Genomic DNA, 56,392 nt, shown 5'->3' on the forward strand with positions numbered 1-56,392 from the left:
GGCTGGCCCGGCGAAAGCCTGGCGCGCTTCCAGACGCTGGAAGCCGCTGGCGTGCCCGTCATGATTAACTCCGAGTGGGTGGAAACCACGCCCCTGGCCCGCGCCGAGTGGGTAAAAGTGCTGGCCGCGCTGCTCAACAAGGAAGATTTGGTGAACCGGAAATTTGACCAGGTGGCCCGCTCCTACCACCGCTTGGCGGCCCTAGGCCACTACGCCGCCCAGCGGCCTAAAGTGGTTGTTGGCCTGCCGTTTAAGGACGTGTGGTACGTGCCCGATACCGACAGCTACCTCACGCAGTTCCTGCGCGACGCGGGCTGCACCTACGCCTGGGACCAGGCCCGGGCCCCCAGCGGCAGCCTGGCGCTGTCGTTCGAAACCGTGGCTCCCGTGGCCCTCACCGCCGACTACTGGCTGCAAACCGGCACCGCCGCCACCAAGGCCGATATCCTGGCCCAGGATGCGCGCTACGCCGCCTTCGCGCCCTTCCAAACCGGCCGCGTGTACAACAACAACCGCCGCACCAACGCCCAGGGCTCCAACGACTATTGGGAATCGGGGGCGGTGCGGCCCGACCTCGTGCTGTCGGATTTGATCAAGATTTTGCACCCCGAGCTGCTGCCCTCGTGGCAGCTCTACTATTACCAGTGGCTGAAATGAGCACGGCCCAACTGGCGGCCGCGCCGCCGTCGCTGGTCGCGGCCGGGCGGCGGCGCACGGCTTGGCTGCTGGCCCTGGCGGGGCTGGTGGCCCTGGGCTTCGTGCTCGACATTGCCCTGGGCCCCGTGCGCATCCCGCTGGCGGCGGTGGTGAAGATTCTGCTGGGCCAGGCGGCCGACAACCCGGCCTGGGCGTTCATCGTGAGGGAGATTCGCCTGCCCAAGGCCCTGACGGCGCTGGCCGTGGGCAGTGGCCTGGCTGTGAGCGGCTTGCAGATGCAAACGCTGTTTCGTAACCCGCTGGCGGGGCCCTCAGTACTGGGCCTCACGGCGGGGGCGGGGCTGGGCGTGGCCGCCGTAATGCTGGCCGGGGGCAGCGGCGCAGCGGGCGGCTTCGCCATCCGGGCGCTGGGCGTGGGCGGCAGTTGGGGCTTGGTGCTGGCCGCCACCGCCGGCGCCGCCCTGGTGATGGCCCTGGTGATGGCCCTCTCGGCCCGGGTGCGCGACAACGTGGTGCTACTTATTGTGGGCCTGATGGTTAGCAGCGTCACCGGGGCCATTGTCGGCCTATGGCAATACTTCAGTGCCCCCGAGCAGATTCAGGAATATTTGCTTTGGACGTTCGGCTCGCTGGGCGGCGTGGTGGGGCCCCACCTGGTGGTGCTGGCGGCCGTAGTGACAGTGGGGCTGGGGCTGGCTTTTGCCTCGGCCAAGCCGCTGAATGCCCTGCTGCTGGGCGAAAACTACGCCCGCAGCATGGGCCTGACCGTGGGCCGGGCGCGCACAAGTATCATCCTCAGTACCAGCTTGCTGGCGGGAGCCATCACGGCGTTTTGTGGGCCGATTGGCTTCGTGGGTATCGCCGTGCCGCACCTCACCCGGGGCTTGCTGCGCACCGCCGACCACCGCGTGCTGCTGCCCGGCGCCTGCCTGGTGGGGGCCGCCCTCACGCTGGGCTGCGACTGCCTGGCCCAGCTCCCCGGCAGCCAAACCGTCCTCCCGCTGAGCATCGTCACCTCGCTGCTGGGGGCCCCGGTGGTACTGTGGGTGGTGCTGCGCCGCAATAGCGTTCGCTCGTCGTTTTCCTGAAAAACTGGAAGTAAAAAATGGAGTTATCGAATCACCATTCGACTGTCATGCAAAGCGTAGCGAAGCATCTCTCCCGCGGCAGCAATTAATGGGTAGTCAGCGGGAGAAATACTTCGCTGCGCTCTGCATGACCGCCTTTTTTTATTGCAATTATCCTTTTGCTACTCATTGATTGCTAGTGCACTCCCCGCGCACTAGCAACCGACAACTACCAAACAATAACTAAATCCCTCATGCCCAACCCTGCGCCGCTGCTGACCGCCGAGGACCTGGCGGTGGGTTATATGAACAGAAAGACGCCCCACCCGGTGGCCGGGCCCCTGCGCCTGGCCCTGTGGCCCGGCGAGCTGGTCTGCCTGCTGGGGCCCAACGGCGCGGGCAAAAGCACGCTGCTGCGCACGCTGGCCGGCTTGCAGCCGCCGCTTGGCGGGCGGCTCGATCTGGGCGGGTGGCCGCTGGCGGCGATGGGGGCCCCCGAACGCGCCCGCCAGCTCAGCATCGTGCTCACCGACCGCGTGGACGCCGGCAACCTCGCCGTGCGCGAGCTGGTGCGCCTGGGTCGCCACCCGCACACCGGCTGGCTGGGCAGCCTCTCGGCCCACGACGAAGCCCGGGTGCAAGCTGCCTTGGAAGCCACTGGTACCGAAATCTTCGCCGACCGCCCGGTGGGTGAATTGAGCGACGGCGAGCGCCAGAAAGTGCTGCTGGCCCGCGCCCTCGCCCAGGACACGCCGGTGGTACTGCTCGACGAACCCACGGCCCACCTCGACCTGCCCAACCGTGTGGCTCTCATGCGCTTGCTGCACCAGCTGGCCCGCACCACGGGCAAGGCCATCCTGCTCTCGACCCACGAGCTGGACCTGGCCCTGCAAGCCGCCGACCGCGTGTGGCTGCTACCCGCCGATGGGCCCCTGCGCACCGGCACGCCCGAGGATTTGGTGCTGAGCGGGGCCTTTGCGGCGGCGTTTGCGCGGGAGGGGCTGGCCTTCGACGCGGGCACCGGCACCTTCGCTCTGCACGCGCCCACGGGGCCCCCGGTGCAGCTGGTAGGGGAGGGCGCCGCCGCTTTCTGGACGCGCCGGGCCCTGGAGCGCGAGGGCTTCGTGCCCACCACAGGGCCCGCCGCCCTGCGCGTGACGGCCCCCGCCGGCCCCGACCTGGGGCCCTGGTTGAGCCAAGTACCGGGCCAGGCCGCCCAGTCCCACGCCACCATCGGTGCGCTGCTGCGGACGATGCGTCAAGTTAATAGTAACCAATTGGTTGACTAATTAGCAAAGTGCCCGTCCTCATTTAAACAGATAATTAGAACAAATACTTAGTCGCTGGAAATCAGATAATTCATTCACAATGATCCCTTCCGCTTGCATATGAAAAAACGTTTTTTATCCCAACAAAGCCAGTCGCCGCGCCCCGAAATAAAGCTGCTGCTGGGCGCGGCCCTGTTGGCCGGCGCGGCGCCCGCCGCCTGGGCCCAGGTGGTGGCCCCGGGCGATACGTTGCAACGCCAAAGTCTCAACGAGGTAGTGGTGACGGCCAACCGCGCCGCCACGCCGCGCAACCAAGTACCCCAGCAAATCCAGGTCATCAGCCAGAAAGACATTCAGCAGACGCCGGCCGCGGAGTTTACCGACGTGCTGAAAAAGAACGCTTCGGTGGATATCGTGCAGTACCCCGGCCTGCTGGCGGGCGTGGGCATCCGCGGCTTCCGGCCTCAGACCGACGGCCTCAACCAGCGGGCCCTGCTGCTGGTGGACGGCCGCCCGGCCGGCACCAGCAACCTCGCCACCATCGACCTGGGCAGCGTGGAGCGCGTAGAGGTCCTCAAGGGCCCCGCCTCGGCCCTCTACGGCCCGCAGGCCATGGGCGGCGTAGTGAACGTGATTACGCGGCAGTCGCGCGGGGCCATCCGCACCTCGCTGTTTGCCGAATACGGTAGCTACCAAACGGTTAAATTTGGCGGGGCCACTGGCGGCAACCTCACTAAGCGGCTCGATTTTGATTTGTCGGCGGGCTTTTTCAACCGCGGGCAGGACTACAAGCTGGGCGGTAACGGTATTCTGCGCCGCGCCCTGGACGCCAGCAGCGCCACCCAAACCTTTGCCGACGGCACCACCAAAACCGTGGACGACGCCCGCGGCGATAATCAGCGCCGCGACTTCACCAAGCTGAAGTACTACGCCGGGGCCCTGCGCCTGGGCTACCAGCTGAGCGAAAAATGGCGCGTGGACGTGCGCGGTGAGCTGTTTAGGGCCCCCACGGTACAGGCCCCCAACGATATTTTTTACGGCAACCTGGGCCCGTCGAGCAAGGACATCGAGCGCGGCAACCTCGACCTGAGCGCCACCGGCAATTACGCCCACCACCAGTTGTTTGTGCGCGGCTATACGTCGAGAGAAACCAGTAACTACAATACCCTGGCCGACTACAACAACGCCCCCGTGCCGCCCTACCGCTCCTACCAGAGCCAGTACCTCTGGAAGGGCTTGCAGGCCAAGGACGTCATCACGCTGGGCCGCCAGCGCCTCACGGTGGGCATCGACCACAACGAGGCCACCAGCAACTCGCAGGTATTCAACCCCGACGGCTCCAACGGCATGCCCTACAGCCCGAACTACGCGCTGAATACGACCGGTATTTACGCCCAGGGCCAGCTGAGCCTACTGGCCGACAAGCTGGTGGTGACGCCGGGCGTGCGCTACGACTTAATTACCTATAATGTGAAGCAGACCGACCTGCTCACCGATTTCACGCCGGGCAAAAAAACCAACCCGTTTTTCAGCCCCAGCCTGGGGGCCCAGTACGCGCTGACGGACGGTCTGCGGGTGCACGCCACCATCGGCCGCGCCTACGTGACGCCCGACGCCTTCAACGTGGCCGGCTTCTCGCAAACTGCACCCGACAGCGCCCGTCAGGTGGCCATCACGCAGGGCAACGCCAACCTGAAAAACGAGAACAGCGTGACTTACGACGCCGGCTTGCGCTTTGGCCAGGCCACGTCGGGCTTCTCGGCCGACGCCACGTTCTTCGCCACCCGGGTTGCGAACCGCATCACGACCCGCACCGCTAACCCCGTGGGCGAAACCACTGCCGAGGGCTACGTCGTGAGCTCGCGCACCACTTACGTGAACGCCAACGACAGCCAGATTAGGGGCCTGGAGGTCGAGGTAGGCTACGACTTCGGGGCCCTGGCCGACCGCCGCTACCTGCTGCGCGCCTTCGCCGGCGGCACGGGTATTTTCAAGGCCCAGGACGTGACCAACAACGTGGACGGCACGCGCACCGTGCGCGATATTTACAATGTGGCCCGGCTGAACGGTAACTTGGGCGTGGCCTTCGACAGCTACCAAGGCATCACCGCCCGCCTTACCGGCCACTATGTGGGCCGCCGCAAAGACACCGATTTTACCGACGTGAACTACCCGCAAGTAGAATATCCCGCGTACATGACCGTCGATTTCTCGGCCGGCTATACAGTGGCTAAGCACCATACCTTCTCGCTACTGGTGAACAACCTGACCAATGAGAACTACTACGAGAAGCGCGGCTACAACCTGCCCGGCCGCAATATTTCGGGGCGCTACACCATTGCATTTTAGGGCCCCGTGCTGACCTACATTTCCGGCGGGCAGCGCTCGGGCAAGAGCCGCTATGCCCAGGAGCTGGCCCTGACGCTAAGCCCCAACCCCGTGTACCTAGCCACTTCGCGGGCCTGGGACGACGACCACCGCCAGCGCATTGCCCGGCACGTAGCAGACCGCGATGACCGCTGGACGACGCTGGAGGAGGAAAAGTACGTGAGCCGCCTAGCTTTGGCGGGCCGCACCGTGGTGCTAGATTGCGTAACGCTTTGGCTCACTAACTTCTTCGCCGATACGAAATACGATGTTGAAACAACGTTGCAAGAAGTAAAGGCAGAGTTTGATAAATTAGTGCAACAAGATTGCACTTTGATAATCATCTCCAACGAAATCGGGATGGGCCTGCACGCGCCCACCGAGGCCGGCCGCAAGTTTGCCGACCTGCAAGGCTGGCTGAACCAGCACATTGCCCAGCGCGCCGACCGCGCCATTTTTATGGTGTCGGGCCTACCGCTGGTAGTGAAGTAACCACTTGTAGTGCGGACTCGCGGAGTACACGCTACATTCAATTAACCCTCATGAAAATCTACACTAAAAAAGGTGACGCCGGCACGACCGGCCTCTTCGGTGGCTCGCGAGTGCCGAAGGACGATGTGCGCGTGGAGTGCATGGGCGACCTCGACGAGGCCAACTCGACCCTGGGCCTGCTGCGTGTGAAGCTGGGCCCCGAGCACGAATGGCAGCCGCCGCTGCACAAAATCCAGAAGGATTTGATGGACATGATGTCGCACCTAGCGCGGCCTTCTGATACCAAAAAGGCCAACAGCAACCCGCTGCCCACCGAAGGGGCCCAGGAGTGCGAGGCGTGGATTGACGCGCTGGAAGGCGCTATGACCTCGCCCTCCGACTACTTCCTGCTGCCGGGCGGCAACGAAATCTCGGCCCTCTGCCACGTGGTGCGCACCCAAATGCGCCGCGGCGAACGCCGCCTCGTCAGCCTGATGGCCACCGACGCCGTGCACCCCGCCATCCCGGCCTACATCAACCGCCTGTCGGACCTGTTTTTTACCCTGGCCCGCGCCGAGATGGACAAGGCCGGCGTGGCCGAAGAGAAGTGGCAGTTGTTTCTCTACAAGCGCTTTGGCAGCAGCGCCGCGCCCACGGCTCCCGCCGAGCCCGCCGTCGGATGAACTGGAACATCACCGCGCCCGACGGGACCCTGGCCGTCGCCATTGCCCATAAAATCGATACCAAAACCAAGCCCCTGGGGGCCCTGGGCCAGCTCGAAGCCCTGGCCCGGCAGGTAGCACTGGTGCAGCAAACCCTGGCGCCGATGCTGCGCCAGCCGCACGTGCTGGTGTTTGCAGCCGACCACGGCATTGCTGCGGCCGGTGTGAGCCAGTACCCGCCCGAGGTGACGCACCAGATGGTGCGCAACTTCGCCGGCGGTGGGGCAGCCATCAACGTGTTTTGCCGCCAGAACGGCCTGGGCCTGACCATTGTGGACGCCGGCGTGCGCGGCTCCTTCGCCGATCTGCCCGCCGTGCGCGACGAGAAAATTGCCGAAGGCACCCAAAACTTCGCCCAGGGCCCCGCCATGACCGCCGCCCAGTGCGCCGAGGCCCTGGCCCGCGGCGCCCGCCTGGCCGACGAGCTGCACGCCGCCAGCACCAATGTGCTGGGAATGGGGGAGATGGGCATCGGCAACACGTCATCTGCGGCCGTACTGATGCACCTGCTTACGGGCCGGCCGCTGGCCGAGTGCGTGGGCCGCGGCACCGGCCTCGACGCGGCCGGCCTGGTCCGCAAATTGGCCGTGCTCACGCAAGCCGTGGGGGCCCACCCGGCCCTCGACGCGGCTGACCCGCTGGCCGTGCTGGCCACATTCGGCGGCTTCGAGATTGCCCAAATGGCCGGGGCCCTGCTGCGCGCCGCCGAGCACCGGATGCTGCTGCTGATTGACGGCTTCATTGCCTCGGCGGCGCTGCTGGTGGCGGCGCGGCTGGCCCCGAAAATCCTGTCGTACTGCGTATTCTGCCACGAATCGGACGAGCAGGGGCACCGCCTGCTGCTGGCCGAGTTGGGTGGCCAGCCGCTGCTGCGCCTGGGCCTGCGCCTGGGCGAGGGCACGGGCTGTGCCCTGGCCTACCCGCTGGTGCAGGCCGCCGTCAATTTCCTGAACGACATGGCCTCGTTCGAAAGCGCGGGCGTGAGCAACGACTCCGGCAAGTGAGCCGATTGGGTTGCAAATGCGCTAGGTGTATGATCCCGGTGAGGGGGTGAGGTTCCCCGAGGCCGGGGCCCGCCGGCTTCCTCGGTACAGCTCGTACTTCAGCAGGCGGCAATCGATCGGCCCGTTGAACAGCGGGATGCGCCGGGTGGCTTTCAAGCCGATGGTCTTCGCTGCGTCCAGGTTGCCGGTCAGCACGTAGGCTTCGTAGCCCTGGAAGTTGGTTTTCAGCGCGTCGCCGATGGTTTTGTAGAAGGTGGCCATCTCGGCCTCCTCCCCAATGCGCTCGCCGTAGGGCGGGTTCGTGACGACGAGGCCGGGGCCCTCGGCGGCGGGCGCGGCGGCGTCCTTCACGTCGCGCACCGACAGGCGGATGCAGTCTTCGAGGCCGGCGGCGGTGATGTTCTGGGCGGCTTGGTCAATCACTTTCGGGTCGATGTCGGAGCCGGCCAGGTACGCTTGGGGCTCTTCCAGGCGCTGAGCTTCGGCTTCGGCGCGCACCTGCTGCCAGAGGTCGGCGTCGAAATCGGCCCAGTTCTCAAACCCAAACTTGCCCTGGTGAAACAGGCCCGGTGCGATGCGCTGCGCGATGAGGCCGGCCTCGGTGAGGATGGTGGCCGAGCCGCACATGGGGTCGATGAGCGGCCTTTTACCGTCCCAGCCGGCGAGCAGCACTAAGCCAGCGGCCAGCACCTCGTTCAAAGGCGCGTCGTTGGTAGCCTGGCGGTAGCCGCGGCGGTGCAGCGAGTCGCCAGCGGCGTCACGGCTGATGATCACCTCGTTCTCCAGCATGCGCAGGTGCAGGCGGATGTCGGGGTGGCGCGTGTCCACGTCGGGGCGGCTGCCGGTGCGGTCGCGGAACTGGTCCACGATGGCGTCCTTCATCAACTGGGCCACGAACAGCGAGTGTTCAAACGTGGACTTATTGACCACAGCCGTGATGGCGAAGGTTTGGCCCGGACCGATGTACTCGCTCCAGTCGATGCGGCCCACCTCGCGGTACAGGGCCCGCTCGTCGGGGGCGTAGAAGCCGGCCAGCGGGCACAGCAGGCGCATGGAGAGGCGGCTCCAGAGCACGGTTTCGTAGAGCAGGCGCTGGTCGCCAATGAATTCGACGGCGCGGCTGCCTACGTGGGTGATGTCGGCCCCGAGGGCGTACAGCTCGTCGGCAAGCAATTCTTCCAGGCCGAACTGGGTGGTGGCGGTGAGGTGCATGGCCGCAAAGGTCGGGCACGGCGGGCGGGCGGCGCGCACGGCGGCAGCCAGGACTATCTTGCGACCCCCGGGGCCCCCTTTCGACCCGCATATTTTGCCGCCATGCCCGAGAAGAATTTCTACATCATCGCCGGTTGCAACGGCGCGGGCAAAACCACGGCCTCGTTCACCATTTTGCCGGAGGTGCTGGATTGCCGCGAGTTTGTGAACGCTGACGAAATTGCCCGGGGCCTCTCGCCCTTCCAGCCCGAGAAAGTAGCCTTCGAAGCGGGCCGCATCATGCTGCACCGCATCGACGAGCTATTTGCCCGGGGCGAAACTTTCGCCGTTGAAACCACGCTGGCCACCAAAATTTACCAGCAGAAAATCCGCGTCGCCCAGCAACACGGCTACACCGTTACCCTGTTGTATTTTTGGCTGAGCAGCCTGGAACTGGCTCAGGCGCGCGTCGCTACGCGGGTAGCGGAAGGCGGCCATTGTATTGCCCCCGAAGTAATTGAGCGCCGGTATTGGCAAGGCATACGTCAGCTTTTTTCCAACTACTTGACACTGGTCGATGATGCGTTTATTTTCGATAATTCGAGTGGTAAGCCGGTTTTATTAGCTGAGAGTTCGGCCAGTGGCTTTCGCATTAGTAACGACAGTTTGTATCAGCAACTAAGAAACCAATATGAATCCAGAAAAGCAGATTGAGCTTCGGGACAAAATCATGGCCGGCCTGGAACTAGCCTACGCGCGGATGCTGGAATTTAAGCGGCAGAAGAATAGCGTGGTAGTAGTAGCGCGTGACGGGAATATTATCAGGTTAAAACCGTAACTGTGGAAAATCATGTATTTAAATCAAGAACAAATTCGCGAACTCGACTTAATTACTCGCGAGGCATTAGATAGACTATATCTACAAGACGCTGTTTTAATGAACAGACGTGGATTAGAGCAGTCTTTAGCATTTCGTTTTGGAATCTATTTTCATTCTCAAATCAAGAATACAGAATGGCTTTCCAGACTGGATTTAGATATGGAATACAGCAAGAACGGGGATGATCCAAAGCGTACTCCAACTAAACCGAACGGATCAAGACCTGACCTCATATTACATAGTAGAGGAAATAATGATGGTAATGTTTTAATTGTCGAATTTAAGGGTTGGTGGAATCATCAGAAGAGAAGCGTTGATAGAAATAAGGTCTTGGACTTCACAAATCTTGAAGGCGACTACAGGTATGGCCTTGGCATGTTGATTGAATTCAAAAAGAATGGGTACGTTCTAGAACTTATCGAAGGAAACAGAACGCTTGACTTATCTGAAGTACCTCGGATATAAGAAAAGCCGGCCCCCGTGGCCGGCTTTTTTGTACCTTCCGCCCCGTATGGCTACTCCTGTTACTACTGCTTCTGCGGCTTCGACGACCGCGGTGCCGGCCCGCTCCTACGCGGGGCCCATGGTGCTCATGACGAGCTTGTTCTTCCTGTTTGGGGCCGTTACCAACTTCAACGACGTGCTGATGCCTTACCTCAAGGACATCTGCCAGCTCACCGATTTTCAGTCTACGGCCGTGCAGTTCGCCTTCTTCGGGGCCTACTTTCTGATGTCGCTGCCTGCCGGGTTTGTGCTGAAGAAGCTGGGCTACCAGCGCGGTATCGTGGTGGGCCTGCTCGTGATGGCGGCCGGGGCCCTGTTGTTCGTGCCGGCGGCCAACTCGCGCACGTTCGGGCTGTTCCTCACGGCGCTGGGAGTGCTGGGCGCGGGCATCACGCTGCTGCAAGTGGCGGCCAACCCCTACGTGAGCGTGCTGGGGCCCGCGCGCGGCGCGGCGGCCCGGGTGAGCGTGGTGGGGGTGGCCAACAACTTCGGCGGGGCCCTCTCGCCGTTGGTGGGCGGGCTGGTGCTGTTCGGCGGCTCGGTGGCCCTGAAGGCCAAGCTGGCGGCCCTGCCCCTGGCCGAGCGCCTGGGCCAGGAGGCACAGCTCGTGAAGGGGCCCTACCTGGGGCTGGCGGCGTTTCTGGTGCTGCTGGCGGGCGTATTTTTCTTCGCCGTGCAGCTGCCCGACATCGAGAGCATTCCTGAAGAAGAGGCCCTGGAGGCGCGGCCCGTAGCCGCCGGGCGCACGTCGGCCCTCGCTTTTCCGCACCTGGTGCTGGGCATTGGGGCCATTTTTGTGTACGTGGGCGTGGAAGTCGGACTAGGCTCGCTGCTGATTCGCTACGGCGAAAGCCAGAATATTGCGCAGCTGTCCGGCTTCACCCAGAGCCTGGTGCGCGGCCTGAACGCGGCCACGGGCTGGGCGGGGGCCCTGTTTGGGCAGGCACCGGCGGCCATTGATACGTCCATCGGCTTCACCAAGGCGGTGGGTGCGGTGCTTGTCTCGTCGTACTGGTTTGGCTCGCTGGTGGGGCGGGTGGTGGGCATCCCGCTGCTGCTGCGCTTCCCCAACCGGGCGCTGCTGGTAACAGTGTGCGCGGCCGGCGCGGCGCTGGTGGCGGCCAGCATCCTGAGCAGCGGCGAAACGGCCCTCTGGCTGGTGGTGCTCTGCGGGCTGATGAACGCCATCATGTGGCCAGTGATTTTCCCGCTGGCCATCACCGGGCTGGGGCCCTTCACCAAGCAGGGCTCGTCGTACCTCATCATGGCCATCGTGGGCGGGGCCCTCATTCCGCCGCTCATGGGTTGGCTGGCCACGCACGGCGGCGGACTGCGGGTGGCATTTGTGGTGCCAGCGCTATGCTACGTGTACTTGCTATTCTACGCCCTGCGCGGCTACCGGGTGCGGTAAAGTGCAAGAATGGGGCCCCAGGCAGTAGTGGGTTTGCGGTGGCGCTTGTAGCTTAGCGCTGTCTTTAACCCTACTTCTTTTTATTATGAAACCCCAGCTTATTAAAGTTAAATTGTCCTGCTTTTTTATCGTTTTACTGGCCTTGGCGCTCGGGGCAGGCAGTTGCAAAAAGCTACTCAACCTACTGCATTTTACCGTTAGCGACGCCAGCAGCTTCACGGTGCCGGCGGCGGCCACGGCTACGGGCGCGGTAGTGGCGCTGCCGGGCCTCACGGTTTCCTCTACCTCGTCGAGCACCTATACCAACAATAAAACCTCGTCGGACTACGTGCAGGACGTAACCCTCGACCAGCTGACGCTGACCACCACCAGCCCGGCCACCCAAAATTTCGACTTCCTGAAAAGCGTGAGCATTTCCATCGCCTCCGATGCGGCAGGCACCAATAAAACGCTGCTGGCCAAGCTCGATGCCGTGCCCACCGGCCAAACCACCATCATCCTGCAACCGGTCGGCAACAAGCTTGACCTGTATCTACGGGGCAACTCCTACACCTTGTTTACGACGGTGACCGTGGCCCAGGTTCTGCGCCAAAACACCACCATCCGCGCCGATACCCGCTTCAACGTGACGGCCACCCTGCCCGAGTAGGGCCCCGGCCGGCCCCGGCGCTACCTTTGCCGCCCCATGCCGCACCTCGAAGAAAACGTCTCCCTCCGCCCCTACAATACCTTCGGCCTCGCCGTGCGGGCTCGCTATTTCGCCCGTTTCGGCAGCGCCGACGAGCTGCGGGCCCTGCTGGCGCTGCCACGGGTGCAGGCCACCGAAAAACTCGTTCTGGGCGGCGGCTCCAACCTGCTCTTCACGCAGGATTTTGCCGGCGTGGTGCTGAAAAACGAGATTCGGGGCCTGGAAATCCTTTCCGAAAACGCCGACGACGCCACCACGGCCCTGGTGCGCGCCGGAGCCGGCGAAAGCTGGCACGGCCTGGTCGAGTACGCCCTGGACCAGCAGTTGGGTGGCCTCGAAAACCTCTCGCTCATCCCCGGCACGGTGGGCGCCGCGCCGCTGCAAAACATCGGCGCCTACGGGGCCGAGCTGCGCGATACCTTCGAGCGGCTCGAAGCTGTAGAGGTGGCCACCGGGGCCCTGCGCACGTTTGGGGCCGCCGAGTGCGGGTTTGGCTACCGCGAAAGCGTGTTCAAGGGCCCGCTCAAAAACCAGTTTGTGGTCACGGCCGTGGTGCTGCGCCTGCACCGCCAGGCCCGCCCCAACGTGCGGTACGGGGCCATCCAGGATACGCTGGCCGACTTTGGCATCGAGGGCGAGCCCACCATGCACGACATCAGCCGCGCCGTGGTGCACATCCGCCGCTCCAAGCTGCCCGACCCGGCCGAAATCGGCAACGCAGGCTCGTTCTTTAAGAACCCCGAAGTCTCGCAGCGCAAGTTCGACGAGCTGAAAACGCAGCACCCGGCCATCCCTGGCTACCCCGTACCCGGCGGCGTGAAGGTGCCCGCCGGCTGGCTCATCGAGCAGGCCGGCTGGAAAGGCCTGCGCCGGGGCCCCGGCGCGGGCACCCACGGCGTGCACGACCGCCAGGCCCTGGTATTGGTGAACCACGGCGAAGCTACCGGCCACGAGCTGCGCCTGCTAGCCGAGGAAATTATCCAGTCGGTGCGCGCCCAGTTCGGCATCGAGCTACACCCAGAGGTGAACATTATGTAGGCTTGCTTCTGAGTTAAAGAAAAGAACGTCATGCTTCGCTGCGCGCTGCATGACGTTCTTTTTTTTAACTCAGAAGCAAGCCTTGTAAGTGGCCGGGGCCAAATAGCTCCGGCCAACGCCTGGGCCCTGCGCAGTCATTTTTTCAAAACCTTTACTTTTGTTCCGCAGGCTCGTGCTTGTTAAGCACGTTGTAAACGTTGGCCACCAACAGCACAAAAACGCCGGCCGAAATGCTCAGCAAAACGTTATAAAACTTGGGCGCTGACAGCGACAAGCGCAGAATCACGGTGGCTAGGGCGAAGGAAGAATACCGGAATAAATGAATGTATAGGTTACTATACCGCAGCGAAATAATGAGAATGAAAATATCGGCAAAAATCAGAATGGTATAGTATAAATTAAATAGGCTTTGGAGGTGATTAGCACTGAAAAAGTTGGTTAATCCGTCTCCGGCGAGAAATAAAAATATGATCAGCAGGATGCTCGCAATAAACTTTTTTAGCATGACGAAATTAAGCTGCTCCTGCGGGCTGCTCGTAATCTTCACGTGCTTCTGGGCCCGATAGAACAAGCCGGCAATCAGGAAAATGACCACGGCCCCGAGGGCATCTGCCAACACGGGCAGCAAGTCTAGCAAAGTGGTGGCGTTCCAAACCGTTTCCAGAGGCAAATGCCCCAGCTCCTTGAACGAGTCCCGTAGCAAGATCAGCGACACTATCTCAAACTGCTTCCCCACTGAGTCGGCCACCGAATGCGTGAGCGTAAAGACTAAGCTCAATATTTCGGCAACTAATAGCACACTAAAGGCAAGCTCAATAGCAAAGAAACGGCCGACAACAATGGAGATTAGGTGGTAGTAGGACAGGGCACTGATGGTAATCCCAATTAAAAAAAACAGCACTACCAAATTGCTCGTGGCCTTCGAGGCCTGGAGCGAATGCCATTTTGTTTCGGTGTGATCGTAGAGCGAGATCCAGCTTTGTAAGTATCTATCCATAGCGCAACCCCGGGGCCCCGGCAATGCCTGGTCCTTCCAGATGGGTGCCAAGGCGGCGATGACCACTACAAGCGTGCGGCGGTCGCTTTGTTATTTGAGCACGGCCAGCGTCACGCCGTCGCCGCCGCGGTCGGCGTGCTCATCGGCCACGCTGGCCACGGCCTTGACGGAGCGGAGGTAGTCGCGCACCACTTGGCGGAGCACGCCGTTGCCACGGCCGTGCACGAATTTCACTTCCGGCATCCCCAGCATCACGGCGTCGTCCACAAAGCTCATGGTTTTGGTGAGGGCTTCTTCGGCCCGCTCGCCGCGCAGGTCCAGCGTGGGACTGAAGCCGGCCATGCGGTCGGTGATGTTGATGCCGTTGCCGCTGGGGCCCCCGCCGCTGAGGCGCGAGGTTTTGGCCTTGGCGGCCTGCTCCCGGTCGCGGATTTCGGCGCGGCCCAGCTTTTCGAGCTGGCTCACCTTCACCAGCGTTTTGAGGCCCCCGAACATCACTTCGGCGGTTTTGCCCTTCACGCCCACCAGCTCGCCGTAGCCGTCCTGGCCCAGCAGGGCTACTTTGTCGCCGGGTTGGAGGCCGCCGGCGGTGGCCAGCTCGCGGGTGGCGCGGGCTTTGGGCGGCTCGATATGCAGCTCTTTCCGTACAAAATTATCCAGCTTTTCGCGGGCCAGCTTGTTAATTTCCTTGTCGGCCTGGCCCCGGCGGATTTCGCCAATCGTGGCCTCAATCTGCTGGTTGGTGTCGCGCAGCAGGGCCTTGGCTTCTTGCTTGGCCGCGCGCAGGGTTTCGAGGCGCGTGTCTTCGATGTGCTGCTTGAGGTCGGCGTATTCCTGGGCGGCTTTTTTGAGGCGGCGCTCCTGCTTGGCGGCTTCGGCGGTGTGGCGTTCCAGTTCGGTCTTCTCCTGCTCTAGGCCCTCTAAGAGCTGGTCGTAGCGGATTTTATCCTTGCCCACGAGCTGCGAGGCGCGCTCCACCAGGTCCTTGGGCAAGCCAATTTTGCGGGCAATTTCGATGGCGAAGCTTGAGCCCGGCTTGCCCACTTCGAGGCGGTACAACGGCTGCAAACGCTCGGGGTCGTAGCGCATGGCCCCGTTCACGAAGCCCGGCGTGCGCTCGGCAAAGTTCTTGAGGTTGGTGTAGTGCGTGGTAATGACCCCAAACGTGCGCGCCCGGCTGAACTGTTCCAGCACGGCTTCGGCAATGGCCCCGCCCAGGCTGGGCTCGGTGCCGGTGCCGAATTCGTCAATCAGCACCATGCTTTTCTTACCCGCCAGCAGCAGGAACTGCTTCATGGCCAGCAGGTGCGAAGAGTAGGTCGAAAGGTCGTTTTCCAGGCTCTGCTCGTCGCCGATATCCAGGAAAATATCCTCGAACACGCCGGCCTCCGATTCGTCGCCGCACGGGATGAGCAGGCCCAGTTGCAGCATGTACTGCACCAGGCCCACCGTCTTCAACGTTACCGACTTACCGCCGGCGTTGGGCCCCGAAATCACCAGCATCCGCTGCTCGTAGTTCAGTTCCAAATCGAGCGGTACCACCTCGCGAACTTCGCCGGTTAGGCGCTTGTGCTCGGCGTAAGCCAGCGTGAGCAGTGGGTGGCGCACACGCTTCCAGCGCAGCAGCGGCTTAGGGTCGAGGCGGGGCAGTTGGCCATTCAGCTCCACCGCGAGGCGGGCTTTGGCGCGGATGAAATCGAGCAGGCCCAGGTACTGGTAAGCGCGACGCAAGTCGGGCAGGTGGGGCCGTAGTTGGTCGGTGAGGGCCATCAGAATGCGCACTAGTTCGCGCTGGTAGGCATTTTCGAGGTCCTTGATGTCGTTGTTCAACTCGAACACGGCGGCCGGCTCGATGTACACCGTTTGGCCCGTGGCCGACTCGTCGTGGATCAGGCCCTTCACCCGGCGCTTGTGCTCGGCAGTGACCGGCAGTACCAGCCGCCCGCCCCGGATGGTGGGCTCGGCCCCGGCCGGCACCCAGCCCTCGGTGATGGCGTGGCGCAGGATGCCCGCCAGCTGGCGGCGCAGCTGGCCCTGGCGCACAATCAGCTCCTGGCGCAGCTGGCGCAGCAGCGGCGAAGCGTCGTCGCGCACCTGGCCCTCGTCGTCCACCACCTTGTCCAGTGCGGCCATCAGGTTGCGGTCCACTTGCACACCAATGCCCAGCAGACGCAGCGTCGGGTACTGGTCCGCGGGAGCCTGGGTGAAGAAAACCAGCGCTTGCCGGATGGTGCGCAGGCTCATCTTCACCTCAAAAAACGCGGATACGTCGAGGAAGGCTCCCGGCAGGGCCGCTCGCTTGAAATGTACCTGCGGGTCGTAGTAGTGCGAGGCCGGAAAATCGGCCCCCGACCGCAGCAGAAAGGCAAACTCGTTGGTTTGTTGCAGCAGTTTCAGGAGCGGTTCGGCCTTGGTCTGGAACTCCAGCTTGGCCACGTATTGGCGGCCCAGGGCCGATAAGCAGTTGGCTTCGAGCCGCTGGCGCAGCGCGGTAAAGCCAATTTTAGCTTCGAAATTTTGGGGGAGTAGCAAGTAAGCAGGCGTTGGTATATAGCTACGAAGGTAAACCGCGGGGCGGGGCGAAAGATTTCGCGGGGCCAGGCAATGGTACATCCGGGGGCCCCGCCGGTGTTGCTTGCCCCCGCCCCCGCCGGAGGCCCCAGCGCGCCAACCAGCCGGGCATTACCGGCCTTAATCGGGCTATTTTAGCCAGGTATTAACCTATTTTAGCCAGCAATTTATGTAATTTAGCCATAATTTGAGCTAATTTAGTCAATATGTAGACCTAATCAGCCGATATTTGGATATTATTAACCCTTACTATACTTAAATTAGCCGATATTTAATCTAAATCAGCCCATACTCGGGCAATTTTTGCCAGCTATTACCCTATTTTAGCCTACCAAACCTCCCTTTATGTTCGACACTGCCGAAACCCTGGCCACCGCCTTTGCCCGCCGCGTGGCCGAGCGCGATAACCCGCCCCCCGCGCCACCCTTCAGCCAGGAGCCGGCCGCCGTGCAGGCCCGCCTGGCGGCGTGGCTGCGCACCGCCCACGCCGTGCGCGACCCGCGCGGCCAGCGCTGCCTGGGCCAAATGCTGAGGGCCCTGATGCAGCACCCCGAGCGCACCACCGCCGAGCTGGCGGCGGCCGGTGGCATCGGGGCGCGGGCCGCCGCCCGCGTGGCTGAGCGCCTGGCCACCCTGGGCCTCACCGCGTGCGAGTACCGGGGCCGCTACCGCTACCACTGCCTCACCCGCGCCGCCGAAGACGCCCTGCTGCGGGTGGTGGCCGGCCCGCCCGGGGCCCTACCCCCGGTCAACACCGGCCCCAAATAGCGCAAAATCGTACTTCACCGGGTCCAGCGGGTCCAACTCGCGCAGGTTCGCGGTGAGTTCTTCGGCGGCTTCCCAGTCCACGAGCTTGCGGGTGAGCAGGCCCAGGGGGCGGGCCTGGCGCTCCACGTGCAGGTCGATGGGCATGATGAGGTCGGCGGGCGAGAGGCGGGTCCAGAGGCCAAAATCAACGCCGCGGTCGTCGCGGCGTACCAGCCAGCGCAGGTACATATTCACGCGCTTGCAGGCCGACTTGCGGGCCGGCGTGGCCACGTGCTTGCGGGTGCGCGCCGGGGCATCGGGCAGGCTGAAGAAGCGGTGGTGGAAGTTCATCAGCCGCTCGCGCTGGGTGGCGCCGACGAGAAACGCCGTCTCCAACGTGTCGTGCTGGCCGTACCAATCGCGCAGGAAATGCACGAAATACAGCAAATCAGTGTCGCAGAACGTGCGGTGGCAGAAGCCAAGCAGCTTTTTCAGGTCCTCGTCCTGGTGCTGGGTAACGAACTGGTAGGGCACGTCGTCCATGCGGCGCAGCAGCTCGTTGCACTTGTTGATGATGGTGGGCCGCTGACCCCAGGCCAGTAATGCGGCAAACAAAGCCGAGATTTCCACGTCCTGCCGCTGGGTGAAGCGGTGCGGAATCTGAATCGGGTCGTTTTTAATAAATTCCGGCCGGTTGTAGCGGTCGTACTGGGCATCAAGCTGGTGCCGCAAGTGGGCCAGGTTTTTCACATGAGGGGCCCAGCGGGCAGAAGTTGGCGGTGGAAATAAAGACGACGCGCCGCCCGGGGCCCCGCGCCGTTTTCGGCGGGGGCCCTAAACTTTCGCCTGCGGCACGCGGTGCTCGGCCAGCAGGGCAGCTACGTCGGCAGGCGCCGTCGGGGCCGGCAAGCGGCGCAGGTCGAGGTAGTAGCAGGCGGCCTCGACGGGGTACAGCAGCAGCCAGTCGGGCCGCACCCACGTGGCTTGGCGTAGGCTGGTCCACGGCACCTCGAACCGCCCCAGTGCGCTCTGGCCGCACAGCGCGGTAGCGGTCAGCTCGTAGTCGATGGGCGTGCGCATAGCCTCGCTGCCGTTGTAGGTGCGCCGCAGCAGGCGCAGCACCAGCAGCGGCCGCAGCGCGCCGTAGGCCAGCCCCACGGCCAGCAGCACCGGCGACGACCACGCGAAGGACCCGTCGGGGGCCCGGCCCAGCAGCTGGGCCCCCACGCTGGCGGCCAGCAGCACCAGCGCCACGCCCAGCAGCCAATGGTTGCGCCGGGTGGCGGGTGCCCGTCGCCACAGCCGGAAGTTCACGGCCACGTACTCGTCGGCCGAAATCAGGACGCCGGGTAATTTCACGAAAAAAGCTTGCTTTATCACGCCGGGGCCCTACGGGACGTAACTGGTTTCCACGCGGAAGCGCTGGTCAGTAGTGCCCAGCTTCTGCACAGCCCGGGGCGAGAGGCGCACCAGAATGTTGTTGTTCTCGCCGGTGTCGGGCAGCTTGCCGATGACGCGCACGTACACCGACTGCCCGTTCATAGCATTCCGCACCTGCATGATGGTGCCCACGGGGGCCGTTTTGTGCAGGGCCAGGTACTTATCGGTGCCGTTGTTGTCGATGCCGGCGGCCATGCCGCTATCCGTCACGCGGCCCGCCAGCTCGCTGGCCCGGGTGGGGGCCCGCTCGGCGGGGCGGTCAGCTTCCTTGGCCGTTTCCTTCTCGGCCGGCGTGGCCGGCGTCACGGTGGCCACCTGGGCGGGCTTGTCGGGCACGGGAGGCATGGCAGGCGCGGGGGTGGGCGCGGGCGTTTTGGCCAAGGTTGGGGCGGCCGCAGCGGCGGCCGGGGCCCCCAGCAGCAGCTGCTGGCCCACGCGCACCCGGCCGTTGGCAGGCAGGCTGTTGCGCTTGATCAGCTCGTCGGGCGTAAGCTGGAAGCGGCGGGCGATGGCGAACAGCGTTTCGCCCCGGGCCACGGTGTAGCGGCCCGATGCGGGCAGGGCGGCCGTGCCCCCCGTTTTGGCCGCGCCAGCAGTCGCCAGTGCCGCGCTGGCCGCGGCGGCGCTGGGCGCCAGCGGCCGCGGCACCAACACCACCTGCCCGATGCCCAGGCCGTTGGCCACCTGCGGGTTGGCGGCGGTGAGCTGGGCCACGCTCACGTGGTAGCGGCGCGACAGGGCGGAGAGGGTTTCGCCGGCCCCCACGCGGTGGCGCACAAAGCGCTGGCCACCGCGCATTTCCACGCCAATAGAATCGGCCGGGGCCAGGGCCCGCACGGGCGCCGGGGCCCCGGGCCCGTGCAAAGTAGCCGCAAGCAGCAAAAAGAATCCAGTCATATAAAAGTCGGCGTTGCGAAATTCCTGCCAAACCCCGCCGTGGGGGCAGGCACCTTGGCCGGCGTGGGCAAAATAACAAAAGAATACGCCCACCTCGCCCACCGCCGGGGCGCCGGGGGCCCTGGCGCGGGCCAAAAGTGCGTTCTTTGGCCCGCCCGTCCCGCTCTCGCCCACCCCTTTCCCCGCTGCATGGTCCTCGGCCTGATTCCCGCCCGCTACGCCTCCACCCGCCTGCCCGGCAAGCCGCTGGTTGATTTGGGGGGCATATCCATGATCGAGCGCGTGGTGCGCCAGGCCCAGCAAGCCCACCTCGACCGCGTGGTAGTGGCCACCGACGACGCGCGGATTTTAGCCCATGTGCGCGGTTTTGGGGGCGAGGCCGTGCTCACGCGACCCGACCACCATAGCGGCACCGACCGCCTCTACGAGGCCTTCCAGCAGCTGGGCAGCCCGGCCGAGGTGCGCGCCATTATTAATATTCAGGGCGACGAGCCGTTCGTGCACCCGGCCCAAATCAACGCGCTGGTCGACTTTTTTACCGACGAGCGCACCGCGCCCGACATCGCCACGCTGGTAACGCCCGTGCGCAGCGCCGAGGAACTCTTCAGCCCGCACCTGCCCAAAGTGGTGCTCAACCAGCGCCAGGAGGCCCTGTATTTCAGCCGCCACCCCCTGCCTTACCAGCGCGGGCGGGCGCCGGCCGAGTGGCTGGCCCACCACCGCTACCTGCGCCATCTGGGCCTGTATGCCTACCGGCCCGGCGTGCTGGCGCGCCTCACCCAGCTGCCCGTATCGGCCCTCGAAGCAGCTGAGAGCCTGGAGCAACTGCGCTGGCTGGAAGCCGGTTACGCCATCCGATGCGCCGAAACCGAGCTGGATGCCTTCGGCATCGACACCCCCGAGGATGTGGCCCGCGCCCGGCAGCAGCTGGCGGCGGGCGGCTAGGGCCCGCGGGAGCCTCGGGCTAGGCGTGGTCCCGGGCGCGGGCCATGGTGTCGTCTTCCTTACCGGTTTTGCGTCGTTCTTCCTGCATTTCTTTGGATAAGAAGAAGTTCCGGGCCGTGCGGATGATGGCGATGGCCCCGAGTCGGCCAATCTGGTCCCAGCTCAGGGCGATGGATGTGGAGAGAATGTCGGCCCCGAGCTGGAATTCAAGCGCCAGGGCCAGGTAGCGCGAAGGGGTGAGCCGGATGCCCGTGAAATCGACCGTACGCCGCGCCCACAGCGCCCGCACCAGCCGCCGCCTGGCCACCAGAATTCCTAGCGCGATGATGAGGGCCCCCACTAGCTCCACGCCCAGTTTCAGCCACTGCACAGCGCCGATGACGTGGACTTCGGCTTGGTTGTACAAGGTGACGGGCTCCATAAATCGGGAAGAAATGGTGCAGCAGATTGGTTTTTTACAACCGCTGGACCGGCGAATAATCGTGGTATTCTTGCTGAACGCGGACTATTGCGCTTGACCAAGCGGTTGTGTCCTGCACGGCCAATCGAATAGTCTTTTCACACTTTCTCGAGCAACCATTTCTGTCGTCGTGAAGATCATTAGGAATGCAAGAAGAATACTCAACGTCTATCCAGCGGTATTCCTGAGCAGGTAATAGCAGGGGCCGAACTTGGCGGGCGATAAATAGGGCCTCGGTTCTTAACTTAAAACTATCCTGGCCGCAGAACTTGGCGTCGCCATCGCTCACCACAACGGCAAAACCCACTCCGACGGAATCGTCGTCCATGCTTTTTCCTCGGTAATCGAATCTATGGTAAAAATTGAGCTGGACTGGGCATTGCGGCCTAAAAAATAGGGGCAACCACGTTTGAAGCCACGATTTTTTGCAGCCCGCCCGCTGCTCCACGTAGGAGTTCAGGTTCTGCTCAATGGCGCGCTCGGTGGCATTTAGGGGCCGTTGCATTGAGCCGCACGCGCTTACGCTCCAGGCCACGCCCAGCGCTAATATCGTTTGCCACCGAATCGAACGTTTTTTCATCAGCCGCCAATTTTTTTGGCTTTGTAACCGGCTTGCACGAGCAAAGCCAGAATTTTCTCGCGGAAATCACCCTGCACTAAAATTTCGCCATCTTTGGCGCTGCCGCCACCGCCACACTTGGTTTTCAATAATTTAGCCAGGGCTTGCAGGTTGCCATCCGTACCCACGAAGCCGGTGATGAGTGTAACCTGCTTACCGCCGCGCTGCTTTTTATCGAGCTGCACGCGCAGCTGCTGCTGCTGGTGCGGCAGCGTGGCGGCTTCGGCGTTCTGATCTGCCGATTGGTACGAGAAATCGGGGTTAGTGGAATATACTACCCCGGCGCGGTTGTCTTTTTTCATGGCAAAGAACTTGTAATCAGTGTCTACAAAGAAAGGCCGGGGCCCCTACACGGCCACGGCCAGCGCCAGCGGCAGCAGCTCTACGACAAATTCGGTGGCGTGGCCCAGGTAGTCGCCGTCGATGTGGAAGCCCAGCGGGGCCCCGGCCCGGACGTGCGCGTGGGCCGTGTGGAAGTACTCGGCTGCGCGGGTTTCGGGCAGGTTGCCTATCGCCATGGCTAGGCTCACGCGGAAGGCGCGCACCACGGGCAGGGCGTCGATGAGGCACACGTCGAGCAGGCCGTCGCGCAGGTCGGCGCGGGGCGCGATATACACGTCGTTGCCATACTGCGAGGCGTTGGCGAAGGCCAGCACATAGCAGTCGGAGGCCCGGCGCTGGCCGTTCAGCTCTACCTCCACAGGTACGGGCCGGTAGCGGCGGTACTCGCGTAAGGTTACACGCAGGTACGTGCTCAGGCCCCGCGAGCCGGCCCGGGCGAAGTGCTGGGCCACGTGCGCATCGAAACCCAGCCCCGCCGTGCAGAAAAACGGGTGCCCGTTGATGCGCCCCACGTCGATGCGGCTCAGGGTAGGCGCGGCTAGCCGGCGCAGGGCCCCGGGCAGCCCCAGCGGTACCTTCAGGTGGCGGGCCAAGCCGTTGCCCGAGCCCTGGGGCACGATGCCCAGCGCGGCGGCCGTACCCAGCAGGCCGCGGCCCACCTCGTTCACGGTGCCGTCGCCGCCCACGGCGGCCACCACGGCAAAGCCCTCAGCGGCCGCGGCGCGGGCTAACTCCACGGCGTGGCCGGGGCCCTCGGTGTGCCGCACTACGTAGCCGGCGGTGGGGTTGGCGCCCCCGAAGTGCCGAGCGATGAGCGCGGGCACGTCGCGGCGGCGGTTGGGCCCCGCGGTGGGGTTTAGAATAAAACAGGTGTTGGACATGCGGGCAAACCAAGCAAAGCCCTGAGCTTCGCGCGACAAAAAAACCGCCCGCTCCCCCGAAGGAAGCGGGCGGCTCCAACTACAACGGCGCGAAACGCTAGCCGTTCATTTTCTCGCCCAGCTGCTGGATCAGGTCCGCGGTACGGGTCGAGTAGCCGGTTTCGTTGTCATACCAGCCAATCACCTTGGCCAGCGTACCGTTAGCCGACGTCAATTCCGAGTCAAAGATGCACGAGTGCGGGTTGCCCACGATGTCGATGCTCACAATCGGGTCGGTATTGTACTCGATGATGCCTTTCATGGGGCCCTCAGCGGCGGCTTTCAGCGCGTCGTTAATTTCCTGCTTAGTCACCTCGCGCTTCAGAACCACGGTCAGGTCGGTCATCGAGCCATCCGGCACGGGCACGCGCATGGCCAGGCCGTCGAGCTTGCCCTTCAGTTCGGGCAACACCAAGCCCACGGCTTTGGCGGCGCCGGTGCTGGTGGGGATGATGCTGTAGGCAGCGGCGCGGGCGCGGCGCAGGTCCTTGTGGGGCGCGTCCTGCAGGTTCTGGTCTGAGGTGTAGGCGTGCACGGTGGTGATATAGCCTTTCTCGATGCCGAACGTGTCGTTCAACACCTTAGCCATGGGAGCCAGGCAGTTAGTCGTGCAGCTGGCGTTCGAGATGATGGTTTCGCTGCCGGTTAGCGTGTCTTCGTTCACGCCGAGCACCACCGTCGGGATGTTGCCGGTGGCGGGGGCCGAAATCACGACCTTCTTAGCACCGGCCGTGATGTGCTGTCCCGCGCCGGCCTCGTCCACGAAGCGGCCCGTGCTTTCGAGCACGATGTCGACACCCATTTTGCCCCAGGGCAGCAGCTTAGGGTCGCGCTCGGCAAGAGCCACAATGTGTTGGCCGTTCACGGTCAGGCTGTCGTCGTCGTAGCTCACTGTGCCGTCGAAGCGGCCGTGCACCGAGTCGTACTTGAGCAGGTGGGCGAGGGTTTTGTTGTCGGTCAGGTCGTTGATAGCGACGATTTCCACGTTGTCGCGGCCCAGCAGGGCCTTGAACGTGAGGCGGCCGATACGGCCGAAGCCGTTGATGGCGACTTTGATTTTTGCCATTGGTAGCAAGAAAAAAAAAGGTGGCAAGCCGCCCCTCCGGCGGCTTGGTAAAACGCGGGGCGAAGATAGCAGGAAGCCCGGCGCCCCGCCGCCGGTTTTTACGAAACTGGGCCCCCGGGGCCCACGCTACCCCCGCCACACGCGGGCCCCACAACTTTTTCAGCCTGAAAAACAAGCCAGTTACGTTCCAGCCGACATTTTTTTCACGTCCTTCCCTTGCCCAGCAAAATGACGCCCGTATCTTTGCACCACCAAAATAGAAAGACGGTCCGTTCGTCTAGGGGTTAGGACAGTAGATTTTCATTCTACCAACAGGGGTTCGATTCCCCTACGGACTACTAAAAAGGCTCTCAGAAATGAGAGCCTTTTTCTTTGTCTATTAGTGCCTTAGGCGGTTTTTATCTTAATGTTGGATAGCCTTTGTTTAGGTTACAGAGAAGAATCTTAAGCACCCATGCACAAGTAATCGTGTGGGGCGAAGGCGCTAATTTTGGCGTATGCTACTCGCTTCACTTCCGCTCGCAGCTCCTGAAATCACCACCCTGGAGGCCGCTGCTGCTCAGGGCCCGCACCCGCGAATGCGGCGGCGTGCCCAAGTTATTTTGGGACACCACCGCGGGGCGACCGTTCAGCAATTGGCCACTTTGTTTGCCGTGGGCTATAATACGGTCGGTATCTGGCTGCGCCGCTGGCAGGAGCTGGGCTTGGCCGGGCTGGCCGAGGGCCAGCGGTCGGGCCGCCCGCCGAAACTCCCACCAGCAGTAAAAAAAAGTAGCGACCTGGCTGGGTACGGCCACCCAGCAATTGCGCGCGTGGCTTCCTGACATCCGCCGAGGCTGGGGCCTCAAGCTCAGCCTGAGCACGCTGCGCCGGCTGGCGCGCCGCGCCGGCTACCGCTGGAAGCGCTGCCGCAGGAGTCTGAAAGCGCAACGCGACCCGGTCTTGTTTGCCGCCGCCCAGCAGCACCTGCACACGTTGCACCAAGCCGAAGCCCGCGGCGCGGTGGCCGTGGTCTACGTCGATGAGTGCCGCTTCTCGCGCCAAGCCCCCGTGCCCTATGCCTGGCAACGGCGTGGGCAGCCCCCGGTGGGCCTGCCCGCCGTACGGGGGCGCGGGGGGCATTCGGTCCTGGGCTTCTGGCAGGCCCACGCCCCGCACCAGCCCCTGGAGGCCTACGTGCGGGAAGGCAGCCTGACGGCCGACTTATTTGTGCTGGCCGTCAACGCATTCTGCCACAGTCTAAGCGGCCCTACCGTGCTCGTACTCGACAATGCCTCCATTCACAAAGCGCACGTGGTGCGCGCTTGTGAAGCCAAGTGGGCAGCGGCCGGCCTGACACTCTTTTTCTTGCCCGCCTACAGCCCCGAACTCAACCACATCGAACTGCTCTGGCACCGCTGCAAGCACTATTGGGTTCGCCCCCAGGATTACGCCACGGAGCAAACCTTGCTACAACGCCTCGAACACGTGCTGGCAAACGTCGGTAATCACTACACGATTACTTTTGCATGAGTGCTTAGTGGGCACCAACGCGTTACGAGTGTCCTTTCCCCAGCGGATAGTGCTGCTAACACCTCTAAAGGTATACGTGGGAATATTTTCGGTTACGCATAGCGACACCTATAGCCGTAGTGAGGTGGTCCGATTACGCTGGACAGTTTAGGGCATTAAGTTGAAGAATCTGTTGGTGAGTGTGATAGGGCAGTTGATAGGCGATGCTGGAGTGCAAACGTTCGTGATTATAGTAGTCAAAATAAATGGCCACGCTGGCCTGGGCGTCGGCCAGGTCGGCAAAAACGGGCCGCTCCCGTAGCTCGAGCACCTCTGTTTTGAGGCGCGACCATAAGCTTTCCGCCTGGGCATTGTCGTCGCAATCGCCCCGGCGGCTCTGCGAGCGCAGGGCCTGGTGGTCGTGGAGCAGTTGCCGGTAGACAGACGTTGCCACAATACTGCCCACCCCGGTCGGCGTGGACGAGCAAGCCGGGCGTGGGCGGTTGCGCCCAGAAAGCGCGCTGCAAGGCCCTGGTAATGAGCTCCTCCGGCATGGAGGCCCCCACTTGCCAGCCCAGCACCTGCTTGCTGGCCATGTCCTGGTACGCGCACAGGCACGCCCAGTCCCCGTTGGCCAGCGGCAGGTACGTGCTATCGCTGACCCAGACCCGGTTGGCCTGGGTGGGCTTGGGCTGGTCAAGCAGCCGATTCGGCGCGCAGCGCAGGCCGTGGGGCGAGTCGGTGGTGCGCGGAGTGTAGGCCTTGGGTTGCAGCGCGTGCAGCCCCCGTCGGCGCATGGCCGTACGTAGCCGCTGGCGGCCCACCCGGTAGCCTTTCTGGCGCAGGGCCACCCGCAGCCGGCGGGTGCCGTAGCGGCGTTTGTGGTGCGCGAAAACTTGGACCAAGGCCGCTTCCCAGGCGGGTGGCTCCTGGTTGACTGCCTGCCGTTGCGCTTGGTGCCACGCATAATAGCCGCTGGCCGGCATGCCCAGCACCTGGCAGAGCCGGCGCACGGGGCACTGAGCGCGTTGCACCTCGATGAAGCGGTAACGACTCATTGGCTGTCGGTCACGGAAAAGATGGCGATGGCTTTTTTTAAATTGTCCAGCTCCTGGGCCTGCCGCTGATTGGCAGCCCGCAACGGCCGCAATTCGGCCGCCGTGGCTGGGTCCAGCTCCGCCCCACGGGCGGCCGCCACCGGCGTAAGCGCTTGCTGCTGCCACTTGTAAATGCGCTTGGGGTCGATGTTCAAGGCGCGCGCGGCGGCCTGAGTCGAGCGGCTTTCACCGGCCAGGCGCAGGGCTCCGGCCCGGAAGGCGGCATCGTAACGCCGACGTTTGGTAGGTGGGGGACTGTCTTTCATGAAGTTGGAAAGTTAAGGCCCTATTCTGTCCACATTTACCCGACCACCTCACTATTGTGTCCTAGCAGGGATGCCCGGAGCAACCGGACTCCCTACCAGCACACGTTAGAAATGCACCGGGCCAGATGCCGAACACAGCTTGGTTGAGCAGCAAAGCGAGAGAATAGTCTACTACCGTGCGAGAGGACTATTTTGTCAATTCGCTCTCTCGGCTGGTATAATTCGGCCCAGCGGCTACTTTTTCACCACTAGATCCATGCCGCACTTCGGGCACTTGCCGGGATGGTTGGTCACCACTTCGGGATGCATGGTGCAGGTATACTGCGTAGCCAGGCTGGCGGGAGCGGTAGTGCTGTCGGAGGTTGCTGCCGCGGTAGTGGGGGGAGTCGTTGTAGTTTCAGTGCTCTTGTTGCCGGAGCAGCTGGTGGTGAAGGTGAGGCTGGCCAGGGCCAGGCTGTAGGGGAGGAACTTATTCATGGGATTAAGGAAAATTGCGAAAAGAGTGAAAGTGAAAATGATAGGAGTTACGCAAAAATCAGCGATGGATGGCGTAATTCATGTCGCATATACTCATTCAAAAAGCCTTGTTTGAGTTGATAGACAGTCTGTTTGGTTTGATAGGCGGCTTGTTTGAGGCGGGTCCAGGCGCGCACGGCCAGGGCAAGGCGGTTGCGCTGGCTGCGGGCCAGCCGGCACTGGTAGGCCTGCACGCCGGGGAGTTGCTTGAGTTCGCGGTGAAACTGCTCCATCGTCCAGCGGACGCTGCTTTTTTGCTCAGCAGCAGCCGTGTTCAAGGGCTCGGCCTCGTTGATGAGGAGGTAGTCCGTCCGGTGGGGGGACGCTAGTACGCGGAAAAGTTTCAGGGTGCAGTCTTTAGGCATATCCTTTGCTTTCAGGGTTTTGCCGGCTTCCACCTCCGCGACCGACCAGTACAGGCCGGCTACGGGCTGGTAGGGCTGCTGGCCGCCGGACTCGTCGACGAGGCGGTTGCTTTTCAGCGGGTAGTAAAACGTTTTGCCTTCTTTCAGTAGCCACTTGAACAGGGCCGTGGTGGCGTACCAGCTGTTCATCAGCACCGTGCGGTACGAGATGCCACGCGGAGTCAGTTGGGCCAGCATCCCGGCTACGTGGTCGAGGTTGGTCTTGCCGTCGGTGTCGGGGGCGAAGAGGCGATAGTCAATGAGCCAGAACTGGTCGGTTTCCGGGTTGACGTACACGCAGGTGACCAGGCCGATGCCGGCAATTACGCCGTGGGCGTTGCCGCTGTACGGGCGGCGTACGAGTTCGATGCGCCGGCTGTGGTGCTTGTCGAGCACCGTATCGTCAAACAGGACGTAGCCCCGCGCGCTCAACACGACCTGCGGGCGCACCTGCTGCCAGCGCTGACGCGGGGTAAAGCGCTGGGTTTTGAGAAAATAGCGCACGTTATCGTGCGAGAGGCCCTCCAGGTATTCGGCCAGGTACGTGCCCGTGTAGTTGACCTGGCTGCTCACCAAAAACTGCCCGTACAGTTGTGCCGTCACTTTTATGGCTTTTTCTTTCAAGTTACCTCCTTTTGCGTAAGTCCTAAATAATTGATTAACAGTTTAAAACGAGGTTAAGGTAATTGGTTGAGACGCTACATGGCCATGCCGCTCATGTGGTCATCGCCGGCTCCCTGGCGCAGGGTAAACTCGCTTTCCAGCAGGTAGGCTCCGGTGGTTACCACCGCGTCGCCGGCTTGCAGGCCGGCCAGTACCGGTACCGTAGTACTGGTGCCATCGCCCAGGCGCACCCGCACCCGCCGAAACTGCCGCTCGCCGGTTTGCTTCCACACGTAGCTCACGGCCCCGTTGTGGATAATGGCGGCCGGGGGCACGCGAAGGGCCGTTTCTACCGCCGCCGAAACCGTGGGGCGAGTGGCGGGGGCCGCCGGGAGGTTGTTGAGTAGCACGTTGGCCTGGGCCCCGGGCTGGAGGCGGCCGGCGGGATTAGCCACCTCAATGCGGGCCAGCGTCAGCTGGCTGCTGCCGCTCAGCTCGGGGCTCCGGAACACGACTTTGCCCCGCACCGGGTAGGCCTGGCCGGCCACCTGCACGGCCACTGTTTGGCCCAGGGGTAGCCGATTGGCTTCGGCCGGGTAGAGCTGGGCCTCTACCCACACGCTGCTCAAATCGGTGAGGGTGAGGATGGGAGAACCCTCGGCCACGTACTGGCCCTGCACCACGGCCAGGGTTTGCACCGTGCCGGTGCGGGGGCTGTAGTAGGTCACCAGCGGGTTGGGCTTGCCGCTTTGGGCCAGCTGCCGCAGCTGCGCGCCCGACACGCCCAGCAGGCGCAGCTTCTGGGCGGTGGCCTCGGCGAAGTGGCGGTAGGTGGGCTCGGCCACCAGCAGGTCCTGGGCCAGGGCCAGCAGGTACTCGCGCTGTAGGGTTTGCAGCTCCTCGCTGTACACGGAAAATAGCGGCGCGCCCCGGCGCAGCAGCTGCCCGGTCTGGCGCACGTAGAGCTTTTCGACCCGGCCCGCCACCCGGCTGCTGATGCTTTCGGTGCGCCGGGCATTAGCCGTTACGGTGCCCGTCAGCACGGTCTGGGGCACGGGCATATCGGTTTGGCGAATGCTGGTGGCGGGAGTTGGGCCGGTGCCCATCGTCTGAATCTGAATATTACCCAGTGCCAGCTGCTGGGCCGTGATAATAAGGTCATTGGTAGCTAAATCGGTGTCTGGTAGCTGGCTGATGGCCGGGCGGGCCGACGTTTTCACCAGGTCCATACCGCAGATGGGGCAGCTGCCGGGCTGCTTTTCGCGCACCTGCGGGTGCATGGGGCAGGTGTACACGGCCGAGGCCACCACCGGCTTCTTTTGGGCGACGGGCGGTGCCACCGCCACCAGGTGCATGTGGCAAATGGGGCAGTCGCCCGGCGCATCGGCGTGGATTTGCGGATGCATCGGGCAGGTGTAATAGGCCGCCGCCTTAGCGGTTTGGTCGAGGTCAGGCTTGGTTTGCTGGCAAGCCGTTGCACCGAGCAGCAGCCCGGCCAGCAGCAGCGTTAGCCACGGCCGCCAGCGGGTTTGCCAGGGCTTGTCTTGGAGTGCATTAGTCATGGGCGGGCGGGTTGGCGGCGTTGGCGGAGGTTTGAATAAATCCCTCGCTATCAATGAGGTACTGGCCATTGGCGGCCACGTCTTCGGAACCGGTGAGGCCGCGCAGCACTTGCACCTGGCTGGCGGTGCGCTGGCCTACCTGCACGGCCACCGGCACGAACGTGGCCCCGCGTCGCACGAAGGCCACCTGCCGGGTACCGAGGTCTACCACGGCGGTGCGGGGCAGCCAGAAGCTCCCGGTCCCGGCCGGGGCGGCGGTGGGCACCAGCTGCCCGGTCAGGCGCTGGCCGCGCCGCAGCCGGCCCTGCGGGTTGGGTAGGTACACCCGCACGGCCGCCACGCTGGCCCCGGTGCGGAACTCGGGCTCCACTAAATCGAGCCGCGCGGTGCGGGACGGCAGACTGGTGCCTTCGGCCACCACGCGCAATTGCTGGCCGGGTCGCAGCCGGCCCAGCTCGGCCGGTGTGGGCTGAAATAAGCCCCAAACCTGGTCGGTATTTATTACCTGAAACAGGGTTTGGCCGGTGCTCACATACGCTCCTTCCGTGAGGCTGAGCGCCTGGGGCTGCCCCTGGGTTGCCGCCGAATTATCCGCGGGTCCGCTGGGTGTGCCGGCGCTCATGGCGCCGGTAGCGGCGGCACCGTTGGCCGGAACTGGCGCGGCAGTTGTTAGACTTTCCACCACGTAGCCATCGTAAGGGCTGAAAATGACTACCCGGTAGCTGGGCCGGCGCGTGCGGGCCAGGTCCGCGAGCTGCTGGTTGGTGAGGCCGAGCAGGCGTAGCTTCTGCCGGGCCCCGGCCACCAGCGGCGCGTTGGCGGCGTCGTTTTCCAGCAGGAAAATCAGCTCCTGCTCGGCCGTTACCAGCTCGGGGCTGTAGAGTTCGAGCAGCTTCTGGCCCCGCCGCACCGGCTGGTAGTTGAAGCGCACCGCCAGCTGCTCGATGCGCCCGCCGAAGCGGGCCGCCACGGCCCGGCTGCGGCGCGGGTCGTAGTCCACCACGCCCGGCAGGGTGAGGGTATCGGCCGCCGCGCCCTCGGCGGTGGGGCGCACCGTGGCCACGGCCGCCAGCACGGCGGCGTTGGGGGCCTGGCTTACCTGGTTCAGGTCGGCGGGCGCAGCGGCGGCGGCATTATTATTCAGTACTTTGGGCACCAGGTCCATGCCGCAGATGGGGCACTGGCCGGGGACCTCGCGCACAATCTGGGGGTGCATGGGGCAGGTGTACTGCATGGCCGCCGAGCTGGCCACCGGTTGGGCGGGGGCCTGCGACGCGGGCCCGTGGGCCTGGCCGTGGCAGCCGGCCAGCAGCGCCAGTACCAGTAGCGGGGCCAGCAGCCGAACGGGCCAGTTGCGGCGGCGGGGGCTATTGCTCAAGTTCCTGGTCATAGCGCACATGAAGGGTCATCAGTTCATATTGGGTATCAAGGTATTGCAGGCGGGCCATCAGCCAGGCATCGAGGGCTTCGACCACGGCGGGCAGCTGGGCGGTGTTTTGTTGGTAGGCCAGCAGCGTGACCTGGTAGGTTTTGTGCAAGGCGGGCAGCACGCCCTGCTCGTAGTTGAGCAGCTGCTCGCGCTGCACCCGCAGGTCCGATTGCAGGGTGCTGATGCGGCCGGCCGCGTCGTTGAGCAGGCTGGCGCGCTGCTGCTGCACGGCCTGGGCCTCAAAGCCCAGGGCGGCGGTGTTGGCCTTGTACTCGCGGGCCGACCATGGCGCGAAGGGCAGCGTGACCATGCCCATCACCGAAAACTGGTTGGGGGTGTTGCCGATGCCGTTCATGTGGTCGTAGCGCACCCCAAAATCGGGCCGGCGGCGGCTGGCTTCCACCTGCTGGCTGAGGCGCACCACGGCCAGGCTACGGTCGAGGCGGCGCACGTCGGAGCGGCGGGCGGCTAGGGCGGTGGTGTCCGGGTACGGGCCGGCGAAGCTGGTGGGCAGCAGGGTATCCACGGCAAACTCGGCTTCGGGGTCGCGGGCCATCAGGGTGTTCAGGCCGATGGTGTGCTGGCGCAACTGGCCGTAGAGCCGGGCGTGGTCGTTGCCGTGCTGGGCCACCCGCGCCTGCACCTGGTAGATGCTGGCCAGCGTGGTCTGGTTGTAGGGGTAGCGGGCCTGGGCAATTTTCAGCAGGAAATCGAGCAGCTCGGAGCTCTCGTCCAGCACTTTCAGCTTCTTTTCCAGCACCACGCGGCCGTAGTACAGCGTGCGGGCCCGGGCCCGCAGCTCGTTGAAGCTGGCGGCCTGGTCGGCCTGCTCCACGGCGGCCTGGCTGGCCAGGTAGTCGCGCTTGGCGCGCTGCTTGGCCGGGTTGGGCAGCATCTGCTCCACCGAGACCATTTGCATGCCCATGCCCTGGCCGTTGTTCATCTCCTTGATGGGCCGCTGGTTGTAGGGCGTCATCCAGTAGCCAGCGCTGATTTTGGGCGGCTCCCAGGTGCTGGCCCCGGCCACGGCGGCGTCTTTGGCGCGGGCGCGGGCGTCGTACTGGCGCAGGGCGGGGTTGGCCTGCCGCACGTTGCGCAACACGGAATCGAGCGGCAGCCGGGGCTGCTGGGCACGGGCCGGGAGGACCACTAGACCAAGCAGCCCTATCAGTATCAGGAAAGGTGTTTTCAGCAAATTTAGCATGGTTTCAAGCGCTTAATGTTTCACCGCGAGCACGTCCAGCTTGCCAAACTTGCGCAGCTCGTACTCCTTGGTCATCAAAAAAATCAGCGGCGTGACCAGCAGAATGTGCGTCGAAGACGTGAACACGCCCCCAATCATGGGCAGCACGATGGGCAGCATCACGTCGGAGCCCGTACCCGTGGCCCACAGCACCGGCACCAGCCCGAACAGCGCCACCGATACGGTCATCAGCTTGGGCCGCAGGCGCTTGGCCGCACCATTGAACACGGCCTCGCGCAAATCCTGCTTCGTAATGGTTTCGCTGGAGTTGCCTTTGCGGGCCACCAGCTGCTGCATGGCATCATTGAGATAGATGACCATGATGACGCCCGTTTCCACGGCCAGCCCGAACAGGGCGATGAAGCCCACGGCCACCGCCACCGACAAATGCACGCCGTAGAAATACACCATGTAGGCCCCGCCGATGAGGGCGAACGGGATGGTGACCAAACTCAGCAGCGCCTCGCGCACCGAGTGGAAGGCGAAGTACAGGCACCCAAAAATCACGAGTAGCACGATGGGCAGAATGAGCAGCAGCGTGCGCTGCGAGCTAATGAGGTTTTCGTACTGTCCGCTCCACTCCAGGTAGTAGCCGGCGGGCAGCTTGCCCTGCATGCTCTGCACCTTTTTCATGGCCTCGCTCACGGTGCCGCCCAGGTCGCGGCCCCGCACGTTGAAGAGTACCGCGCCGCGCAATTGGGCGTTTTCGGAGTTAATCATGGGTGGGCCGTTTTCGAAGCGCAGGGTGGCCACGGCCGAAAGCGGCACCGGCCCGTAGGCGGTGGTCTGGATGGGGATGCGGCCCAGCGCGGGCAGGCTGTTGCGGAAGTCTTCGGCCAGGCGCACGCCGATGGCGAAGCGCCGCCGGCCCTCCACGGTGCTGGCCACCGGGGCCCCGCCGATGGCCATTTCCACCACCTCGTTCACCTGGTCCACGGTGAGGCCGTAGCGGGCCAGCTGGGGGCGGTTGAGGTCGATTTGCAGGTACTTGCCGCCCGTGATGGGGTCCACGTACAGGTCCTCCACGCCGGGCACGCCTTTGAGGGCCGCCCGCACCTGCTGCGACACCCGATAAATGGTATCGAGCTGCTGGCCATATACTTTTACGCCCACGTCGGTCCGAATACCGGTGCTCAGCATGTTAATGCGGTTGATGATGGGCTGGGTCCAGCCGTTCACCACGCCGGGGATTTGCAGCTTGCCGTTCAGCTCTTCAATGAGTTTGGCCTTGGTCATGCCGGCCCGCCACTCGGCGCGGGGCTTGAGCTGGATGATGGTTTCAATCATGCTCAGCGGGGCGTTGTCGGTGGCGGTGCTGGCCCGGCCGGCCTTGCCCAGCACGCCCTTCACCTCGGGCACCTGCATAATAATCTTGTCCTGCACCTGCAAAATGCGCTTCACCTCGGTGTTCGACACGTCGGGCTGGGTAATGGGCATGAACAGAATCGAGCCCTCGTCGAGCGGCGGCATAAACTCGGTGCCCAGACTCAGCAGCAGTGGAATGCTCACGGCCAGCAGCGCCAGGTTGATGGCGATGGTGGTTTTGCGCCAGGTCAGGCACCAGTTGATGAGGGGCGCGTACACCCGCTCCAGGCCCCGGTTGATGGGGTTCTGCTCCTCGGTTTTGAACTTGCCCTTCATGAAAAAGGATAGCAGCACCGGGGCCAGCGTCACGGCCAGCACGGCATCAATGAGCAGGATAAAGGACTTGGTGTAAGCCAGCGGATGAAACAGCTTGCCTTCCTGCCCGGTGAGCAGAAAAACCGGCAGAAACGACGCCACGATGATAATCGTGGAGAAGAAAATGCCCCGCGACACCTGCTGGCTGGATTTCTCGATGATGGCGAGGCGCTCGTCGTTAGTCATTATTTAGGGGGATTTAGGTGTAATCAGCACGTCATGCTGAGCGAAGGCGGAGCCGCAGCCGAAGCATCTCTACCGCTCCGTTGCGCCGATTAGGTTAGTGTTGCGGTAGAGATGCTCCGCCTTCGCTCAGCATGACGTTCTCTTTGTTGTCCGGCGGCCCGCCCGCACTGGCCGCTTCCTCCGCCGCCTGGTGCAGCGCCAGGTTGCGGTAGGCATTTTCGGCCATCACAATGCCGTTATCCACAATCACCCCAATGGCCAGGGCGATGCCGGTGAGCGACATGATGTTGGACGAAATACCAAAGGCATTGAGCAAAATGAAGCTGGCCGCGATGGTAATCGGAATCTGGAGCAGGATGCTCAGGGCGCTGCGCCAGTGGAAGAGGAACACCAGCACCACCAGCGACACCACGGCCATTTCCTCCAGCAGCGTGTGCTCGATGTTGGCCACCGATTCCTTAATCAGCCCGCTGCGGTCGTACACGATGTCGAACGACACGCCGGCCGGCAGGCCCTTGGCTACTTCGGTCATCTTGGCCTTCACGCGGGTGATGACTTCGTCGGCATTCTCGCCGTAGCGCATTACCACAATGCCGCCCACGGCCTCGCCCTGGCCGTTGTGGTCGAAGATGCCGAGGCGGGCTTCGCCGGTCATCTGCACCGTGCCCAGGTCGCGCAGGCGCAGTGGCACGCCGCCCGGGCGGGTGAGGACCGGTACGTTTTCCAGGGTGGCCACGTCCTGAATGTAGCCATTGGTTTTGATGATGTAGCCGGTGCCGCCCTGCTCAAATTTGCGGCCGCCGGCTTCGTTGTTGTTGCTGCGCACGGCGGCCAGCACCTGCGGCAAACTCACATTGTAGTAGGTGAGCTTGGTGGGGTCCACCGTCACCTGGTACTCGGGCTGGAAGCCACCGAAGCTGGCCACTTCGCTCACGCCGGGCACGGTTTGCAGGCCGAATTTCACGTACCAGTCCTGCAAAGCGCGCTGCTCGCCCAGGTCTAGCTTGGGGGCTTTGAGGGTGTACCATAGCACGTGGCCCACGCCCGTGCCATCGGGGCCGAGGGTGGGGGTGAGGCCGGCCGGCAGCAGCCGCTGGGCGTAGTTGAGGCGTTCCAGCACCCGCTCGCGGGCCCAGTAGATATCGGTGTTGTCGTTGAAGATGACGTACACGAAGCTCATGCCGAACATGGAGGCGGCGCGCACGGCCCGCACCTGGGCCAGCCCCTGCAGGTTGGTTACCAGCGGATAAGTCACCTGGTCCTCAATAATCTGCGGCCCGCGTCCGGCCCACTCGGTGAATACAATCACCTGGTTTTCAGACAGGTCAGGAATCGCATCAATCTTGCTGGCCCGGATGGAGAAAATACCCCAGACCAGTAGCCCGGCCGATAGCAGCAGCACCACGCCCCGATTGCGCAGGGACAGGGAAATAAGTTGTTCAATCATCTGATTAGCAGTAGTCAGGCGCTTTATCCCGGTGGGATAATAGCATGTTACTCCGAGCGTTGCCGGCCGAGCCAGTTGCTCAGCATACCGGACGCGCGAAAGCCCCACGGCCGCACGGCCGGGGGCACCAGGCAACACCCGGAAGCTAAATCAGGAAGGCGTGGCCCCGCACGTAGGCGGGGCAGGCGAGTGGCGGGGCGGCGGTAGCCCGCAGCGGCGCGGCCGGCTCATCGGCCGGATAAGTGGGGATTGGCAGGCGGTAGGCCAGCCGCAGCACGGGCGGCGCCGGCACGGCTAGCAGCACCGGCAGCTTGAGCTGCGCAGTGGTGAGCTTCACATCCTTGAGGGTGCTGCTCAGCTTTTGGTCGTGGCAGCAGCCGGTGGGCTTTTTGGGCACCGGGCAGCAGCAGGCCGCTTCGTGGGCCACCGAAACGCCCGTCATCGTTGCCCCACAGAAATGCATGCTGTACACCAACCCGGGGCTGGACAGCAGGTAGCTTACAAGTAGGAATAGACTGAGGAGGCGTTTCAAGTCAACAGAACAACGAGTTAGCAGAATAAATTGCCGCCCACAAAGATACGGCGGCTGACCAGCGCAGGATTTACATAATTCAACGACGAGGCTTGCATAATTTGCGCCTCTATCCGAGGCACAGCCGGCTAGGAGTAGGGGCGCAGCTACTAACCTAGGACTTACGCACTCGCCTAAGCAAGTGCTTGGATGAGTGGTTTTTGAAACAACTGCCGCAGGTAAGGTACCCATTGCCGTTGGTGCGCCTATTACATGGTTTGCCCAATGGCACGCGCATGTTGGCGGAGCGAACCCACGCTAAGTAGCCGCATTGCAAGTGGTTGCGCTGGGCTTGGGCCTTGCGGCATCGGCACTTCTCCGCCCCGGTCAGTTGTTTGAAGCTACGGTGAAACCCCCCGACCTGCCCCCGCACCTGCACGGCCTCAAGCACCATTTCGCGTGTTAAATGAGCAGCCAAGTAATTGATAATGAATCATTCAATGTTGCAATTCGTGGCCACTAGCTTGAAGAGCTTTACCCCAAAAGGCACCTCTTTCCGGCGCACTTCTACGCCCTGACTCCAGCCTTGCGGCGGCGGTTCAAGCGTGTCGAGGCCCTGGTAACCGCTTTCTTTGGCTAGGCTTACCAGCCGGTTGCTTTTCAGGTCGTGAAAAAGGTCCATCCCGCGCGGTGAATGCGTTTCAAATGGGTGCTGCCCGCGCACCAGGAATCGAATAAAATGTTGCGCATCAATACGTTGCTCGCCGCGACAACGCCGTCGAACAAGTCCGGAAAATGTTCGTTTTTGGTTTTCTAGTCCTCGTCGGGCGCATAAATCCGGTAGTCCAGGGCAGAAAATCGCCCGCCTTCCTGCTGCTGTGCACCCGGTTGACCAGGCCGACGCTGCGGACCATGCCGTGGACGTTACCCGAATACTGGCGCTTAGTGAGGCCGATGAAGTGGCTGTAGCGCTTGTTTTGGACGCTGTCATCCACCAGTAGAAAAGCCTCGGGCGAGTCGTGGAGCAAAGGCTGTGCTAACGCACGCAACTAGTTGATTGAAAGCTCAGTGGTGCGCAAAAACCGATTCACTTGGTCGTGGCTTACGTTTGGCAGATGCGCCGCCAGACACGTGCAGGTATAGTTTTTGGGCGTACTAAGTGGCAAATCAGATTTAATTGTTAGGTATCAAGTTGCAAACCGGATGGTTGTTATCCAACCCGGTCGAGGATGTGCCAGACGACGGTCTTGAGCGTCTGGAAGCTAAGGTAGGCTTCGGGCCGTAGCCACTCGTATTTAACCTTACGCCAGAGGGTTTCAATTTTGTTGAGGGGGGGCTGTATGTGGGCAGGTAAAAAAGGTGAACGTTTTGGTCTTCCCAGTGCTGCAGGCGTGCCTGCAAGGCGGCGCTGTGATGGATGTGGGCGTTGTCGAGCACCAGCACCGTGGGGCGGGTGCGGGTGGCGGCCCAGGCATCGAGCGTGTCGATGACAAAGGCCGTGTCCAGAGAGCCTTCGCGGGCGGCGGCGTGCAACGCATTGGTGGTGGCGTTGTAGCAAGCAGCCCAGCACGTTGAAGCGCGGGCTGTGGCGGGGTAGCGAGCTGTTCGTTAGGGGATTGCCAGCCGTAGGGGATGGCCGAGGTCAGGCAAAAGCCGGATTCATCGCCGTAAAACAGGTCAATCGCTTCTTCTTTTCCCAGCTATTGCGGCTGCTGCAGATGGTCCGTTTTCAGGGCATCTGGGTCCTGCGCCGCTTTCAGGCTGTGGCGGAAGCGGCGCCATTTACCCCCACCCTTTTTAAAAAATGCTTTAGCGTCAGGGGCGAGAAGTCTTTGTCCAGCTCCTGGCGCAGGGCAGCGGTCACTTTCTTGAGTTGCTGGCGGTTGGCCCGCACGGCGGCCTCCACCCGCTCCCGGTCGGCGGCCTGCAGGATGGCGGGCCGGCCCTGGCCTTTGACGGGGGCCAGGCCCGCCTGGCCCCCGCTTCCCAGCGGTTAAACCACGTGTGCACCGTCCCTGAGCTCACGTGCAGCAAGGCCGCCAAAGCGGGCACAGAATGCCCATTGGCGCTCCACAACAAGCCCTGGCAATGCGCTCGGAACTGATGCTACAGGTGATGATGATGCCCGGCCGCTAACGTAGTCCGTTCCGCGGCCTCTAACGTAATGTAGCGTTTTTGCATCCTCCAAGTAACCCGATAGAACTTGCTGATTAAGTATCCGTTGGTAAATAGTTTGCCCGGCCTACTTAACTATTTATGCCTAGTTTCAGGCCGTTTTAAATTATTTACTATCCGAACCCATGAATCGATTTTGCCTCTGGGCCCTGCTGCTGCCGCTGGCCATTAGTGGCTGTAAAAAAGACGAGGCCGCCGGGGCCGATACGGGCAGCGTATCGCTCGAAATGACCACCGTGGTGGGCACCGCGCCCCTGGCCTTCGACGGCACGAGCTACACAAAATCGGACGGCCAAACCTTCAGGGTTACCAAGTTTAAGTACCTGCTTTCAAACGTGCAGCTGCTGCGCGCCGACGGCACCGCCTACACCGCGCCCGATAGCTACTACCTCGTGGATGCAGCCCAAACCGCCACCCAGCACCTGGTGGTGCCCAACGTGCCGCTGGCCGAATACACCGGCCTGCGCTTCGTGGTAGGCGTGGACGCGGCCCGCAACACCGCCGGGGCCCAAACCGGGGCCCTCGACCCCAACAACGACCTGTACTGGGATTGGACCGCGGGCTACGTGTTCCTAAAAATGGAGGGCACCTCGCCCCAGGCCCCCCACCCGGCGGCCGCCGCCGAGGGCGGCCTGCGCTTCCACATCGGCGATAACGGCATCCAGCGCACCATCACCTTCGCCGGAATCCCCTTGGCTGTGACGGCCACCCAGTCGCCCGCCGTGCACCTGCGGGTGAACGTGCTGGCCCTGTTCGACAACGCCGGGGCCCCCAGCAAGAACATTGATTTCAGCAAAACCTCCGAAGTAATGGGCGGAGCCGGTGCGCCCGCCGTGGCCGATAATTACGCCGCCGGCTTGTTCACGATGGAGCGCGTGGCCGCCAATTAAATTAATTAAAAATCAAAAAACGGTGAATTAAAAATGAGTGCTCAACATGATCTTCAGCCTGATTTTTAATGCTCCCTTTTTAATTTTTTTAATTAATTCAAATTTCCACAGCTATGAGGAATTTTTCTTCGCAAGTGCTGCGCCGAACGCGCGGGTGGGTGGCGGGTGGCCTGGTGGGCGTAATTGCCGTGGCCGCGTGCAGCCGCGACGGCGGCAGCGGCGACGTGCCCACCCCGACGCCCCCGCCGGCCGCGCCCACGCCCTACGCTCTGGTGCTGCCGAGCAACTTCCCCGGCAGCCCGCTGCTGCCCGCCGATAACCCCCTCACGGTGGAAGGCGTGGACCTGGGCCGGCACCTGTTCTACGAGAAAACGCTGTCGGTTGACAACAGTATTTCCTGCGCCTCGTGCCACCGCCAGTCGCTGGCCTTTACGGATGGGCTGGCCCACGCCGTGGGCGTGAATGGGGCCCGGCACCCGCGCAGCGCCATGTCGCTCAGCAACTTGCTCTGGGACCCGCTGCTGACCTGGGACGGCACCTCGGCGGGCTTGGAGGTGCAGGCCCGCACGCCGCTCACCAACGCCATTGAGATGCACCAGACGCTGGCTGCCAGCGTAGTCAAGCTCCAGGCCCAGCCGGCCTACGTGGCGCGGTTTGCCAAGGCCTTCGGGGCGGGGGCCCTCACCGAAGACAATATGCTGAAGGCCCTGGCGCAGTTCGTGCGCACGCTGGTATCGGGCAACTCGCGCTACGACCGCTACCGGCGCGGCGACCGCAGCGTGCTTTCGGCCGACGAGGTGCGGGGCTTGCAGCTGTTCATTACCCACCCCACGGGCACGGCCATCGGCCGCGGCGGCAACTGCGCCGACTGCCACGCCGGCGACCTGCAAACCAACCACCTCTTCGTCAATAACGGCCTCGACCTGACATTCACCGACCTGGGCCGCGCCGTGCCCACCGGCCTGCCCTCCGACCAGGGTAAGTTCCGCATCCCGTCGCTGCGCAACATCGCCCTCACGGGGCCCTACATGCACGACGGCCGCTTCGCTACCCTGGAAGACGTGCTGGCCCACTACAACGAGCACATTCAGTACGGCAGCCTCAACCTCGACCCCAACATCCTCAATGGTACCAACAGCCCCTTGGGCATCGGCCAGCCCCTGGGACTGACGGACACCGAGAAGAAGCAAATCGTGTTGTTCTTAAGAACATTGACCGATTCCACCTTCATCCAGGACCCTCGCTTCAGCCAACCCACGGACTGAAGGTAGCACGGCTGTAGCGCGGACTTTGTCGTCCGCGGCTCTCGCTTCGTCCTACCGATTACCGTTGGGCGACCGGGCAGAGCCGCAGACGACAAAGTCCGCGCTACATTCTACGCTATGCCCAGCGGTGAAGCTCGCCGTGCAGTACGGTGGCGTGCGCGTTGAATTCGTGGTCGAACGCGCACAAATCGGCCCGGTAGCCGGGCTCGATGAGGCCCAGGTGGCCGGCCAGGCCCAGCACGCGGGCAGGGTAGAGGCTGGCCATGCGCAGAGCTTCAGGCAGGGCGATGCCCACGTGCTGCACGCAGTTGCGCACGGCCCCCAGCAGCGTGAGGGCCGAGCCGGCGAGCGTGCCGTTGGCATCCACGAAATGGTCGCCCTGGCGGTGAAACTGGTAGGCCCCGTGGGTCGATTCGTTCACTGCGTCGGTGATGAGGAACAGCCGCTCGCCCATGATTTTGTGGGCAATGCGGACGGCGGCGTAGTCTACGTGCACGCCGTCGGCCACCACGCTGGCGGCCGCCGCCTCGTCGTCCAACACGGCCCCCACCAGCCCGGGGGCCCGGTGCAGCAGCCCCGACATGGCGTTGAACAAGTGCGTGGCCGCCGCAAACCCGCCGCGAAACGCCGCCTGCCCCTGGGCAAACGTCGCGTCGGAATGGCCCGCCGAGCACACCACGCCGGCGGCCCGCAGTTGGGCCACGGCTTCGGGCGCGGCCATTTCCGGGGCCAGCGTCATGATGCGCAGCACACCCGCGCTGGCGGCCAGCAGCTCGGCCAGGGGCCCCGGCGCGGGCCGCTGGATGAACTCTTCGTGGTGCGCGCCTTTCTTAAGGGGGTTGAGGTAGGGGCCCTCCAGGTGCAGGCCTAGCAGGCCGGGCGTGGCGGGCAGGGCCGTGCGCACCGCCGCAATGGCCGCCTGCATCAGGGCGGGCGCGTTGGTGGGCATGGTGGGCAGGAAGCTGGTAGTGCCGTGGCGCAGCGTGTGGGCCCGCAGGTCGGCCAAAGCCGCGGCGGTGGGCTCGACGGAAAACAGGATGCTGCCCCCGCCGTAGAGCTGCAAATCGACGAAGCCCGGGCAGAGGTTGGCGCCGTCCAAATCGTGCCGGGGCATGTCGGCGGGGGCTTCAACCGCGGGCAAAACGGCGGCAATCAGGTTGTCGTCAACCAGCACGGCGTGGTTGGGCAGCACAGCGTGGCCGGTGTATACGGTGCAATTGGTGAGCAGGTAGCGCATAGCGATAGGGGGTGGGCGGGGGGGCGGAATGAGCGGCGTGGACGGGGCGAAGCTAACTGGCCGCCGTTTGATTTCGCCGCGGGGGCCCGCCGGCCGGCCTGGCACCGGGCAGCTATTTTTCAGGAATAAAGCGGGGCGCTGTTTTGGGGATTTGCCGGGGCCAGCGGGCCAAACTGGGCCTTAGGGCCGGCTTGGCCCGGGGGCAGGGGCGTGGCCACAAGCAGGCAGTTCGTCGGAAAATAAAAACGGCGCGCAACGCTGAAAACGCTGGGGGTCATAAATTGCCGCCTCATTCAGTTCAACACCATTCCATGTTAACTCCTTCTTCTGGCCGCCTGCGCGCCGGCGTGCTGTACGGCGACGAAGTGCAACAGCTTTTCCAACGCGCCAAGGCCGAGGGCTATGCCCTGCCCGCGGTGAACGTGACCGGCACCGACACCGTGAACGGCGTGCTCGAAGCCGCGCGCGACCTGAACTCGCCCGTTATAATTCAGTTCTCGAACGGTGGGGCCCAGTTCTTCGCCGGCAAATCGGTGCCCAACGACAAGCAGCAGGCCAGCATTGCCGGCGGCATTTCGGGGGCCCACCACGTGCACGCCATGGCCGCCCTCTACGACGTGCCGGTGGTGCTGCACACCGACCACGCCGCCAAGAAATTGCTGCCCTGGATTGACGGCCTGCTCGACGCCGGCGAAAAGTATTTTGCGCAGCACGGCCAGCCGCTCTACAGCTCGCACATGCTCGACCTGTCGGAGGAGCCGATTGAGGAGAACATCGAAATTTGCGCTAAGTACCTGGCCCGCATGGCCAAAATGGGCATGACGCTGGAAATTGAGCTGGGCGTGACCGGCGGCGAGGAAGACGGCGTGGACAACTCCGACGTCGATTCGAGCAAGCTCTACACCCAGCCCTCGGAGGTGGCCTACGCCTACGAGGAGCTGAGCAAAATCAGCCCGCGCTTCACCATTGCGGCGGCTTTTGGCAACGTGCACGGCGTGTACAAGCCCGGCAACGTGAAACTAGAGCCCAAAATCCTGCACAACTCGCAGGAATTTTTGCGCGAGAAGCACAAGATCGAGGCGGCGCTGCCCATCGATTTCGTGTTCCACGGCGGCTCGGGTTCAAGCCAGGCGGAAATCCGCGAGGCCATTAGCTACGGGGCCATCAAGATGAACATTGACACCGACTTGCAGTGGGCCCTGTGGGAAGGCATCAAGGACTACTACGTGAAGAACGAGGCCTACTTGCAGGGCCAAATCGGCAACCCCAACGGCCCCGACTCGCCCAACAAGAAATACTACGATCCCCGCGTGTGGCTGCGCGAAGGTGAGAAAACCTTCGTGGCGCGCCTCAAGCACGCCTTTGACGACCTCAATGCGGCGAACCGCCGCGGCTAGGGGCCCCAAAGTTGCATTTTCCGGAAAGGCCGCCCGTATTGCACGGGCGGCCTTTCTTTGTAGGGCTAACTTTGACTAAAAAGGACGGTCATGCAGAGCGCAGCGAAGCATCTCTCCCGCAGCAGTAATCCATGATTAGTTCAGCAGTAAAGATGCTTCGCTGCGCTCTGCATGACGTGCTAATAAATCATCCATTATCCCTATGCGACCAACTTTCATTCTCCCTTTCCTACTCGCCCTGGGGGCCCTAACCCAGGCCCGGGCGCAGGCTTTCACCCCAGCCGAAGTGGCCCGCTGGAAACTACAGGCCCGGCAGGTAGCGGTGACGCGCGACACCTGGGGTGTGCCCCACATCAACGGCAAAACCGACGCTGACGCCGTGTTTGGGGCCCTGTACACGCAGTGCGAGGACGACTTTGCGCGGGTGGAGGACAACTACCTCACCGCCCTGGGCCGCCGCGCCGAGGTGGACGGCGAAAAAGCCCTCTACGAAGACCTGCGGGCCCGGCTGTTTATGGATAGTACCCAGGCCATCGGCGTGTACGGCCGCAGCCCGCTGTGGATGAAGAGCCTGCTCAACGCCTTTGCCGCCGGTACCAACTACTACCTAGCCACTCACCTCGCGGTGCACCCGCGGCGCATCCGCCGCTTCCAGCCCTGGATGCCGCTGCTCTTCACCGAGGGTAGCATTGGGGGCAACGTGAGCGTGGTGCCAGTGGATCGCCTCAAGGCCTTCTACAGCCAGCAGAAGCCCACCTCGTGGCAGGGGCCCCGGCCGGCGGTGGAAGGGGAGGGCTTCGACCGCAGCTCGGTGGGCTCGAACGGCTTTGCCATTGCGCCGGCCAAAAGCGCCTCGGGCCACGCCCTGCTGCTGATTAACCCGCACACCTCGTTCTACTTCCGCTCCGAAATGCAGCTGACGAGCGCCGCCGGCCTCAACGCCTACGGCGCCGTAACGTGGGGGCAGTTCTTCATCTACCAGGGCTTTAACGCCAAGTGCGGCTGGATGCACACCTCCAGCTCCGCCGACTCGATGGACGAGTACCTGGAAACGGTGACGGAAAAGGACGGGAAATACTATTACCAGTACGACGGCCAAGCGCTGCCCGTGCGCGCCCAGCCCGTCACGCTGGCTTATGTGAAAGACGGCCAGCTGCTGCGCCGCAAGTTCGTGGGCTACCACACGCCCCACGGCCCCGTGGTGGGCTTGCAAGACGGCAAATGGATAACGGTAAAGATGATGGATGCCCCGCTCGCCGCCCTCGAGCAGTCGTACCTGCGTACCAAGGCCACCGACTACGCCAGCTTTAAGGAGGTGATGCGCCTGAACGGCAACGCCTCCAACAACACGGTGTTTGCCGACGCCAAGGGCACCATTGCCTACTGGCACGGCAACTTCATGCCCCGCCGCCCCGCCGGCCCCGACTGGAGCCAGCCCGTGGACGGCAGCACCAAGGCCACCGAGTGGCAGGGCCTGCACCCGGTGGAGGACATTGTGCAGGTGCGCAACCCCGCCAGCGGCTTCCTGCAAAACTGCAATTCCACGCCCTTCACCGTGGCGGGCCCCGGCAGCAGCCCCGACCCGGCCAAGTACCCCACCTACATGGCTCCCGAGCCCGACAACTACCGGGGCCTCAACGCCGTGCGGGTGCTGAGCCGGCGCCAATCCTTCACCCTCGATACGCTCATCGCCGCCGCCGACGACCCGCACCTGGCCGGCTTCGAGAAGCTGTTGCCGGCCGCCCTGCGCGACTGCCAGCTGCTGCTCGACGCGGCCAGCGACGCGCCGCTGCCCGCCGGCGTGAAAGCAGCCATGCCCGTGCTGCGCGCCTGGAACCTGAACTACAGCGCCACCTCGGTGGCCCAAACGGTGGCCATTTACTGGGCCGAGCGCATGCAACGCCTGGCCCGCCCCCGCGTACCAGCCGGCCAAACGCTGGATTACATCACCTTCACGCAGTTCGTCATCGACCACGTCACGCCCGAAGAAAAAGCCGCCGCCCTGGGCGAAACCCTGGCCGAACTCACCCGCGACTTCGGCCGCTGGGACGTGGCCTGGGGCGAGGTGAACCGCTACCAGCGCCTGACCGGCAAAATCGACGAAACCTACGACGACGCGCAGCCCAGCCTGCCGGTGGCCTTCACCTCGTCGGCCTGGGGCTCGCTGGCGGCCTTTGGCGCCCGTACCGCGCCGAACACCAAGCGGCGCTACGGCTACGTGGGCAACAGCTTCGTGGCGGTGGTGGAGTTTGGGCCCCGCGTGGTGGCCCGCTCGGTCGTGACCGGTGGCCAGGACAGCCGCCCCGGGGCCCCGCACTTCACCGACCAGGCCCCCCTCTACACCCAAGGCAAGTTCAAGGACGTGTGGTTCTACCCCGAAGATGTGGCCAAGCACGTGGAGCGGCGGTACCACCCGGGCGAGTAGGGGCGGGGGCCACGGTGGACGCCGCCCCCGCCCGCCGCGCCGGCATCGAGCGCGTGGCCGGCCACTTCGCCCGCAAGGCGCAGTCGGGCTTTTCGCCGCTGCCGCTGCCCGAGTAGCGGGGGGTTACGTGCCTTGTAAGGGCCCTGGTCGCGCCGGCGACCGGGGCCTTTTGATGAGTATTATTGGTGCTGGCTCTTGGCAAGTATAATTGACATCTTCCCGAAATACTTACCAACACTGGTAAGTATTTCGGGAAGATGTCAATTATACTTGCCAGTGCAGACGGGCCAGCAAGCCCCCCTCCCTCGCGCCGGGCCTAACTTGCGGGCCTATGCTAACCCCCGTTTTCCGCACGCCGGCCCAGGTTCTTAATCTTTCGTTTCGCCGCCAAAAGCCTACCCAGGACGAGCTGGATTCCTTTCAGGCCGCCCGCCAGCAGCTGCTGGCCGACCTGAACCCCGCTGAGGACGAGGAAAATGCTAAGAAGCGCATTGGCTCGTTTCTGGAGCGCGTGCTGCCGGGCTACGACTTCAACAACCGCAGCAAGCGCGACTTCGTGATGCGGCGCGGGCCAGCTACCACCGACCCGGTGGGTGTCATCTTCGAGATGAAGCACCTGAGCAAAAAGAAGGAGATGCCCACCGCTACCGACCTCAACCGGCGGGCCCTGCACCAGCTCGTGTACTACTACATGCAGGACCGCGCCGACCACTCGGGCGACACGGTGACGCACCTCGCCATCACCGACGGGCACGACTGGTACGTGTTCGATGGCCACGACTTCGACCGGCTGTTCTGGTGCAATGCCGAGTTTAAGAAGCAGTTCCGGCAGTTTGAGGCGGGCGGCTACACCAGCAAAAAGCGGGAGTTTTTTTACGACGACATTGCCCAGCCCTTTCTGGCGGCAATGGAGGGCGAGCTGCGCGTGGCCCACGCCGACCTGGCCGACCCGGCGGGCGGCCTCAGCGGGCAGATTCAGCTGCTGAAGCTGTTTTCGGCCACCCACCTGCTGCGGCTGCCCCTGCCGGGAGCCGACGGCAACACCCTCAACCGGGCCTTTTATACCGAGCTGCTCTACCTGATGGGCCTGGAGGAGGTGAGCGACAAGGGCCGCAAGCTCATCCGGCGCTGCGCGCCCGAGCGCCGCCACGCGGCGGCCCTGCTCGAAAACGCCATCGAGCAGCTGCGGGCCGAAAATCTGTTGGAGCGCCTGCCCGCCGCCGAGCGCGCCGCCTACGGTTCCGATGCCGACCCCGAGCGCCAGTGCGAAGAAATAGCCCTGGCCCTGTGCCTCACCTGGGTGAGCCGCCTCTTGTTTTTGAAGCTGCTGGAAGGGCAGCTGCGCCGCTACCACGGGCCGCAGGCCGAGGCGTTCCGGTTTCTCAGCCCCGACGCGGTGCAGGAGTACGACCACCTCAACCGGCTCTTCTACCGGGTGCTGAACCGGCCGGTGGCCGCGCGCGGCCCCCGCGAGCAGGCCGAGTTCGGCCGGGTGCCCTACCTCAACTCCACGCTCTTTGAGCCGGCCGCCCTGGAGCAGGCCACCCTGCGCATCTCCAACCTCGACGACCACCTGCGCCTGCCCCTGCTGGCGGGCAAGGCCGGCAAGTCGGTGCTGGCCGCCGACCCGCAGGCCCCCGCCTCGGCCCTGGCCTACCTCATGCGCTTTCTGGAAGCCTACGATTTTTCGTCGGAGGGCGGCGAGGAGGTGCAGCCCCAGGCCAAGGCCCTCATCTCGGCCTCGGTGCTGGGCCTCATCTTCGAGAAGATAAACGGCTACCGCGACGGCTCGTTCTACACGCCCGGCTTCGTGACCATGTACATGTGCCGCCACACCCTGCGCCGGGCCGTGGTGCGGCACTTCGCCCAGCGCTACGGCTGGGCGGCCACCACCCTGGCCGAGCTGCGCGACTACGTGCAGGAGCAGCCCCCGGCCGCCCGCGCCGGGCTGGCCGCCCACTTCGCCACCCTGCGCGTGTGCGACCCCGCCGTGGGCAGCGGCCACTTCTTGGTGAGCGCCCTCAACGAGCTGCTCGTCATCAAGAGCTACCTGCGCCTGCTGCGCGACGAGGAGGGGGCCCTGCCCTGCCAGCTCAGCATCGACCGCGACGAGCTGGTGGTGCAGGACGACGACGGCCACTTCGTGCCCTACCGCGCCACCTACGACCCGGCCACCGGCCAGCGCACGGTGGGCGCGGCGTTCACGCGCTTGCAGCGGGCCCTGTTTCGGGAGAAGCGCCAGCTGCTGGAGCATACCCTGTTTGGGGTGGACCTCAACCCCAACTCGGTGCGCATTTGCCGGCTGCGCCTCTGGATTGAGCTGCTCAAGCACGCCTACTACCGCCCCGAAGGCGGCTTCCAAGAGCTGGAAGTGCTGCCCAACCTCGACCTCAACATCCAGCCCGGCAACTCGCTGCTGGCCCGCTTCCCGCTGGGCGAAGACCTGAGCGACATTTTCAAAGACCCGCGCTACGCGCTGGCCGCCTACCGGGATGCCGTGGCCGCCTACTTCAACGCCACCGGCCACGCGGCCAAATCCGAGCTACAGGTTTTCCTGGCCAACCTGCGCCAGCACTTCCGCGCCACCATCTCGCGCCGCGACCCGCTGCGCAAGCGCATCGCGGCCCTCAACGACGACCTGCGCCGCGTGGAGCTGGACGCGGTGCCCGACCTGTTTGGCAAAATCAAGCTGCGCGAGGAAGATGCCTGGGCCCAAACCACCGTGCTGCACAAGCGCCTCGAACCCCTCGAAACTGAGCTGCGCGAGCGCGAGCAGGGCACGCTGTTCCGCGATGCCTTCGAGTGGCGCTTCGAGTTTCCCGAGATTCTGCACCCGGATGGCTCGTTCCGGGGGTTTGACGTAGTGATTGGCAACCCGCCGTACATCCGGCAGGAAGAACTGGCCGGGCCGTTTAAGCGGCACTTACAGCAGCAGTTTGTGGCCTCCGACAACCGGGCCGACCTCTACGTGTACTTTATTGAGCTGGGGTTGAAGCTGCTGGCCCCCGGCGGCGAGCTGTCGTTTATTACGTCCAACAAGTGGCTGAGCACGGGATTTGGGCTTCCGTTGCGGCGCTGGCTGCCGGCCCACCACACGCTGCTGGAATACGTCGATTTTGGCGACCTCTACGTGTTTCCCCAAACCAAAGCCTACCCGGCCATCCTGTCGGTGCGGCGCACGGCCCCGGCCGAAGGCAGCCACTTTCGGGCCGCCCTCATCCCCGCCCTGCCCCCGCCCGCCCTCGAAGCGCTGGTGGCCACCCACGCCCGGCAGGTGGCCCAAAGCTCGCTGCAAGAAACCGGCTGGACCCTATCGGACGCGCCCGGCCAATCGCGGCTTGATGCCCTGAAAGCCGCCGGCACGCCCTTGGGCGAATACGTAAACGGCCGGATGTATCGGGGCATCCTTACCGGCCTCAATCCGGCCTTTGTCATCACGGCCGACACCCGGGCGCGGCTGGTGGCCGAGGACGCCCGGTCGGCGGAGGTCATCAAGCCTTTCCTGGCGGGGCGCGATTTGAAGCGCTACCGGCAGCCGCAACACGAAAGCCACTTGATTTTGCTGCCCAGTGGCTGGACGCGGCAGCAATTGGGCTGGACCAAAAACAAGCGCGGCAGCTACAGCGTCCCGCCGGCGCAACCAAAATTTGCTACCCCCTGGGAAGCGCTGCTAGCCAGCTACCCAGCCATTGCCAGCTACCTGCTGCCTTTTGAAACGGCCGCCACCGCCCGCTCCGACAAGGGTAACTACTGGTGGGAATTGCGGGCTTGCGACTACTACAGTTTGTTTGCGGGCGACAAAATCATGTGGAAGGAAATTGCCACTTACCAGGAATTTACGCTGGATACGGGGGGGAATTACGCCAACAATAAAACCTTCTTCATTCCGGGCCACGACTTGTTTTTGCTGGGCGTACTCAATTCCGCTTCCGCCTTTTTCTTTTTGCAGCAAGTCACCACTAAGATGAAGGACAACGCAATGGCCATGCAGATTCCGCAGGTATCGCAGCTCCCCATCCCGCCCGCCACGGTCGAGGAGCAGGCCACCATTGCCGGCTGGGTGCAGCAGGTGCTAACGGCCAAAGCCGCCGACCCCGCCGCCGACACCGGGGCCCTGGAGCAGCGCATTGATGCGGAGGTAGCCCGGCTGTTTGGGGTGGAGTAGGGGCCTAGTAAGAATAAACGGGGCCGGGCAAAAATACTTACCAGCATTGGCAAGTATTTTTGCCCGGCCTCACTTATTCTTACCAACCCCCTGCTATGGCCCGTCGCGCCGCTTACTCGTCTTCGCCGCTGGCCGTGCTGCGCCGCCACTTCGGGCTTCCGCAAGACACGCTGGCCGCCTTCCTGCGCGTGGCTCCGGCGCAGCTCAGCCGCCTCGAAGCGGGCCACCGCACCCTCAGCGCGGCCGTGGTTGAGCGCCTGCTGCCCCTGCTGCAAACCCTGCCCGACCCCGCCGCGCCCCCCGCCGCCGCAGAAGCCGACGACCCCGCCGCTCACCTGGCCCCGCCCGACGCGGCCCCGCTGGCCACCCGCCTGGCCCAGTGCCAGCACCAGGCCCGCCAGCTGCGCCGCGAGCTAGCGGCCATTACCACCAAACTGGAAACCGCCCGCCGCTGGCAGCAGGCCCTGCCCCCCTTGCTGGCCACGGCCGCCGACGCGCCCGCCCGCGCTTGGCTGCTGCGCCGGCGGGAGCAGGCCGCCGCCGACCTCGACGGCGAAACCGCCGCCCGCTACCACCTGCTGCGCCTGCGCGCCGGGGCCCTCGAAGCCGAAGCAGCAGGGCTGGCCGCGCTGCTGAGCGGCTGAGGATGGACGCGCAGCTCAGCGCGGTTCCGGAGTCCGTGCACCGCTTGCCGGGTGCGGGCTGCCGGCTTTTTCAGCCGGCTGTCCGCTCGTCGAAAGCACGTTGTCGAAAGAACAACCGGCGCGCCTCCGGTGCGGGCAGCCAGCGAAGAGCCGGCAGCCCGCACCGGAGGCGCAGCCTAGTGGCCGCTGAAAAAAAGTGAAAGAAAAATTTGCGCGGGAAGTATTCAGCTATCTATATTTGAGGATTACTCATCTTTTCTTCATTAATTTTTTTAAAGAATGGCTCTTGATTTAACCTTGCTCACGACCAAAGCCGATTGCGACGAAGCCCTCGCCGGCCTCGCCGCCGAGCTGGAAACCTATCAGCACCGCAACGACAACCTCGACTACGCTGCCGGCCAGGCCGACCGCTCCCTGGGCGACGTAACCGCCCGCCTGGCCGGCGTGCAGGCCGAAATTGATTCGTACACGGCCATGCTCAACGTGCCCAACATGCCAGCCTCGTTGAAGAAGCAAACCGAAAGCCGCCTGCGCCGCGCCCACGACCGCAAGGACAACCTGAGCGAGCGTACCCAGGCCCGCACGGGCAGCCCCGCCTTCCTGGCCGCCGTCGATGCCGAGCAGGTAGCCGCCCAGGTGGCGACCCTCACTGGCGCCCAGCAGGCCGTGGCCACCCGCAAGGCCGCGCTGCCTAAGTAAGCAGGCGGGTTGTTTTGATTTGAGAATAGCCGCCCCGGCAACCGGGGCGGCTTTTTTTAGTTTTGGGCTCCTCCCGCGGGCTGCCGGCTTTTCGCCGGCTGTCCGCTCTTTGCCAGCACCACCGGCGCGGACAATGAGCCGGTAGCCCGCGGGAAAAGCTGCCCGCCCGCGGGGCGAAATCAATACAGCAGGTGCGTGGCCCACTCGGTGGGTATTTGCCGGGCCGACTCGGTAATGAATGCCGGGCCGGGGGGCAGGTCCAGCAACTGGCGGCCGTAGTCGAGGGGGCAGAGCGTGCCTTGGCGTAGGCCGGCGTAGTCGCGGTACGACGAATAGGGCCAGTCGGCGAGGTGGGCGACCAGCCGCGCCCGGAGCGGGTTTTGGTGCAGGTAGTGCAGGCAGGTGAGGGGGTAGCGTCCGTGCGGGTCGGTTTCGAGCGGCTTGGCTTTGGTGCGCTTCTGGAACAGGGAGCCGGTGCGGTGCCGCTCTTGGTTGAGCCCCTGCGCATAGGAGCCCAGCACCCGGCCCAGCCCCTGCTTTGCCAACTCGCCGCGCGGGTCGGTTCCGGCGGGTTCAAAAAGCAGGTGAAAGTGTTTTGGCATCAGGCAGTACGCCAGTAGCCGGCCAGTTGGGAGCAGGTGCGCCCGTACCTTGCGCAGAAAGTAATGGTAGTGCTCGGGGGTATAAAAAACCTGCTCGCTGTTATTGCCCCGGTTGTAGAGGTGATGGAGCTGGCCAGGGTGCAGGTACATAGCGATAAGAAAATGTAAAGCGCGGCCAAACATACAGAACAAGGCGGAGCTAACCGGCGCCGGCTGTCCGCTCTTTGCCAGCACCCCCGGCGCGAACAACGAGCGGACAGCCGGCTTTTCCCGCGGGCTGCCGGCTTTTCGCCGGCTGTCCGCTTTTTGCCAGCACCCCCGGCGCGAACAACGAGCGGACAGCCGGCTGAAAAAGCCGGCAGCCCGCGGGAAAAGCCGGCGGCCCGCCCACGCGACGTATTTTGCCAGTCTATTGACCCCCGCGAAGAAATGTGCTACCGTTTGCTACTCTTTTGCCTGTTGCCCTGGCTGGCCCAGGCCCAAACGCCACCCGCCGCCACGCTGCTGCACCCCGCCGCCGTGTTCGACGGCCAGGACCTGCACCCGGGCTGGGCCGTGCTGGTGGAGAACGGTAAAATCACGGCCGCGGGCCCCGCCGCGCAACTCACCGCCCCGGCTGGCGCGCGTACCCTGGAGCTGCCCGGCCTCACGCTGCTGCCGGGCCTCATCGAGGGGCACTCGCACCTGCTGCTGCACCCCTACAACGAAACCTCCTGGGACGACCAGGTGCTGAAGGAGCCGCTGGCCCTGCGCGTGGCCCGCGCCACCGTGCACGCCCAGCGCACGCTGCTGGCCGGCTTCACCACCACCCGCGACCTGGGCACGGAGGGCGCGGGCTACGCCGACGTGGGCCTCAAGCAGGCCATTGATGAAGGCATTATCCCGGGGCCCCGGCTGCTGGTGGCTACGCGGGCCTTGGTGGCCACCGGCAGCTACGGCCCTCACTTGGCCGCCGTGGACGACCTGCCCCAGGGGGCCCAGGAGGCTGACGGCGTGGACGGCATCATCCGGGCGGTGCGCGAGCAGATTGGCCGCGGGGCCGACGTGGTGAAGGTGTACGCCGACTACCGCTGGGGCCCCGGCGGCACGGCCGCGCCCACGTTTTCGCAGGAAGAACTGACGCTGATTGTGCAAACCGCCCGCTCGACGGGCCGCGGCGTGGTGGCCCACGCCAGCACCGCCGAGGGGATGCGCCGCGCCGTGCTGGCGGGCGTCGAAACCATCGAGCACGGCGATGCCGGCACGCCCGAAGTGTTCCGCCTGATGAAGCAGCGCGGCGTGGCCCTGTGCCCCACCGTGGCCGCCACCGACGCCACTTCGCAGTACAAGGGCTGGAAAAAAGGCCAGGGCCCCACGCCCGAGCGGGTGCTGGCCAAGCACCGCGCCGTGCAGGCGGCGCTGCAAGCCGGCGTGACGCTGGTAATGGGCGGCGACGTGGGCGTGTTTCCGCACGGCGACAATGCCCGCGAACTGGAACTGCTGGTGAACGACTACGGCCTGGCCCCGCTGCAAGTGCTGCGTGCCGCTACCGCCGGCAACGCCCAGGTTTTCCACCTCGCCGACCGCGGCCGCATCGCCCCCGGCCTGCTCGCCGACCTCGTGGCCGTGGCCGGCGACCCCACCCGGCAAGTAGAAGCCCTGCGCCAAGTGCGCCTCGTGATGAAGGGCGGCGTGCTCTACCGACAGCCGTAACCAGTAGCGTGGACGCTGCGAGTCCGCACGTTGCGCACCAGGCTCTGGTACTCGTGCCGAAGTAGGCCGCGAAAAATGTAGAGCGGAGTGGCGCTCCGCTTCAACGCGTGGCCCAACTGCTGGTGCGCAACGAAGTGCCACTCCGTTCTGCATTTTTCGCAACTCACTTTGCCACGAGTAAAGCCGTGTGGACTTGCAGCGTCTGCGCGGCTATACTCGTCACGAAGTAGGGTGCGGGGCTGGTCCCCGCCCGTCGTTGAACGAAAGCCGATCGAACCGTTCAAGGACGGGCGGGGGCAAGCCCCGCACCCTACTTCGTTTTCGCATTCCACTTCGTGAGCAGTATAATTGGCATGGGGCCCCGGAGCTGATTCCCAGGCGCTGAGGCGACAACCGGGGCCCTTGTTGCTGGGCGATTACCTAACGATTTGGTAACCTAACCGCCTAGCTGCGCCGTAGTTGGCTTTTGGACGCAAACCCGCGGTTCCGGGGCCCCCGTAGCTCTTGCGGCTACAGGTTTGCGACAGATTTAACCACAAATTTTGTTTTATTAGCAAGGCACTTAATGCAATTTTTTCCTCCTATCATTCGCAAGCAGGGGCTACGCACGGGCGCCGCCACGCTGGTTTTTTTGGCTTTAATTACCGGGACGGGCCCCGCCGCGCAGGCCCAAGTATTGCCCCCAGCGGCCCCGGTTCCGGCACTGGCCGACACCATACACAAGTACGAAAATCCCAGCGGCGTATCCTCGGCGGTACGGAAGCCGTTTTTCCAGCGCAAGCTGGTGCGCGCCAGCATCGTGCCGGCCATTCTGATTGGCTACGGGGCGTACACCTTCAACGGGGGGGGCTTCTACACCAACCAGGACGCCAACCGCGACATCCACCGCCTGTTTCCCACCTACCGCACCCACCTGGACAACTACCTGCAATTCGCGCCCTACCTGGAGCTGGGAGCTGTGGTGCTGGCCGGCGTTGCCTCGCGCAACGACCGCACAAACCTGGGGTTGGTCGTTCTCAAAAGCGAGCTGATAATGCTCACGGGCGTGTACGTGGTCAAGACCCTGAGCCACGAGGAGCGGCCCGACGGCTCGGATAACCTCTCGTTTCCGTCGGGGCACACGGCGCAGGCGTTTCTGGCGGCCAGCATCGTGCACACCGAGCTGCGCGACCAAAGCCCGTGGTACGGCATCGGGGCCTACACCATCGCCACCGGCGTGGGGGTGCTGCGCATGGTCAACACCAAGCACTGGCAGAGCGACGTGGTGGCCGGGGCGGGGTTCGGGATCCTCTCGGCCCACCTGGCCTACCTGACGCACCGCAACCGCTGGGGCCGCAAGGCCATCGGGCGCGACGTGGGCCTGGTGCCCAGCTACTACGGCGGCGCGCCCGGCCTGTGCCTCACCTGGCGCCCCAGGTAGCTGGGCCGGGGGGCGTCTGGACGGTTGAATATTCTCGTATAAATAACCTATAATAAACCACTTGTTGTCTCCTTATCACCCACACCCATGACCCAACCGCTGCTGTCCATCCTCCTGCTGGGGGCCCTCGCCGGGGCCCCCGCCCAACAGGGCCCCGCGCCCGCCTACCGCGTGGCTACCACCTGGCCGGTGGGCGGCGAAGGGGGCTGGGACTACATTTCCGTGGACCACGCCGGCGGACGCGTCTACGCCTCGCACGCTACCCGGGTGGAAGTGCTCGACCTGGCCAGCGGCCGCAAGGTGGGCACCATCCCCAACACGGCGGGCGTGCACGGCATCGTGGTGGCGCAGGGGCGCGGCTACGTCAGTTGCGGCAAAACCAACACGGTGGTGGAATTTGACCCCAAAACCCTGGCCGTGACGGCCACCGTGCCCACCGGCACCAAGCCCGATGCGCTGCTCTACGACGAATTCTCGAAGCGGGTGTTCGTCTTCAACAACGGCGCCACCACGGCCACCGTGCTCGACGCCGCCACTGGCCAGCCCGTGGGCACCGCCGAGCTGGGCGGGGCCCCCGAAGCGGGCGTGAGCGACGGCAAAGGCACGGTGTTCGTCAACCTCGAAGATAAGAGCGAAATCGTGGCCTTCGACGCCAAAACGCTGAAGGAAAAGCACCGCTGGCCGCTGGGCCCCGGCGAAGAGCCTACCGGCCTGGCCCTCGACCGCGCCCACCGCCGCCTGTTTAGCGTGTGCGCCAACGAAAAAATGGTGGTGCTCGACGCCGACAACGGCAAAGTGCTGGCCACCCTGCCCATCGGCAGCGGCGTAGACGGTGTGGTGTTCGACGAAGGCCGACAGGTGGCGGTCAGCTCCAACGGCAGCGGCACCGTAACGGTGGTGCACGAAGACGGCCCCGAGAAATTCAGCGTGGCCCAAACGCTGGCCACTGCGCGCGGGGCCCGCACCCTCGTCCTCGATCCGGCCACCCACCGCCTCTACCTGCCCACCGCCGACCTGGGCCCCGCCCCGGCCCCCACGCCCGCCGTGCCCCACCCGCGCCTGAGCACCGTGCCC

At 64.0% G+C, this 56,392-nt stretch carries 52 protein-coding genes, 1 tRNA gene and 2 pseudogenes (2 of these 55 only partly in view); 28 read left to right on the plus strand and 27 right to left on the minus strand.

Annotation, left to right across the window (positions count from 1 at the left end; genetic code table 11):
* From DDQ68_RS01400 to cobT, 7 genes are all read left to right on the plus strand, one after another.
* Positions 1–657 carry the 3' portion of an ABC transporter substrate-binding protein gene (locus DDQ68_RS01400; protein ID WP_162549714.1) on the plus strand. The gene continues 381 nt to the left of window position 1, outside the view, so the window shows 657 of its 1,038 coding nt (coding positions 382–1,038); the start codon falls outside the window, past its left edge; the stop codon is at positions 655–657.
* Entirely contained in the window at positions 654–1,745 is a 1,092-nt protein-coding gene (locus DDQ68_RS01405) for an iron chelate uptake ABC transporter family permease subunit (protein WP_109652379.1), read from the plus strand. Before DDQ68_RS01400 ends, DDQ68_RS01405 begins: the two co-directional genes overlap by 4 nt.
* Positions 1,746–1,978: 233 nt before the next feature.
* Positions 1,979–3,013 carry an ABC transporter ATP-binding protein gene (locus tag DDQ68_RS01410; protein WP_109652382.1) on the plus strand — a complete coding sequence of 345 codons (1,035 nt, stop codon included), beginning with the start codon at positions 1,979–1,981 and terminating at the stop codon, positions 3,011–3,013.
* 99 nt (positions 3,014–3,112) lie between these two features.
* A complete protein-coding gene (locus DDQ68_RS01415) occupies positions 3,113–5,341 on the plus strand; it encodes a TonB-dependent receptor (RefSeq protein WP_109652385.1) in 2,229 nt (742 codons plus the stop codon).
* A gap of 6 nt (positions 5,342–5,347) precedes the next feature.
* Positions 5,348–5,851: a bifunctional adenosylcobinamide kinase/adenosylcobinamide-phosphate guanylyltransferase gene (locus DDQ68_RS01420; protein ID WP_109652388.1), complete on the plus strand. Its 504-nt coding sequence runs from the start codon at positions 5,348–5,350 to the stop codon at positions 5,849–5,851.
* A 50-nt stretch (positions 5,852–5,901) separates the two neighbouring features.
* Positions 5,902–6,513, plus strand: coding sequence for a cob(I)yrinic acid a,c-diamide adenosyltransferase (locus DDQ68_RS01425; RefSeq protein WP_109652392.1), 612 nt, complete (start codon positions 5,902–5,904; stop codon positions 6,511–6,513).
* The gene (gene cobT / locus DDQ68_RS01430; RefSeq protein ID WP_109652395.1) at positions 6,510–7,556 is read left to right on the plus strand and encodes a nicotinate-nucleotide--dimethylbenzimidazole phosphoribosyltransferase; all 1,047 of its coding nucleotides are present in this window, start codon (positions 6,510–6,512) and stop codon (positions 7,554–7,556) included. The genes DDQ68_RS01425 and cobT overlap by 4 nt, the downstream gene beginning before the upstream one ends.
* Positions 7,557–7,577: 21 nt before the next feature.
* Here the strand turns inward: cobT and DDQ68_RS01435 are convergent, their stop codons facing one another.
* Positions 7,578–8,768, minus strand: coding sequence for a THUMP domain-containing class I SAM-dependent RNA methyltransferase (locus tag DDQ68_RS01435; protein WP_109652398.1), 1,191 nt, complete (start codon positions 8,766–8,768; stop codon positions 7,578–7,580).
* A gap of 102 nt (positions 8,769–8,870) precedes the next feature.
* Here DDQ68_RS01435 and DDQ68_RS01440 point away from each other — a divergent pair, with 102 nt between their 5' ends.
* The 6 genes from DDQ68_RS01440 (at position 8,871) to murB (ending at position 13,268) form a co-directional block, all read left to right on the plus strand.
* Positions 8,871–9,461 (plus strand): ATPase, encoded by a 591-nt coding sequence (locus DDQ68_RS01440; RefSeq protein ID WP_109652401.1) that lies wholly within the window; start codon positions 8,871–8,873, stop codon positions 9,459–9,461.
* Between the two features lie 46 nt (positions 9,462–9,507).
* The gene (locus tag DDQ68_RS25080) at positions 9,508–9,585 is read left to right on the plus strand and encodes a hypothetical protein (protein WP_498366112.1); all 78 of its coding nucleotides are present in this window, start codon (positions 9,508–9,510) and stop codon (positions 9,583–9,585) included.
* Positions 9,586–9,597: 12 nt separating this feature from the next.
* Complete coding sequence (locus DDQ68_RS22370; RefSeq protein ID WP_162549715.1) at positions 9,598–10,092, plus strand: hypothetical protein; 495 nt, start codon at positions 9,598–9,600, stop codon at positions 10,090–10,092.
* Positions 10,093–10,138: 46 nt separating this feature from the next.
* The gene (locus DDQ68_RS01445; RefSeq protein ID WP_109652404.1) at positions 10,139–11,542 is read left to right on the plus strand and encodes a sugar MFS transporter; all 1,404 of its coding nucleotides are present in this window, start codon (positions 10,139–10,141) and stop codon (positions 11,540–11,542) included.
* Between the two features lie 142 nt (positions 11,543–11,684).
* Complete coding sequence (locus tag DDQ68_RS01450; RefSeq protein WP_162549716.1) at positions 11,685–12,191, plus strand: hypothetical protein; 507 nt, start codon at positions 11,685–11,687, stop codon at positions 12,189–12,191.
* Positions 12,192–12,227: 36 nt separating this feature from the next.
* Positions 12,228–13,268 carry a UDP-N-acetylmuramate dehydrogenase gene (gene murB / locus DDQ68_RS01455; protein WP_109652410.1) on the plus strand — a complete coding sequence of 347 codons (1,041 nt, stop codon included), beginning with the start codon at positions 12,228–12,230 and terminating at the stop codon, positions 13,266–13,268.
* A 151-nt stretch (positions 13,269–13,419) separates the two neighbouring features.
* On the opposite strand, the gene DDQ68_RS01460 is transcribed toward murB, so the two are convergent.
* Both DDQ68_RS01460 and DDQ68_RS01465 read right to left on the minus strand, forming a co-directional pair.
* Positions 13,420–14,331: a hypothetical protein gene (locus DDQ68_RS01460; protein WP_162549717.1), complete on the minus strand. Its 912-nt coding sequence runs from the start codon at positions 14,329–14,331 to the stop codon at positions 13,420–13,422.
* 24 nt (positions 14,332–14,355) lie between these two features.
* Positions 14,356–16,797, minus strand: coding sequence for an endonuclease MutS2 (locus tag DDQ68_RS01465; protein WP_109652416.1), 2,442 nt, complete (start codon positions 16,795–16,797; stop codon positions 14,356–14,358).
* 384 nt (positions 16,798–17,181) lie between these two features.
* On the opposite strand from DDQ68_RS01465, the gene DDQ68_RS01470 reads away from it, so the two are divergent.
* Complete coding sequence (locus tag DDQ68_RS01470; RefSeq protein ID WP_109652419.1) at positions 17,182–17,604, plus strand: hypothetical protein; 423 nt, start codon at positions 17,182–17,184, stop codon at positions 17,602–17,604.
* On the opposite strand, the gene DDQ68_RS01475 is transcribed toward DDQ68_RS01470, so the two are convergent.
* The 3 genes from DDQ68_RS01475 to DDQ68_RS01485 all read right to left on the minus strand — a co-directional run bounded on the left by DDQ68_RS01475 (position 17,575) and on the right by DDQ68_RS01485 (position 19,920).
* Positions 17,575–18,333 carry a TIGR02757 family protein gene (locus tag DDQ68_RS01475; RefSeq protein ID WP_109652421.1) on the minus strand — a complete coding sequence of 253 codons (759 nt, stop codon included), beginning with the start codon at positions 18,331–18,333 and terminating at the stop codon, positions 17,575–17,577. The genes DDQ68_RS01470 and DDQ68_RS01475 overlap by 30 nt on opposite strands.
* An 84-nt stretch (positions 18,334–18,417) precedes the next feature.
* A complete protein-coding gene (locus DDQ68_RS01480) occupies positions 18,418–18,942 on the minus strand; it encodes a hypothetical protein (RefSeq protein WP_109652424.1) in 525 nt (174 codons plus the stop codon).
* A 30-nt stretch (positions 18,943–18,972) separates the two neighbouring features.
* Positions 18,973–19,920 carry a LysM peptidoglycan-binding domain-containing protein gene (locus tag DDQ68_RS01485; protein WP_162549718.1) on the minus strand — a complete coding sequence of 316 codons (948 nt, stop codon included), beginning with the start codon at positions 19,918–19,920 and terminating at the stop codon, positions 18,973–18,975.
* Between the two features lie 189 nt (positions 19,921–20,109).
* Here DDQ68_RS01485 and kdsB point away from each other — a divergent pair, with 189 nt between their 5' ends.
* Positions 20,110–20,865, plus strand: coding sequence for a 3-deoxy-manno-octulosonate cytidylyltransferase (gene kdsB, locus DDQ68_RS01490; RefSeq protein ID WP_109652430.1), 756 nt, complete (start codon positions 20,110–20,112; stop codon positions 20,863–20,865).
* 19 nt (positions 20,866–20,884) lie between these two features.
* Here the strand turns inward: kdsB and DDQ68_RS01495 are convergent, their stop codons facing one another.
* The 5 genes from DDQ68_RS01495 to gap all read right to left on the minus strand — a co-directional run bounded on the left by DDQ68_RS01495 (position 20,885) and on the right by gap (position 24,272).
* Positions 20,885–21,286, minus strand: a complete 402-nt coding sequence (locus DDQ68_RS01495; RefSeq protein ID WP_109652433.1) for a DUF1622 domain-containing protein — start codon at positions 21,284–21,286, stop codon at positions 20,885–20,887.
* A 34-nt stretch (positions 21,287–21,320) separates the two neighbouring features.
* Complete coding sequence (locus DDQ68_RS01500) at positions 21,321–21,905, minus strand: hypothetical protein (protein ID WP_109652436.1); 585 nt, start codon at positions 21,903–21,905, stop codon at positions 21,321–21,323.
* Complete coding sequence (locus tag DDQ68_RS01505) at positions 21,905–22,246, minus strand: translation initiation factor (RefSeq protein WP_109652439.1); 342 nt, start codon at positions 22,244–22,246, stop codon at positions 21,905–21,907. The genes DDQ68_RS01500 and DDQ68_RS01505 overlap by 1 nt, the downstream gene beginning before the upstream one ends.
* A gap of 45 nt (positions 22,247–22,291) precedes the next feature.
* A complete protein-coding gene (locus DDQ68_RS01510) occupies positions 22,292–23,167 on the minus strand; it encodes a diacylglycerol/lipid kinase family protein (protein WP_109658280.1) in 876 nt (291 codons plus the stop codon).
* Positions 23,168–23,264: 97 nt separating this feature from the next.
* Entirely contained in the window at positions 23,265–24,272 is a 1,008-nt protein-coding gene (gene gap, locus DDQ68_RS01515) for a type I glyceraldehyde-3-phosphate dehydrogenase (RefSeq protein ID WP_109652442.1), read from the minus strand.
* Between the two features lie 266 nt (positions 24,273–24,538).
* Here gap and DDQ68_RS01520 point away from each other — a divergent pair.
* The 3 genes from DDQ68_RS01520 to DDQ68_RS01530 all read left to right on the plus strand — a co-directional run bounded on the left by DDQ68_RS01520 (position 24,539) and on the right by DDQ68_RS01530 (position 25,784).
* Positions 24,539–24,610, plus strand: a tRNA-Glu gene (locus tag DDQ68_RS01520).
* A gap of 240 nt (positions 24,611–24,850) precedes the next feature.
* On the plus strand, positions 24,851–25,096 hold the full coding sequence (locus tag DDQ68_RS24530) for a helix-turn-helix domain-containing protein (RefSeq protein ID WP_369076534.1): 246 nt from the start codon (positions 24,851–24,853) through the stop codon (positions 25,094–25,096).
* Positions 25,077–25,784: an IS630 family transposase gene (locus DDQ68_RS01530; protein WP_162549719.1), complete on the plus strand. Its 708-nt coding sequence runs from the start codon at positions 25,077–25,079 to the stop codon at positions 25,782–25,784. Before DDQ68_RS24530 ends, DDQ68_RS01530 begins: the two co-directional genes overlap by 20 nt.
* Before the next feature lie 133 nt (positions 25,785–25,917).
* On the opposite strand, the gene DDQ68_RS01535 is transcribed toward DDQ68_RS01530, so the two are convergent.
* The 14 genes and pseudogenes from DDQ68_RS01535 to DDQ68_RS24540 all read right to left on the minus strand — a co-directional run bounded on the left by DDQ68_RS01535 (position 25,918) and on the right by DDQ68_RS24540 (position 38,759).
* Entirely contained in the window at positions 25,918–26,217 is a 300-nt protein-coding gene (locus DDQ68_RS01535; RefSeq protein ID WP_162549720.1) for an integrase core domain-containing protein, read from the minus strand.
* A 52-nt stretch (positions 26,218–26,269) separates the two neighbouring features.
* Positions 26,270–26,821, minus strand: a pseudogene (locus tag DDQ68_RS24535) (IS3 family transposase); the annotation flags it as partial.
* A complete protein-coding gene (locus tag DDQ68_RS01545) occupies positions 26,818–27,126 on the minus strand; it encodes a transposase (protein WP_109652459.1) in 309 nt (102 codons plus the stop codon). The pseudogene DDQ68_RS24535 and the gene DDQ68_RS01545, both read right to left, overlap by 4 nt.
* A 234-nt stretch (positions 27,127–27,360) precedes the next feature.
* Positions 27,361–27,603: a heavy metal-binding domain-containing protein gene (locus DDQ68_RS01550; protein WP_109652462.1), complete on the minus strand. Its 243-nt coding sequence runs from the start codon at positions 27,601–27,603 to the stop codon at positions 27,361–27,363.
* 47 nt (positions 27,604–27,650) lie between these two features.
* Positions 27,651–28,655: an IS701 family transposase gene (locus DDQ68_RS01555; protein ID WP_109658281.1), complete on the minus strand. Its 1,005-nt coding sequence runs from the start codon at positions 28,653–28,655 to the stop codon at positions 27,651–27,653.
* Between the two features lie 89 nt (positions 28,656–28,744).
* Positions 28,745–30,211: a heavy metal-binding domain-containing protein gene (locus DDQ68_RS01560; RefSeq protein ID WP_162549721.1), complete on the minus strand. Its 1,467-nt coding sequence runs from the start codon at positions 30,209–30,211 to the stop codon at positions 28,745–28,747.
* Positions 30,204–31,601: a heavy metal-binding domain-containing protein gene (locus tag DDQ68_RS01565; protein ID WP_162549722.1), complete on the minus strand. Its 1,398-nt coding sequence runs from the start codon at positions 31,599–31,601 to the stop codon at positions 30,204–30,206. Before DDQ68_RS01565 ends, DDQ68_RS01560 begins: the two co-directional genes overlap by 8 nt.
* Entirely contained in the window at positions 31,579–32,790 is a 1,212-nt protein-coding gene (locus tag DDQ68_RS01570; protein WP_162549723.1) for a TolC family protein, read from the minus strand. The genes DDQ68_RS01565 and DDQ68_RS01570 overlap by 23 nt, the downstream gene beginning before the upstream one ends.
* A 66-nt stretch (positions 32,791–32,856) precedes the next feature.
* Complete coding sequence (locus DDQ68_RS01575; RefSeq protein ID WP_109652475.1) at positions 32,857–34,749, minus strand: efflux RND transporter permease subunit; 1,893 nt, start codon at positions 34,747–34,749, stop codon at positions 32,857–32,859.
* 94 nt (positions 34,750–34,843) lie between these two features.
* Positions 34,844–36,196, minus strand: coding sequence for an efflux RND transporter permease subunit (locus DDQ68_RS01580; RefSeq protein ID WP_245897236.1), 1,353 nt, complete (start codon positions 36,194–36,196; stop codon positions 34,844–34,846).
* A 145-nt stretch (positions 36,197–36,341) separates the two neighbouring features.
* Complete coding sequence (locus DDQ68_RS01585) at positions 36,342–36,728, minus strand: HYC_CC_PP family protein (RefSeq protein ID WP_162549724.1); 387 nt, start codon at positions 36,726–36,728, stop codon at positions 36,342–36,344.
* A 173-nt stretch (positions 36,729–36,901) separates the two neighbouring features.
* Positions 36,902–37,885, minus strand: a pseudogene (locus DDQ68_RS24915) (IS701 family transposase).
* Positions 37,881–38,240, minus strand: coding sequence for a transposase (locus DDQ68_RS01600; protein ID WP_109652495.1), 360 nt, complete (start codon positions 38,238–38,240; stop codon positions 37,881–37,883). The pseudogene DDQ68_RS24915 and the gene DDQ68_RS01600 overlap by 5 nt, the downstream one beginning before the upstream one ends.
* A gap of 327 nt (positions 38,241–38,567) precedes the next feature.
* Positions 38,568–38,759, minus strand: coding sequence for a hypothetical protein (locus DDQ68_RS24540; RefSeq protein ID WP_369076529.1), 192 nt, complete (start codon positions 38,757–38,759; stop codon positions 38,568–38,570).
* 248 nt (positions 38,760–39,007) lie between these two features.
* Here DDQ68_RS24540 and DDQ68_RS01610 point away from each other — a divergent pair, with 248 nt between their 5' ends.
* Positions 39,008–39,772: an MbnP family protein gene (locus DDQ68_RS01610; RefSeq protein WP_109652501.1), complete on the plus strand. Its 765-nt coding sequence runs from the start codon at positions 39,008–39,010 to the stop codon at positions 39,770–39,772.
* A gap of 113 nt (positions 39,773–39,885) precedes the next feature.
* The gene (locus tag DDQ68_RS01615; protein WP_109652503.1) at positions 39,886–41,037 is read left to right on the plus strand and encodes a cytochrome-c peroxidase; all 1,152 of its coding nucleotides are present in this window, start codon (positions 39,886–39,888) and stop codon (positions 41,035–41,037) included.
* 115 nt (positions 41,038–41,152) lie between these two features.
* Here DDQ68_RS01615 and nagA read toward each other — a convergent pair whose 3' ends face one another.
* Positions 41,153–42,274, minus strand: a complete 1,122-nt coding sequence (gene nagA, locus DDQ68_RS01620) for an N-acetylglucosamine-6-phosphate deacetylase (RefSeq protein WP_109652505.1) — start codon at positions 42,272–42,274, stop codon at positions 41,153–41,155.
* Between the two features lie 311 nt (positions 42,275–42,585).
* Here nagA and fbaA point away from each other — a divergent pair, with 311 nt between their 5' ends.
* From fbaA to DDQ68_RS01645, 5 genes are all read left to right on the plus strand, one after another.
* The gene (gene fbaA, locus DDQ68_RS01625; protein WP_109652508.1) at positions 42,586–43,671 is read left to right on the plus strand and encodes a class II fructose-bisphosphate aldolase; all 1,086 of its coding nucleotides are present in this window, start codon (positions 42,586–42,588) and stop codon (positions 43,669–43,671) included.
* A 202-nt stretch (positions 43,672–43,873) separates the two neighbouring features.
* Positions 43,874–46,096 carry a penicillin acylase family protein gene (locus DDQ68_RS01630; protein WP_109652511.1) on the plus strand — a complete coding sequence of 741 codons (2,223 nt, stop codon included), beginning with the start codon at positions 43,874–43,876 and terminating at the stop codon, positions 46,094–46,096.
* A 331-nt stretch (positions 46,097–46,427) separates the two neighbouring features.
* Positions 46,428–50,261, plus strand: a complete 3,834-nt coding sequence (locus DDQ68_RS01635) for a type IIG restriction enzyme/methyltransferase (RefSeq protein WP_109652514.1) — start codon at positions 46,428–46,430, stop codon at positions 50,259–50,261.
* A gap of 95 nt (positions 50,262–50,356) precedes the next feature.
* The gene (locus DDQ68_RS01640; protein WP_109652517.1) at positions 50,357–50,905 is read left to right on the plus strand and encodes a helix-turn-helix domain-containing protein; all 549 of its coding nucleotides are present in this window, start codon (positions 50,357–50,359) and stop codon (positions 50,903–50,905) included.
* 279 nt (positions 50,906–51,184) lie between these two features.
* Positions 51,185–51,604, plus strand: a complete 420-nt coding sequence (locus DDQ68_RS01645; protein ID WP_162549726.1) for a hypothetical protein — start codon at positions 51,185–51,187, stop codon at positions 51,602–51,604.
* A 179-nt stretch (positions 51,605–51,783) separates the two neighbouring features.
* Here DDQ68_RS01645 and DDQ68_RS01650 read toward each other — a convergent pair whose 3' ends face one another.
* A complete protein-coding gene (locus tag DDQ68_RS01650) occupies positions 51,784–52,356 on the minus strand; it encodes a transposase (protein WP_109652523.1) in 573 nt (190 codons plus the stop codon).
* Positions 52,357–52,635: 279 nt separating this feature from the next.
* On the opposite strand from DDQ68_RS01650, the gene DDQ68_RS01655 reads away from it, so the two are divergent.
* From DDQ68_RS01655 to DDQ68_RS01665, 3 genes are all read left to right on the plus strand, one after another.
* Positions 52,636–53,898: a metal-dependent hydrolase family protein gene (locus DDQ68_RS01655; protein WP_109652526.1), complete on the plus strand. Its 1,263-nt coding sequence runs from the start codon at positions 52,636–52,638 to the stop codon at positions 53,896–53,898.
* Positions 53,899–54,463: 565 nt separating this feature from the next.
* Positions 54,464–55,318, plus strand: a complete 855-nt coding sequence (locus DDQ68_RS01660) for a phosphatase PAP2 family protein (protein WP_109652529.1) — start codon at positions 54,464–54,466, stop codon at positions 55,316–55,318.
* An 87-nt stretch (positions 55,319–55,405) separates the two neighbouring features.
* A protein-coding gene (locus DDQ68_RS01665; RefSeq protein ID WP_109652532.1) for a YncE family protein crosses the window boundary here: on the plus strand, positions 55,406–56,392 show its 5' portion. Its footprint extends 30 nt past the window's final position; only the first 987 of its 1,017 coding nucleotides appear in the window; its start codon is at positions 55,406–55,408; the stop codon falls past the right edge of the window.

It is taken from the genome of Hymenobacter nivis (assembly GCF_003149515.1).
Lineage (GTDB): Bacteria > Bacteroidota > Bacteroidia > Cytophagales > Hymenobacteraceae > Hymenobacter > Hymenobacter nivis.

Excerpts from the sequence above, each read along its gene's own strand:
- DDQ68_RS01405 (WP_109652379.1), top strand. The coding sequence starts at position 654 with ATGAGCACGGCCCAACTGGCGGCCGCGCCGCCGTCGCTGGTCGCGGCC.
- DDQ68_RS01410 (WP_109652382.1), top strand. The coding sequence starts at position 1,979 with ATGCCCAACCCTGCGCCGCTGCTGACCGCCGAGGACCTGGCGGTGGGT.
- DDQ68_RS01415 (WP_109652385.1), top strand. The coding sequence starts at position 3,113 with ATGAAAAAACGTTTTTTATCCCAACAAAGCCAGTCGCCGCGCCCCGAA.
- DDQ68_RS01425 (WP_109652392.1), top strand. The coding sequence starts at position 5,902 with ATGAAAATCTACACTAAAAAAGGTGACGCCGGCACGACCGGCCTCTTC.
- cobT (WP_109652395.1), top strand. The coding sequence starts at position 6,510 with ATGAACTGGAACATCACCGCGCCCGACGGGACCCTGGCCGTCGCCATT.
- DDQ68_RS01435 (WP_109652398.1), bottom strand. The coding sequence starts at position 8,768 with ATGCACCTCACCGCCACCACCCAGTTCGGCCTGGAAGAATTGCTTGCC.
- DDQ68_RS01440 (WP_109652401.1), top strand. The coding sequence starts at position 8,871 with ATGCCCGAGAAGAATTTCTACATCATCGCCGGTTGCAACGGCGCGGGC.
- DDQ68_RS25080 (WP_498366112.1), top strand. The coding sequence starts at position 9,508 with ATGCTGGAATTTAAGCGGCAGAAGAATAGCGTGGTAGTAGTAGCGCGT.
- DDQ68_RS22370 (WP_162549715.1), top strand. The coding sequence starts at position 9,598 with ATGTATTTAAATCAAGAACAAATTCGCGAACTCGACTTAATTACTCGC.
- DDQ68_RS01445 (WP_109652404.1), top strand. The coding sequence starts at position 10,139 with ATGGCTACTCCTGTTACTACTGCTTCTGCGGCTTCGACGACCGCGGTG.
- murB (WP_109652410.1), top strand. The coding sequence starts at position 12,228 with ATGCCGCACCTCGAAGAAAACGTCTCCCTCCGCCCCTACAATACCTTC.
- DDQ68_RS01470 (WP_109652419.1), top strand. The coding sequence starts at position 17,182 with ATGTTCGACACTGCCGAAACCCTGGCCACCGCCTTTGCCCGCCGCGTG.
- DDQ68_RS01485 (WP_162549718.1), bottom strand. The coding sequence starts at position 19,920 with ATGACTGGATTCTTTTTGCTGCTTGCGGCTACTTTGCACGGGCCCGGG.
- kdsB (WP_109652430.1), top strand. The coding sequence starts at position 20,110 with ATGGTCCTCGGCCTGATTCCCGCCCGCTACGCCTCCACCCGCCTGCCC.
- DDQ68_RS01495 (WP_109652433.1), bottom strand. The coding sequence starts at position 21,286 with ATGGAGCCCGTCACCTTGTACAACCAAGCCGAAGTCCACGTCATCGGC.
- DDQ68_RS01500 (WP_109652436.1), bottom strand. The coding sequence starts at position 21,905 with ATGAAAAAACGTTCGATTCGGTGGCAAACGATATTAGCGCTGGGCGTG.
- DDQ68_RS01505 (WP_109652439.1), bottom strand. The coding sequence starts at position 22,246 with ATGAAAAAAGACAACCGCGCCGGGGTAGTATATTCCACTAACCCCGAT.
- DDQ68_RS01510 (WP_109658280.1), bottom strand. The coding sequence starts at position 23,167 with ATGTCCAACACCTGTTTTATTCTAAACCCCACCGCGGGGCCCAACCGC.
- gap (WP_109652442.1), bottom strand. The coding sequence starts at position 24,272 with ATGGCAAAAATCAAAGTCGCCATCAACGGCTTCGGCCGTATCGGCCGC.
- DDQ68_RS24530 (WP_369076534.1), top strand. The coding sequence starts at position 24,851 with ATGCGGCGGCGTGCCCAAGTTATTTTGGGACACCACCGCGGGGCGACC.
- DDQ68_RS01545 (WP_109652459.1), bottom strand. The coding sequence starts at position 27,126 with ATGAAAGACAGTCCCCCACCTACCAAACGTCGGCGTTACGATGCCGCC.
- DDQ68_RS01550 (WP_109652462.1), bottom strand. The coding sequence starts at position 27,603 with ATGAATAAGTTCCTCCCCTACAGCCTGGCCCTGGCCAGCCTCACCTTC.
- DDQ68_RS01560 (WP_162549721.1), bottom strand. The coding sequence starts at position 30,211 with ATGACTAATGCACTCCAAGACAAGCCCTGGCAAACCCGCTGGCGGCCG.
- DDQ68_RS01565 (WP_162549722.1), bottom strand. The coding sequence starts at position 31,601 with ATGACCAGGAACTTGAGCAATAGCCCCCGCCGCCGCAACTGGCCCGTT.
- DDQ68_RS01575 (WP_109652475.1), bottom strand. The coding sequence starts at position 34,749 with ATGACTAACGACGAGCGCCTCGCCATCATCGAGAAATCCAGCCAGCAG.
- DDQ68_RS01580 (WP_245897236.1), bottom strand. The coding sequence starts at position 36,196 with ATGATTGAACAACTTATTTCCCTGTCCCTGCGCAATCGGGGCGTGGTG.
- DDQ68_RS01610 (WP_109652501.1), top strand. The coding sequence starts at position 39,008 with ATGAATCGATTTTGCCTCTGGGCCCTGCTGCTGCCGCTGGCCATTAGT.
- DDQ68_RS01615 (WP_109652503.1), top strand. The coding sequence starts at position 39,886 with ATGAGGAATTTTTCTTCGCAAGTGCTGCGCCGAACGCGCGGGTGGGTG.
- nagA (WP_109652505.1), bottom strand. The coding sequence starts at position 42,274 with ATGCGCTACCTGCTCACCAATTGCACCGTATACACCGGCCACGCTGTG.
- fbaA (WP_109652508.1), top strand. The coding sequence starts at position 42,586 with ATGTTAACTCCTTCTTCTGGCCGCCTGCGCGCCGGCGTGCTGTACGGC.
- DDQ68_RS01630 (WP_109652511.1), top strand. The coding sequence starts at position 43,874 with ATGCGACCAACTTTCATTCTCCCTTTCCTACTCGCCCTGGGGGCCCTA.
- DDQ68_RS01635 (WP_109652514.1), top strand. The coding sequence starts at position 46,428 with ATGCTAACCCCCGTTTTCCGCACGCCGGCCCAGGTTCTTAATCTTTCG.
- DDQ68_RS01640 (WP_109652517.1), top strand. The coding sequence starts at position 50,357 with ATGGCCCGTCGCGCCGCTTACTCGTCTTCGCCGCTGGCCGTGCTGCGC.
- DDQ68_RS01645 (WP_162549726.1), top strand. The coding sequence starts at position 51,185 with ATGGCTCTTGATTTAACCTTGCTCACGACCAAAGCCGATTGCGACGAA.
- DDQ68_RS01650 (WP_109652523.1), bottom strand. The coding sequence starts at position 52,356 with ATGTACCTGCACCCTGGCCAGCTCCATCACCTCTACAACCGGGGCAAT.
- DDQ68_RS01655 (WP_109652526.1), top strand. The coding sequence starts at position 52,636 with ATGTGCTACCGTTTGCTACTCTTTTGCCTGTTGCCCTGGCTGGCCCAG.
- DDQ68_RS01660 (WP_109652529.1), top strand. The coding sequence starts at position 54,464 with ATGCAATTTTTTCCTCCTATCATTCGCAAGCAGGGGCTACGCACGGGC.